General features: G+C 40.8%; 46 protein-coding genes (1 of these 46 only partly in view). 17 read left to right on the top strand and 29 right to left on the bottom strand.

Annotated elements, in window-relative coordinates:
* The 4 genes from H561_RS0108065 to H561_RS0108040 form a co-directional block, all read left to right on the top strand.
* Nucleotides 1–575: the 3' end of an iron-containing alcohol dehydrogenase gene (locus tag H561_RS0108065; protein ID WP_027386534.1), read on the top strand. It extends 589 nt beyond the left edge of the window; only the last 575 of its 1,164 coding nucleotides appear in the window; the start codon falls outside the window, past its left edge; the stop codon is at nt 573–575.
* A 374-nt stretch (nt 576–949) separates the two neighbouring features.
* A complete protein-coding gene (locus tag H561_RS0108050; protein WP_027386533.1) occupies nt 950–1,411 on the top strand; it encodes a lipocalin-like domain-containing protein in 462 nt (153 codons plus the stop codon).
* Nucleotides 1,412–1,482: 71 nt separating this feature from the next.
* Entirely contained in the window at nt 1,483–2,139 is a 657-nt protein-coding gene (locus H561_RS0108045) for a GDSL-type esterase/lipase family protein (RefSeq protein WP_027386532.1), read from the top strand.
* Nucleotides 2,140–2,147: 8 nt separating this feature from the next.
* Entirely contained in the window at nt 2,148–3,119 is a 972-nt protein-coding gene (locus tag H561_RS0108040) for a tetratricopeptide repeat protein (RefSeq protein WP_027386531.1), read from the top strand.
* Nucleotides 3,120–3,166: 47 nt separating this feature from the next.
* Here the strand turns inward: H561_RS0108040 and H561_RS0108035 are convergent, their stop codons facing one another.
* Both H561_RS0108035 and H561_RS0108030 read right to left on the bottom strand, forming a co-directional pair.
* Nucleotides 3,167–4,519, bottom strand: a complete 1,353-nt coding sequence (locus tag H561_RS0108035; protein WP_027386530.1) for a DEAD/DEAH box helicase — start codon at nt 4,517–4,519, stop codon at nt 3,167–3,169.
* A 107-nt stretch (nt 4,520–4,626) separates the two neighbouring features.
* Entirely contained in the window at nt 4,627–6,276 is a 1,650-nt protein-coding gene (locus H561_RS0108030; protein ID WP_027386529.1) for an ABC1 kinase family protein, read from the bottom strand.
* A 243-nt stretch (nt 6,277–6,519) separates the two neighbouring features.
* On the opposite strand from H561_RS0108030, the gene H561_RS24165 reads away from it, so the two are divergent.
* Nucleotides 6,520–6,675 (top strand): bacteriocin-like protein, encoded by a 156-nt coding sequence (locus tag H561_RS24165; protein WP_170207311.1) that lies wholly within the window; start codon nt 6,520–6,522, stop codon nt 6,673–6,675.
* A 50-nt stretch (nt 6,676–6,725) separates the two neighbouring features.
* Here the strand turns inward: H561_RS24165 and H561_RS0108020 are convergent, their stop codons facing one another.
* The 19 genes from H561_RS0108020 to H561_RS0107930 all read right to left on the bottom strand — a co-directional run bounded on the left by H561_RS0108020 (nt 6,726) and on the right by H561_RS0107930 (nt 32,787).
* Complete coding sequence (locus H561_RS0108020) at nt 6,726–8,225, bottom strand: carbon-nitrogen hydrolase family protein (protein WP_027386528.1); 1,500 nt, start codon at nt 8,223–8,225, stop codon at nt 6,726–6,728.
* Between the two features lie 264 nt (nt 8,226–8,489).
* Nucleotides 8,490–10,019 (bottom strand): glutamine-hydrolyzing GMP synthase, encoded by a 1,530-nt coding sequence (gene guaA / locus H561_RS0108015; protein WP_027386527.1) that lies wholly within the window; start codon nt 10,017–10,019, stop codon nt 8,490–8,492.
* 153 nt (nt 10,020–10,172) lie between these two features.
* Nucleotides 10,173–11,411, bottom strand: a complete 1,239-nt coding sequence (gene purD, locus H561_RS0108010; protein WP_027386526.1) for a phosphoribosylamine--glycine ligase — start codon at nt 11,409–11,411, stop codon at nt 10,173–10,175.
* A gap of 88 nt (nt 11,412–11,499) precedes the next feature.
* Nucleotides 11,500–13,017, bottom strand: coding sequence for a bifunctional phosphoribosylaminoimidazolecarboxamide formyltransferase/IMP cyclohydrolase (gene purH, locus H561_RS0108005; RefSeq protein WP_027386525.1), 1,518 nt, complete (start codon nt 13,015–13,017; stop codon nt 11,500–11,502).
* 132 nt (nt 13,018–13,149) lie between these two features.
* On the bottom strand, nt 13,150–13,740 hold the full coding sequence (locus H561_RS0108000; RefSeq protein ID WP_034761659.1) for a GNAT family N-acetyltransferase: 591 nt from the start codon (nt 13,738–13,740) through the stop codon (nt 13,150–13,152).
* Nucleotides 13,733–14,299, bottom strand: coding sequence for a phosphoribosylglycinamide formyltransferase (gene purN / locus H561_RS0107995; RefSeq protein WP_027386523.1), 567 nt, complete (start codon nt 14,297–14,299; stop codon nt 13,733–13,735). Before purN ends, H561_RS0108000 begins: the two co-directional genes overlap by 8 nt.
* Nucleotides 14,300–14,376: 77 nt before the next feature.
* On the bottom strand, nt 14,377–15,369 hold the full coding sequence (gene purM / locus H561_RS0107990) for a phosphoribosylformylglycinamidine cyclo-ligase (RefSeq protein WP_027386522.1): 993 nt from the start codon (nt 15,367–15,369) through the stop codon (nt 14,377–14,379).
* A 269-nt stretch (nt 15,370–15,638) separates the two neighbouring features.
* Nucleotides 15,639–16,190 (bottom strand): NADPH-dependent FMN reductase, encoded by a 552-nt coding sequence (locus H561_RS0107985; RefSeq protein WP_027386521.1) that lies wholly within the window; start codon nt 16,188–16,190, stop codon nt 15,639–15,641.
* Between the two features lie 154 nt (nt 16,191–16,344).
* On the bottom strand, nt 16,345–17,073 hold the full coding sequence (locus tag H561_RS0107980) for a pirin family protein (protein WP_027386520.1): 729 nt from the start codon (nt 17,071–17,073) through the stop codon (nt 16,345–16,347).
* 107 nt (nt 17,074–17,180) lie between these two features.
* Nucleotides 17,181–18,347, bottom strand: a complete 1,167-nt coding sequence (locus H561_RS0107975) for an MFS transporter (RefSeq protein ID WP_027386519.1) — start codon at nt 18,345–18,347, stop codon at nt 17,181–17,183.
* The gene (locus H561_RS0107970; RefSeq protein WP_034761655.1) at nt 18,344–19,879 is read right to left on the bottom strand and encodes a GMC oxidoreductase; all 1,536 of its coding nucleotides are present in this window, start codon (nt 19,877–19,879) and stop codon (nt 18,344–18,346) included. Before H561_RS0107970 ends, H561_RS0107975 begins: the two co-directional genes overlap by 4 nt.
* A 134-nt stretch (nt 19,880–20,013) precedes the next feature.
* Nucleotides 20,014–21,423, bottom strand: a complete 1,410-nt coding sequence (locus H561_RS0107965) for an MFS transporter (protein WP_034761652.1) — start codon at nt 21,421–21,423, stop codon at nt 20,014–20,016.
* A complete protein-coding gene (locus H561_RS0107960; RefSeq protein WP_027386516.1) occupies nt 21,423–21,938 on the bottom strand; it encodes a nuclear transport factor 2 family protein in 516 nt (171 codons plus the stop codon). Before H561_RS0107960 ends, H561_RS0107965 begins: the two co-directional genes overlap by 1 nt.
* Before the next feature lie 146 nt (nt 21,939–22,084).
* Nucleotides 22,085–24,004: a glycoside hydrolase family 13 protein gene (locus tag H561_RS22265; protein ID WP_051349336.1), complete on the bottom strand. Its 1,920-nt coding sequence runs from the start codon at nt 24,002–24,004 to the stop codon at nt 22,085–22,087.
* A 26-nt stretch (nt 24,005–24,030) separates the two neighbouring features.
* A complete protein-coding gene (locus H561_RS0107950) occupies nt 24,031–25,023 on the bottom strand; it encodes a bile acid:sodium symporter (RefSeq protein WP_394330846.1) in 993 nt (330 codons plus the stop codon).
* 79 nt (nt 25,024–25,102) lie between these two features.
* Nucleotides 25,103–27,262, bottom strand: coding sequence for a glycoside hydrolase family 97 protein (locus H561_RS0107945; protein WP_027386514.1), 2,160 nt, complete (start codon nt 27,260–27,262; stop codon nt 25,103–25,105).
* A 94-nt stretch (nt 27,263–27,356) separates the two neighbouring features.
* Nucleotides 27,357–28,430, bottom strand: a complete 1,074-nt coding sequence (locus tag H561_RS0107940) for a SusE domain-containing protein (RefSeq protein WP_027386513.1) — start codon at nt 28,428–28,430, stop codon at nt 27,357–27,359.
* Nucleotides 28,431–28,447: 17 nt separating this feature from the next.
* Nucleotides 28,448–30,046: a RagB/SusD family nutrient uptake outer membrane protein gene (locus H561_RS0107935; RefSeq protein ID WP_027386512.1), complete on the bottom strand. Its 1,599-nt coding sequence runs from the start codon at nt 30,044–30,046 to the stop codon at nt 28,448–28,450.
* 5 nt (nt 30,047–30,051) lie between these two features.
* Nucleotides 30,052–32,787 carry a SusC/RagA family TonB-linked outer membrane protein gene (locus H561_RS0107930; RefSeq protein WP_027386511.1) on the bottom strand — a complete coding sequence of 912 codons (2,736 nt, stop codon included), beginning with the start codon at nt 32,785–32,787 and terminating at the stop codon, nt 30,052–30,054.
* Between the two features lie 327 nt (nt 32,788–33,114).
* Here H561_RS0107930 and metG point away from each other — a divergent pair, with 327 nt between their 5' ends.
* On the top strand, nt 33,115–35,151 hold the full coding sequence (metG, locus tag H561_RS0107925; protein ID WP_027386510.1) for a methionine--tRNA ligase: 2,037 nt from the start codon (nt 33,115–33,117) through the stop codon (nt 35,149–35,151).
* Between the two features lie 301 nt (nt 35,152–35,452).
* Here the strand turns inward: metG and H561_RS0107920 are convergent, their stop codons facing one another.
* Entirely contained in the window at nt 35,453–36,160 is a 708-nt protein-coding gene (locus H561_RS0107920) for a class I SAM-dependent methyltransferase (protein WP_027386509.1), read from the bottom strand.
* Nucleotides 36,161–36,503: 343 nt separating this feature from the next.
* Here H561_RS0107920 and H561_RS24120 point away from each other — a divergent pair, with 343 nt between their 5' ends.
* The 4 genes from H561_RS24120 to H561_RS24115 all read left to right on the top strand — a co-directional run bounded on the left by H561_RS24120 (nt 36,504) and on the right by H561_RS24115 (nt 40,773).
* Nucleotides 36,504–36,935, top strand: coding sequence for a hypothetical protein (locus tag H561_RS24120; protein ID WP_027386508.1), 432 nt, complete (start codon nt 36,504–36,506; stop codon nt 36,933–36,935).
* A 110-nt stretch (nt 36,936–37,045) separates the two neighbouring features.
* Nucleotides 37,046–38,188, top strand: coding sequence for a vWA domain-containing protein (locus H561_RS0107910; protein ID WP_027386507.1), 1,143 nt, complete (start codon nt 37,046–37,048; stop codon nt 38,186–38,188).
* A 120-nt stretch (nt 38,189–38,308) separates the two neighbouring features.
* Nucleotides 38,309–39,763, top strand: coding sequence for a sigma 54-interacting transcriptional regulator (locus H561_RS0107905; protein ID WP_027386506.1), 1,455 nt, complete (start codon nt 38,309–38,311; stop codon nt 39,761–39,763).
* Between the two features lie 479 nt (nt 39,764–40,242).
* Nucleotides 40,243–40,773, top strand: a complete 531-nt coding sequence (locus tag H561_RS24115; protein WP_162143024.1) for an HNH endonuclease — start codon at nt 40,243–40,245, stop codon at nt 40,771–40,773.
* Nucleotides 40,774–40,868: 95 nt separating this feature from the next.
* On the opposite strand, the gene map is transcribed toward H561_RS24115, so the two are convergent.
* The 5 genes from map to H561_RS0107870 all read right to left on the bottom strand — a co-directional run bounded on the left by map (nt 40,869) and on the right by H561_RS0107870 (nt 47,343).
* The gene (gene map / locus H561_RS0107895) at nt 40,869–41,633 is read right to left on the bottom strand and encodes a type I methionyl aminopeptidase (protein ID WP_027386504.1); all 765 of its coding nucleotides are present in this window, start codon (nt 41,631–41,633) and stop codon (nt 40,869–40,871) included.
* Nucleotides 41,634–42,002: 369 nt separating this feature from the next.
* Complete coding sequence (locus tag H561_RS0107885) at nt 42,003–43,595, bottom strand: hypothetical protein (protein ID WP_027386502.1); 1,593 nt, start codon at nt 43,593–43,595, stop codon at nt 42,003–42,005.
* Nucleotides 43,596–43,952: 357 nt separating this feature from the next.
* Nucleotides 43,953–45,077, bottom strand: a complete 1,125-nt coding sequence (locus H561_RS0107880; RefSeq protein ID WP_027386501.1) for an HlyD family secretion protein — start codon at nt 45,075–45,077, stop codon at nt 43,953–43,955.
* Nucleotides 45,078–45,098: 21 nt separating this feature from the next.
* Nucleotides 45,099–46,409 carry a TolC family protein gene (locus H561_RS0107875; protein WP_027386500.1) on the bottom strand — a complete coding sequence of 437 codons (1,311 nt, stop codon included), beginning with the start codon at nt 46,407–46,409 and terminating at the stop codon, nt 45,099–45,101.
* Nucleotides 46,410–46,497: 88 nt separating this feature from the next.
* A complete protein-coding gene (locus tag H561_RS0107870; protein ID WP_027386499.1) occupies nt 46,498–47,343 on the bottom strand; it encodes a helix-turn-helix domain-containing protein in 846 nt (281 codons plus the stop codon).
* Nucleotides 47,344–47,413: 70 nt separating this feature from the next.
* Here H561_RS0107870 and H561_RS0107865 point away from each other — a divergent pair, with 70 nt between their 5' ends.
* Nucleotides 47,414–47,884 carry an Mpo1 family 2-hydroxy fatty acid dioxygenase gene (locus H561_RS0107865; protein WP_027386498.1) on the top strand — a complete coding sequence of 157 codons (471 nt, stop codon included), beginning with the start codon at nt 47,414–47,416 and terminating at the stop codon, nt 47,882–47,884.
* Here the strand turns inward: H561_RS0107865 and H561_RS0107860 are convergent.
* A complete protein-coding gene (locus H561_RS0107860; protein WP_027386497.1) occupies nt 47,881–48,948 on the bottom strand; it encodes a DUF2891 domain-containing protein in 1,068 nt (355 codons plus the stop codon). The genes H561_RS0107865 and H561_RS0107860 overlap by 4 nt on opposite strands.
* A gap of 544 nt (nt 48,949–49,492) precedes the next feature.
* Between H561_RS0107860 and H561_RS0107855 the strand changes: the two genes are divergently transcribed.
* From H561_RS0107855 to H561_RS0107825, 5 genes are all read left to right on the top strand, one after another.
* Nucleotides 49,493–50,038 carry a hypothetical protein gene (locus tag H561_RS0107855; RefSeq protein ID WP_027386496.1) on the top strand — a complete coding sequence of 182 codons (546 nt, stop codon included), beginning with the start codon at nt 49,493–49,495 and terminating at the stop codon, nt 50,036–50,038.
* 357 nt (nt 50,039–50,395) lie between these two features.
* The gene (locus H561_RS0107845; protein WP_027386495.1) at nt 50,396–51,211 is read left to right on the top strand and encodes a GLPGLI family protein; all 816 of its coding nucleotides are present in this window, start codon (nt 50,396–50,398) and stop codon (nt 51,209–51,211) included.
* 520 nt (nt 51,212–51,731) lie between these two features.
* Nucleotides 51,732–51,974, top strand: coding sequence for a hypothetical protein (locus H561_RS22255; RefSeq protein ID WP_027386493.1), 243 nt, complete (start codon nt 51,732–51,734; stop codon nt 51,972–51,974).
* 200 nt (nt 51,975–52,174) lie between these two features.
* On the top strand, nt 52,175–52,753 hold the full coding sequence (locus tag H561_RS0107830; RefSeq protein ID WP_155845763.1) for a hypothetical protein: 579 nt from the start codon (nt 52,175–52,177) through the stop codon (nt 52,751–52,753).
* Nucleotides 52,754–53,050: 297 nt separating this feature from the next.
* A complete protein-coding gene (locus tag H561_RS0107825) occupies nt 53,051–54,739 on the top strand; it encodes an NUMOD4 domain-containing protein (RefSeq protein WP_027386491.1) in 1,689 nt (562 codons plus the stop codon).
* Between the two features lie 135 nt (nt 54,740–54,874).
* On the opposite strand, the gene H561_RS23280 is transcribed toward H561_RS0107825, so the two are convergent.
* Nucleotides 54,875–55,891, bottom strand: coding sequence for a T9SS type A sorting domain-containing protein (locus H561_RS23280; protein ID WP_027386490.1), 1,017 nt, complete (start codon nt 55,889–55,891; stop codon nt 54,875–54,877).
* A 547-nt stretch (nt 55,892–56,438) separates the two neighbouring features.
* On the opposite strand from H561_RS23280, the gene H561_RS0107815 reads away from it, so the two are divergent.
* Nucleotides 56,439–56,984, top strand: a complete 546-nt coding sequence (locus H561_RS0107815) for a hypothetical protein (protein WP_027386489.1) — start codon at nt 56,439–56,441, stop codon at nt 56,982–56,984.
* The last annotated feature ends 687 nt before the right edge of the window (nt 56,985–57,671 follow it).

The following is a 57,671-nucleotide window of genomic DNA, read 5'->3' as shown; positions in this document are numbered from 1 at the left end:
ACGTACTGGAACAATATATGACCACCACGTCTTCAGCTGATCTTCAGGAGAGGATTGCAGAAAGCATCCTGATCAGCATTCAGGAAACGGCACCGAAGGTCATGGGCGGTGATTTTGATTATGATGCAGCCGGGAACTTTATGTGGTGCTGCACCATGGCTTTGAACGGATTGATCCAGAAAGGCGTGGTTACGGACTGGGCAGTCCATGCTATGGGACATGAACTGACCGCCTATTTCGGAATTGACCATGCCAGAACCCTGGCGGTTATTGCTCCGTCCCATTATCGCTATAACTTTGAATCCAAAAAAGAGAAGCTTGCCCAGTATGCCGAGAGAGTATGGGACATTAAGGACGGTTCTGTAGAAGAAAAAGCAGAACTCGGAATTAAAAAATTAGAAGAATTTTTCCACAGTCTTCATATCCAGACGAAACTTTCAGAGTACACGGAAGATTATAAAGGAACCGCCGAACGGATTGAAAAAGCGTTTACGGAAAGAAACTGGCTGGGCCTCGGTGAACATAAAACACTGACTCCGAAAGACGCCCGTAAGATTGTAGAGATGAGCTACTAATAAAACAGGAAGCTGTGAAGGAGTATGCCTGCCGGAAGTCCTTATCTGAAAATATTTTTCATGCAGACAAGGGCATGTTTAAACTTATTTCAAAGAATGGATTCCCGCAGATGATGGGCGGGCGTGAAATGGATTTTGGTGTAAATTTGAATCAATGAGACTTAAAACTTAGTGGGAATGGAACTAAAGATAAACTGTAGAAATTTTCATAAAGTTCAGGACTAATGTTGAAACCTGTTTTGAAATTTTCAGCTTCCTTCTTCCTTTCATCCGTTTAAATTTATCTTTTCTGCAATCGTGGGTTTAAAAAAGCAGGATTTCATTATTGATATTTCAAATTTATTTATATTTTAGCATATTATTAAATTTTGAAAATGAAAAAACAGTTACTCTTATTTGCCTTTTCAGCATTAGCACTTACTTCTTGTGAAGATGATGATATCCAGGGTTATGAATTGGATATGATGAAAGGTGAGTGGAAAACCACCAAAACAGAAGTTGTTTCCGGAAAAGACGATAAAACGGTAATTGGGACTTCTGTTCCTACAGGCTGCTCTGCAAAAAATATTACTGAATACAGAACAGATTATTATGCAGCGTATTCAGCTTATTCCGGAACCGGTACAGATTGCCAGCTCAGTGCTAAAACAGAAGGAACGTATGATTACAATGCCGAGACCAAGGAACTGACCATTAAATACAACAATGACAGCTCCAGGAAATACAAAGTGGTCATTCTCACAAGTTCTGAGATGAGACTGAAGCAGATGTTCGGAAACATTGATGAAGACGGAGATGAAATTGTAGATGCAACGTATATCTCATACAAAAGATAACATCAGACTCCCGAAATTTTCCGGGAGTTTTTTATGGAAAAGAATTTTAATATAAAACCAGATTGTTAAAAATGAAGAAGACGTTAACCGCATTTCTATTGCTGACCTTTGCCCTTTTCTTTTCACAGGAAAAAAAACCGATGTTCTGGCAGGACATCCAGAATTTCAAAAAAACCGACCGCGAAACGCCGCCGCCGAAAAATGCCATTCTCTTGATCGGAAGCTCATCCTTTACCAAATGGACTGATGTTAACGATTACTTTCCGGATAAAACCATCATCAACAGAGGTTTCGGAGGCTCAAGATTAACCGATCTTAATGATTATGCCGATGATCTCTTAAATCCTTACCAGCCCAAGCAGATTATCGTGTATTGCGGGGAAAACGATTTCGCAGATGATGACAAGCTTAAGGCCGGTGTCGTGGTTGAACGGTTTAAAACATTGTATAAAAAAATCAGATCCCGATTTCCGAAAATTGAAGTAGACTACATTTCCATCAAGTATTCTCCGAGCCGCGAAAAACTCTGGCCACAGATGAAAGAGGCCAATAAAAAGATAGCCGCTTTTATGAAAAAGCAGCCTAATTCAGCCTTCATCGATATTACAGAAATCATGCGGGGTGCTGACGGGAAAATAAGAAAAGATCTTTTTGTGGAAGACATGCTCCACATGACACCGGAAGGATATCAGCTCTGGACTTCGGTCATGGTTCCTTATATGAAATAATTTTAACCATGATAAAAAAACGAATAATCATTTTAATTCCTATTTTCATTTGCTCTGTATTTTTTACACAGAATAAGAAAGACGGACTGGCATCGGCCCAACAAATTCTGAAAGAGCTTTCTGAAGAATCCTGTAAATGTATTGATTCTATTAACGGATACAATAAAATCAAAGATTCGGTAAATCGTGAGATTAGTTCATGTATTGATAAGAATGTATTTACCTACTCCATGGCAAATGCTATAGAAAAAACAAGCGCTGATATTGAAAATGGAAATATCAAAGGTAAAAAAGCTGACATCACTATTAATTCAAATCCACAATCAGACGATTACAAGAAAGCTTATAATAAAATTGAAAATTATTTAATGCAAAATTGTTCAAGGCTTAAACGCTTAGTAAATTCAGCAGAAAGCAAGAGTGATTTAATGTCTAAAAATTCAGAAGCCATTGATTTTTATAATAAAGCCATTGAAGCTTCCAAAAAAGAAGATTGGAGAGAAGCAATTAAAAACTATAAATCTGCAGTGGAAAAAGATCAGAATTTCATCTATGCCTGGGACAATATGGGACTCTGCTACAGACGCATCGGGGAATATGATAATGCAATAGCTGCTTATAACAAATCTCTTGAAATTGATCCTAAAGGTAAAATGCCTCTTCAAAATATCGCTTATGCCTATATTTATAAGAAGGAATATCAAAAAGCAATCAATTCCTATCTAAACCTTGATAAAGTACATCCGGGTGATGCAGAGGTATATTACGGAATCGGACAGATTTATTACGACTATCTAAAAGACAATGAGAAAGCTCTAGATTATATAGCAAAGGCATATAATATTTATACTGATCAAAAATCACCCTATCGAACTGATGCTCAAACCATAATCGGTTACATTTACAAAAAAATGAAAGATGACGGCAAAGCAGATAAGTTCAAAGAAATTTTACAAAAAAATAAAATTGTTTTTAAATAACAAAAACTCCCGGTATTAAACCGGGAGTTTTTTGTTCTGTATGATAATTATTTCTTCTTTTTAGATTTCGAGATTGCTTTTTGCTGCGCTCTGTTGGCTCCGAATTTTTTAGGTTCTTTTCTTTTTGAAGGGCCGCCCCAGTTTTCTTTTTTGTTTTTGTCCTTTTTCTCATGGAAAGCACCTCCGCCATCATATAGTTTCACCTGTACCGGATTTTTCATGATCACCAGTTCTTCTTCAGAAGCGATCTTCTTAGGGTTTACCTTCACTTCCGCAGGGAAATCAATGAAGGTTAATTCTTTATCCATCAGGAGTTCGATATCAAGAATCAAAGGTTCTTCTTTCTTGGTCACAAACGTGATGGCTATTCCGTTTTTATCTGCCCTACCCGTTCTACCGATCCTGTGGATATACTGTTCCGGAATATCGGGGGTTTCAAAGTTGATGACATGGGTAATATCTGAAATATCCAGACCTCTCGCCATAACATCTGTTGTAATCAGGCCTCTGATCTGTTCTTTCTCAAAACTTTTCATGGCTTTGAGCCTGTAGTTCTGGGATTTATTGGAGTGGATCACATCAAACTGATCAGGGAAAAGCTCACTGATTTTCGTAAATAAAAGATCTGAATTCTTTTTATTGTTTGTGAAAATCAAAACTTTGGACATCTCTGCATTGGTTTTCAGCAAATATTCAAGAAGATTAATCTTGGTATTAAAGTTTTCTACCTTATAGGCCGTCTGTTCAATTTTTTCAAGCGGCGTACCGGATTTTGCCAGGGAAATTTCAATCGGGCCTGCAAAATACTGATCCAGCATTTCATCCACAGCATCTGTCATGGTGGCTGAAAAAAGTATATTCTGCCTCTTATCTCTCATCATTTCAAAAATATGGGTCAGCTGCGGCCTGAAACCTAAGTTGAGCATCTCATCAAATTCGTCGATAATCAGCTTCTGAACCTCTTTCAGTGAAATGGCGTTATCAATGGCAAGATCCATAATCCTTCCCGGTGTGCCTACTAAAATATCACATCCGTTATTAAATAAAAGTTTTTGGGTATTAATGTTTTTTCCTCCATAAATCCCGATAACTCTTGCAGTAATATTCTCTGTTAACTTCTCGACAATTTCCGTTACCTGAACCACCAATTCCCTGGTCGGAACCAAAACAACAATCGTTGGATTCCCGTTTTTGTTGTACTTCCAGGTTTTTAGGACAGGTAAAAGATAAGCTAATGTTTTTCCGGTACCGGTCTGTGCAATTCCCATCACATCCCTTCCGGAAAGTATAGGGCCTATACTTTTTTCCTGAATCGGTGTCGGCTCAAACAATTCTAAATCTGCTAAAACATCAAGAATTTTAACAGGCAGGTCAAAATCTGCAAAAGTGAGTTTATCCATTTTGCAAAGATAAGCAATTAATTTTTTGCAATTATGCGCATGTGAGGTATAAACATAATACAGGAAAATTGAAGAATGGTTACATACAGCAATCTTTAAAAAAGCCTTTATTTCCTTGTAACCCTCAGCAGGATAATGATGATCAACACCACTGAAAAGATGAATCCTGACAATGCCACTAAAGACATTTCCCCGATTTTAGGACCTGATTCTGAAACAAAGACGATAGCCGTGGCAATCATATTGGCGCCTAAAACCATAGCTAGCATCATATTGACAATCCCTGATTTTATAAGCTGGTTTGTTTTTTCAATGTTCTTGATCTCACTTGTAACCGTAAATTTATTTTCATCAAGCTTCTGCAGTACGGAACGCAGCTCCTTCGGGATCTCATCCATCGTATCCGTGAAGCTCATCATCCGGTCCATTCCCGTTTTTACTATATTTTTCGGGCTGATCTTTTTAGCGAATATTTTCTTCGTGTAGGGATGAAGACTTTTTACGACATCAAGATCAGGATTAATGGTCCTTCCGACCCCTTCAATCAGGCCGATCCCTTTAAACAGAAGATAAAAGTAATCCGGCATGTACAGGCGGTTGTCTTTCAGTACATCTTTCATCTTGTTGATGACCGACTGCGGGTTAATTTCTTTTAACGAGGTGCTGTGAACAAAATTAAGGATATCCTCTACGTCATTTTCAAACCGTTTGTCATCCGGAATCTGGTAGCTTACCGCCATTTTTTTAAGATAGCGGACAATTTTATGGGGATTTTTCGCCACGAAGCTTACAATCAGGTTTTCGAGAACCTCTTTATCATTCGGCGGAATTTTTCCTACCGCTCCGAAATCAATAAAGACAACCTTGCCGTTTTTCTGCACTAAAATATTCCCGGCATGCGGATCGGCATGGAAAAAACCGTAATCCAAAATCTGAGAGACAAACAGCCTCAATCCCACCTCGGAAATGGTAACCGGATCAAGATGATGCTCTAAAAGGCCGGCTTTATCCGTCACCTTGATGCCGTCGATAAATTCCATGCACAGCACCGTATTGTTGGAGAACTCTTCGTATACTTCGGGGACGTACGTTTCTTTATGGTTTTTAAAGTTCCTTCTGAACTGCAGGATATTTTCCTTTTCATTGATCAGCGATACTTCTTCGAGGAGCGATTTTTCAAAGGTGTAGATGGCCTGCTTCAGGTTCAGTTTCTCTCCTATTTCCGAGTAGGACGACACCAGTTTTTCAAGATCTTTAATCAGCAGCAAATCATCTTCTATAATGCTCTGGACATCCGGTTTCTTGATTTTTAAAATAACATCCGTCCCGTCAGCCAGAACCGCTTTATAAACCTGTGCAATCGAAGCCGTTGCCAAAGGATGTTTTTCAATGTTGAGAAAATGATCTGCAACGGTGATATTGAATTCGGATTCCATGATTTCTTCCACATCCGTATCCACCGTATCCACTTTGTCCTGAAGCTTCTGGAGCTCCTGGATAAGTTCAGGGGGAAGCAGGTCTTCCCGGTTGCTGAACGTCTGGCCGAGTTTTACAAAAGTCGGCCCAAGTTCTTCCAGGACCAGCCGGATTCTTTCATACACGGTGCCTTTTGAAATAATTTCATCTGGATTCCGGGAAATTTCCACCGATTTATTCCCGTTGTTCATCCTGGCCAAAAGATCTTTAAAACCGTATTTGCTTAATACGGAAATAAGCCGGGCAGATCTTTTCAGTTTTCTTTGCTGTTTATCAAACATAATGTATAAAAATACAAAAAAAATAAGATGTTGCTGTGTGATAGCACCTTCAAATACTATCCCTATACAACAAATAGATTCTCAGTTTCCAGCCCGAATGAGCCAGGACGATTGCTGTATATTACAATCCTGAATGGCATGCCTGTAATATTTAAAATTTTAATTGAAAGAATAATTCTCTTTACATAGAATAATGCAGATAAAATGTTTATATTTAAAAATTAATTATCAAATAATAACGTTATGAAAAATTTAAAGAAAATCTCAAGAAACCAGATGAAAAGTATAGCAGGAAGCGGAATCATTAAAAACTGTTCCAACAAATGCTGTCCGGATGACGGAAGACCGAGATGTCCCGGATTAATCTGTCCGGCTGTCATCTGCCCTCAATACCGTTAAGAATATTGATATAACAAAAAAAAGAATGCAAAATTGCATTCTTTTTTTATTTACCGCAGGTAGGTATCATACAAATCTTTTCTCCGGTCTTTCATCACCTGCACAGAACCATGATGGTGAAGGTCTTTCAGAAGATTTAGGTCTACATCCACAATTAGGGTCATTTCCGTATTCGGTGTAGCTTCCCCTTTAACGGCATTCGACGGGAAAGGGAAATCCGATGGGGTAAAAACAGCCGCCTGGCCAAACTGGATGTCCATATTATTTACGCCCGGCAAATTTCCGACACAGCCGGCAATGGCTACGTAACATTCATTTTCAATGGCTCTTGCCGCTGCACAGTGGCGGACCCGTATGTATGCATTCTGGGTATCGGTAAGGTAAGGGACGAATAGTATTTTCATGCCCTGATCAGCCAGGATTCTCGGAAGTTCCGGGAACTCCACATCATAACAGATGACCAGGCCTATCTTTCCGCAGTCGGTATCAAATACTTTGATTTCATTTCCGCCCTTCATCCCGTAATATTTTCTTTCGTTCGGGGTGATATGGATTTTACGGTATTCATCTATCCTGCCGTCACGATGAAGGAGATAACTGACGTTATACAGTTCATTGTTTTCAAAAACCGGCATGCTTCCGGAAATGATATTGACATTATAGCTGATCGCCAGATCTGAAATTTTCATCCTGATTTCCGAAGTCAGTTTGGCCAGTTCTATCATGCTGTCACGCTCCGAAAGCTTGTTGAAAGGGGCCAGCAAAGGCGTATTGAACAGCTCCGGGAAAAGTACGAAGTCCGATTTATAATCGCCCATCACATTTACAAAAAACTCAACCTGCTCATAAAAAGCATCAATGTCCTTAAAATGCCTCATCTGCCACTGGACCAGGCCTAAACGGATGATACTGTCCTGCATCGTATTCGGCTTCTTGCTGTAGTAAATATTGTTCCACTGGAGCAGTACTGCATTTTCATGGGAGGATTCATCTTCGGGGAGATACCCTTTCAACACCTTGATTGGCAGAAAGTTATTGGAAAGCTGAAAAGAAAGAACGGGATCATAAAGCTCCTTATCACGTACCCGGCGAATATATTCCCTGGGCGAAAGTTCGCTGTGCTTATGGTAATTCGGGATCCTTCCGCCTAAAATAATCGATTTTAAATTCAGTAATTCGCACAGTTCTTTCCTTGCGTCGTACAATCTTCTTCCCAGGCGCAGTTCACGGAATTCAGGATCTACGAAAACCTCAATGCCGTACAGGACATTCCCTGTTGACAAATGGGTATTGAAGGTATAATTTCCTGTGATGTCACTGTAGGTATGGTCATCCCCGAACTCATCATAATTTACGATAATGGAAAGCGCCACAGCAGCCAGTTTTCCGTCTACCGTAATACAGATCTGGCCTTTAGGAAATATTTTGGTTAGTTTTTCTATACTTTTCTTGGACCAGACATACTCCGACATCTGGGGATAAGCACGCCTCATCGTTTCGACCAGCCCATCGTAATCCTGCACGGTAAGCGGCCTTGTTTCAATTTGCATCTGATATAATTTTATCTAAATTTAAGGAAAATTTCCAAGGGGTAAAAGTTATTACGGAACTTAAGCAGGGAAACGAAAATATATTGCCCGGCAAAATACTTATTATTACTCGAAACAATAACCTGATATGCCCCAGATACAAATAAAAAAACCTCCCTTAAAAAAGGGAGGATAAAAACACAAATGATGAAAAAAAATTATTTCGAATTACAAATCTAACAGTAATATTTTATTTCTTTTATGAGTGTAATCATTAATATACCATTATTCCCACTCAATTGTTGCCGGCGGTTTGCTTGAAATATCATAAGCTACGCGGTTAATTCCTCTTACTTCATTGATGATTCTGCTGGAAACGGTATCTAAAAATTCATAAGGAAGCCTGCTCCAGGTTGCCGTCATGAAGTCGATGGTATTGGCAGAACGCACCACTGCAGTGTATTCATAGGTTCTTTCATCGCCCATTACCCCTACAGATTTTACGGGAAGAAGCACAACAAAAGCCTGGGAAACTTTTTCGTACAGGTCATTTTTATATAATTCTTCGATGAAAATATCATCCGCTTCCTGAAGGATTTTCACTTTCTCAGCATCAACGGCTCCTAGAATCCTGATTCCCAGGCCCGGGCCGGGAAAAGGATGCCGATGTACCAGATGATGCGGGATCCCCAATTCCTCCCCTACTTTTCTTACTTCATCTTTAAATAATTCTCTTAAAGGCTCCAGTAATTCGAACTCCATTTCTTCCGGAAGCCCGCCAACATTATGGTGGGATTTAATCACTGCCGAAGGTCCGTTCACCGACTGGCTTTCAATCACATCAGGATAAATGGTTCCCTGCGCCAGGAACTTCGCGCCTTCAATTTTATGGGACTCTTCATCAAAAACGTGAACAAACTCGTTTCCGATGATCTTTCTTTTTGCTTCAGGATCATCAACGCCGGCCAGTTTGGATAAAAACCTTTCTTTGGCATCCACCAGTTTGATGTTCATATGAAAATGCTCGCCGTAATTCTGCATTACCTTTACATCTTCATCTTTCCTTAAAAGACCGGTATCAACGAATATACACGTCAGCTGGTCACCGATTGCCTTATGGATCAACACGGCAGCTACGGAAGAATCAACGCCTCCCGAAAGTCCGAGGATCACTCTGTTTTCCCCAACCCTTTCGCGGATTTCCGAAACTGTTTTCTCAATATAATTGGTCAGTTTCCAGTTTTTGTCTGCATTACAGATGGCAAAGACAAAATTCTCCAGCATTTTCCCGCCTTCTTCCGTATGGGAAACTTCAGGATGGAACTGTACGCAGTAGATCTTTTTATCTTCATTGGAAATAGAAGCGATTACCCCTGATTTTGCATTGAGCTCAAATCCGGCAGGCAATTCCCCGACTTCGTCAAAATGGCTCATCCAGACTACGGAATCCTGGGCAACGCCTTTTAAGAGTGAACTTTCTTTTACAATTTCCAGGTGTGCCTTTCCGTATTCGCCTTTTACGCCTTTATGAACTTTCCCGCCCAAAAGATGTGCGGTAAGCTGCATGCCGTAGCAGATTCCCAGCACGGGGATTCCCTGCTCGTATAATTCTTTTTCTACCAGGTGGGCATTTTCTGCATTCACAGAGCTTGGACCGCCGGAAAGGATGATGCCTCTCGGCTGTCTTTCCAAAATAGTTTCTAATGGCGTGTTGAAAGGTAAAATTTCGGAATATACACCCATCTCACGGATTCTTCTTCCGATAAGCTGGTTGTACTGGGAACCGAAATCCAATATAATGATACCGTTGTTCATTTTTTATAATTGATTTTTAAATGACATCAGATTTCAGATTTCAGATATGAGACTTTCAGTCTGGAATCCGGGATCTTTGATCTGACCTCTAAATTCTAAATGTTTTACAAAAAAAGACCTGGATGACTCCAAATCTTTTTTAATGATTTTTTATTAAAACTTTCCGATGTCTTCTCTATAGAAGCCGTAGTCGAAATGTACGTGGCTTGCATCTTCGTAAACTTTTTTGCGGGCATCATCGTAAGTAGCTCCCGTGGCAACGATGTTCAGTACCCTTCCTCCGTTGGAAACCACTTTATCGCCTTTCCTGATCGCACCGGCATACAGAAGTTTGCTGTATTTCATTTTATCTTCACCTACGATTTCAAAACCGGTCTCGATGTTTCTCGGATAGCCTCCTGAGCACATCACAAGACACACTGCCTTTTCGTCCTTAAAAGTGAGCCTGATATCTTTTCCGTCCATACAGTCCTGGATGACGTCAAGAAGGTTATTTTCCATCAGGGCCATCAATACCTGGGTTTCAGGATCTCCGAATCTCATATTGTATTCCAGCAGGTAAGTCCCGTTTTTGGTCACCATCAATCCGAAGAAAATGATTCCTTTGAAACCGAAACCTTCTGCCTTCAGACCTTTAATGGTCGGTTCCAGAATGTTTTTCTCGAAATCCGCATAATGTTCCTGGGTAAATTCCGGGCTTGGTGCCACGCATCCCATACCTCCGGTATTAGGACCCGTATCTCCGTTTCCGGCTTTTTTATAATCTTTAGCCGCAACGCACGGGAATAATTTATCACCGTTTGAGAATGCAATGATGGATGCTTCAAAACCTTCCAGATATTCTTCGATAACCAAACGGATTCCTGCATCTCCATAAATTCTTCTGATCATGAAATCGTGGATGGTAGCTTCAGCCTCTTCCAGAGTATCACAGATCACAACCCCTTTTCCGCCGGCTAACCCACTGGCTTTAACCACTAAAGGATATTCCTGGGTCTGAACATATTCTTTAGCTTCATTATAGGAATCAAATACTACCGCTTTAGCGGTTTTGATATCATAGGTCTGCATAAATTTCTTAGAGAAAGCCTTGCTGCCTTCCAGGCTGGCTACTTTCTGGTTAGGACCGAACACTTTAAGATCATGCTTCTTGAATTCATCCTTCAGGCCCGCTACAAGCGGAGCTTCAGGACCTACGATGGTAAGATCCACCTTTTCCTTGATGGCAAAATCCCTCAGTTCTTTAATCTCTGATAAATGAACATTTTTTCCTATAACATCCGTAGTAGCGTTTCCGTTAGCAAAAAACATTTTAGAAATTCTCGGGTCATTCTGAAGTTTTGCCGCCAAAGCAGATTCTCTTCCACCTTCACCTATGATTAATATTCTCATATTTTATTTAATTAACAAGTCTATTTTACAAATATATAATTTTGAATGCTAAAAATACAATCTCAAATTATTTTTAATTCTATTTTAATTAATGGAAAAAATGTCTGATCCCGGTAAACATCATTGGAATTCCATGCTCATTGGCCGCTTCAATGCTGTCCTGGTCTTTCACACTTCCTCCCGGCTGGATGATCGCCGTGATTCCTTCCTGATGGCAGAAATCCACTACGTCACGGAAAGGGAAAAATGCATCAGAAGCTAATACCAGTTCTCCGGTAAACTTTTCTTTCGCTCTTTCAATCGCCTGCTGCGTTGCCCAGATCCTGTTCACCTGGCCGCCGCCGATTCCGAAAGCCTGGATTCCGTTGGAAACCACAATGGCATTTGATTTCACGTATTTTACTACCCTCTGGGAGAAAAGCAGTGCTTTTTTCTGTTCTTCCGTCGGCTGTGTTTCAGTGACTACTTTAATATCATCAGAGAAAATACTGTCATTGTCCTGAACGAGAATTCCCCCGTCCACTTTCACCCAGGTCTGCTTATCGGAAACAGGGTTTACAATTTTTATGATTCTCAGGTTTTTCTTCTTTCTTAAAACTTCCAGTGCCGCTTCATCAAATTCAGGAGCCATGACAATTTCAAGGAATGTTTTATTCAATTCTTCCGCTGTTGCGGCATCAATTTTATAGTTCATGGCAACAATTCCGCCAAAGATGGAAACCGGGTCACATTCAAATGTTTTACGGTAGGTTTCCAGTGCAGAAGTTCCGATGGCAACCCCGCAAGGCGTGGAATGCTTCACAGCACAACAGGCCATTTCTTCTTTAAATTCAGTTACCACTTTCCAGCAAAGATCCATATCGCGAAGGTTGTTGAAAGACAGCTCCTTGCCTCCCAGTTGTTCGAAATCTTTCATCGCCCCGTTTTCAAAAGTGGAAACATAATATGCTGCGGTCTGATGTGGGTTTTCACCATATCTTAAGTCGGAAACTTTTTTATAGGAAGCATTAAGATACGTTGGATATTCTTCATCCAGAAGCATTCTTGAAATAGCGGCATCATAAGCGGAAGTAAGGTTGAATACTTTTCCGGCCAGCTTTTTACGGGTTTCGATATAGGTATCGCCGTTCTGTTCCATTTCGATTTTTATCGTTGCATAATCTTCCACATCGGTAATTACGGTAACAGAATCAAAATTTTTAGCCGCTGAACGGAGCATTGAAGGGCCTCCGATGTCGATGAACTCCACTTTTTCGTGAAGGGAGATGTCTTTGTTTACATTTTCAAAGAAAGGATACAGATTCACAACCACCATGTCTATCAGTTCAATGCCGTGTACCTGAACGGTGTTCATGTGCTCTTCGTTTGAACGGACCGCCAGCAATCCGCCGTGAACTTTCGGGTGCAGCGTTTTCACCCTGCCATCCAGCATTTCAGGGAAGTTGGTTACCTCATCAATCTGAATCGGATTCAACCCGGCATCTTTCAGGTGTTTGAACGTTCCTCCTGTAGAAATCAGCTCATATCCCTGGGATTCCAGAAACTGTGCGAATTCAGTCAATCCGCTTTTATCCGAAACACTGATTAAAACTCTCTTTTTACTCATTTTTTCTTTCAATTTTTTACTTTTCACAGCTATTTCAAACTGTAGACCGGTTCTTTCACCTCCGCTCTTACTTTTATTTTACTTAGATTTTTTTAATTTTTCTAAATCTGAAATATTTTCATTTAACAATTGCTAAATCTTTTCTTTCAAATTTTCTTTGATGTTATTAAACCATTCTTCTTTCAAAATGCTTAATACAATCACATCAATCCTGTTTCCTTCCGAATCTTTTGAAAAGTTCCTTAGGATACCTTCTTCTTTACAACCAATGCTCTTCATTGCAGAAATACTTCTTTTATTAAGATTATTAGCCCTAAACCCAACTCTTTCCATCTTCCAGATTTCAAAAGCAAATTCCAGCATCAAGTACTTACAGTTTTTATTTACATAGGTTCCCTGATAACTTTTCCCATACCATGTATACCCTAATTCAAGTGTCTCATTAAATTTATTAATAAGGTAAAACCTTGTACTTCCTATGATTTCTTCATCTTTCTTATCAAAAACCACAAAAGTATATTCTGTTTGATTTTGCCTGTTACTAAGTGCTGTAGTAATATAATTTTTAAGATTTTCAGCACCATTTCCTCCCAATGCATTAAATCTCCAAATATCAGGTTCTTTTTCAGAGAACTTCAGGAGGAAATCGAAATCTGATTCTCTTAAAGGTCTTAAAAGTATCTTATCATTTTCTAAAATATATTCTTCTGCTAAATCAATCATTATTCAATACCTTATTGATCGCTTTTGGAAAAATATCATATTCAATCAAATGGACTTTCTCTGCCAACGTTTCCGGAGTATCATCTTCGGTTACGGCAAATGATTTCTGAAGAATGGTTTCCCCTTCATCGATTCCTGAAGTCACGAAATGTACGGTAGCCCCGCTTTCTTTTTCCCCGGCTTCAATAACGGCATCATGTACATGATGCCCCCACATTCCCTTCCCTCCGAATTTCGGCAGCAGTGCAGGATGGATATTGATGATCTTGCCGCGCCAGTTTTCACAGAATTCAGGCTTCAGGATGGATAAAAAGCCGGCCAATACAATCATATCCGTATTTTCAGGGATGATTTTACCCAATTCGTTGCTGAAATTCTTCCCTCTCGGAATCAGGACGTTTTCTATATGATGGTTTTTAGCCCTTTCCAGTCCGTAACACTCACGGTCTGCCACTACCAGAGCTACTTTTGCATTCCGGATTTCTCCGTTATCAACCGTATCGATAATTCTCTGCAGATTGGTTCCTGAACCTGAAACGAGTACAACAATGTTTTTCATTAATTGAGATGTTAGATTTCAGATACCAGATTTCAGACTGATCGTCTGTCGTCTGATGTCTTCCATCTGATGTCTTATTAGAATTTTAAGTCTATCTTTTCGCTTCCTTCCGTAATCTCTCCGATTTCGTAGGCATCGTCTAAAAGATGCAGTACTTTTTCCGCATGTTCCGCATCCACCACGACAATCATCCCTACTCCCATATTAAAGGTCCCGAACATTTCTTCACGGGCAATGCCGCCTCTTTTTTCCAGTTCAGCCATAACGCTCGGAATCCGGATTTTTGATGCATCAATAGTGGCGCACAGCCCTTCACCGATGATTCTTGGGATGTTTTCATACAATCCGCCTCCTGTGATGTGGGCAATTCCTGCCACTTCCACCTCTTCAAGAACTTTATGGATGTCTTTATAGTACAATCTTGTCGGAACCAGAAGGGTTTCATACAAAGGCTTGCCTTCAAATTCTTCGTTAAAATCAGGGAATATCTTTCTTACCAGGGAGAATCCGTTGGAATGGAAACCTGAACTCGGCAATGCAATGATCTTGTTTCCGGCTTTGATTTTAGAGCCATCGATAATCTGGTCTTTTTCAACAATCCCTACACAGAACCCGGCAACATCATAATCTCCGGGCTGGTACATCCCGGGCATTTCAGCGGTTTCACCACCGATCAATGCACAGTTGTTATCCTTACAGGCAGCCACCATTCCCAAAACGATTTCAGCGGCAATTTCAGAATCCAGCTTTCCGCAAGCCAGGTAGTCTAAAAAGAACAGCGGTTTTGCACCGTGGCAGAGAATATCGTTTGCGCACATCGCAAAACAGTCTACTCCGATAGAGTCATACTTTTTTGAGTCTAAAGCCACTTTCAGCTTTGTTCCCACGCCGTCAGTTCCTGAAACCAAAACGGGATTTTTATATCCTCCGATTTCATAGAAAGCCCCGAAGCTTCCCAAATGGTTCAATACATTGGCATTGTGCGTTTCACCGACTGCCTTTTTGATCTTATCTACGGTTTTATACCCTTCTTCCTTATCGACACCTGCTGATTTGTATGTGTTGCTCATGTTTTATTTAGATATTAGATGTTAGATTTCAGATTTCAGACTTATCGTCTTATATCTGCAATCTGATGTCTCTTGGTCTTTTTTAATATTCTTTATTCAAATTTTGGAAACAAAAAAGCCGACAATCTTGGTAGATTATCGGCCGTTGTCTTATCTCAGAATTTCAGAGTCCACAACATTCCCTTTTTCGGAGAAACATTCTTTAAAAGTGGTCTGAATTTTCATCTTATTTCTTTTTGCAAAGATATTAATTTTAAATTAATTTTCAATTATTTTTCAAGGATAGATTCGATAGCGGAAATTTTCTGAATTTTCCCCTTTAGTTCATTGTCTTTTTCCTCATTGGAAATCTTTTGGGCATCCTTATCAAAGTAATCATTGAAGAAAGGCAGTGAAAATGTATCTACAATATTTCCCCCATGCAGCGGAAAACGTTTGGAAGCTGCTTCCAGAACACCTGCTCCCCCTCTTGCGCCGGGTGCCGTAGCCATTAAAAGCATCGGTACCTCATTCCAGACCGCACGGTTTTTTATTCTTGAAGTCCAGTCGAATACATTTTTGAAAGCTGAAGAATAGGTTCCGTTGTGTTCAGACAGGGAAACCAGAAGCACGTCTGCACTATCTATTTTTCCGGCAAAATCAACCGCCTGCTGAGGAACACCGCTTTCCACTTCCCGCTGATGCTTATAGATCGGCATCTCAAATTCATTCATATCCACTATTTCGACTTCTGCGTTTTCCATCAGTGAAGCAGCATAGGAAACCAGCTGTTTATTGATTGAAGTATCGGAATTACTTCCTGTTATGGCTAAAATTTTCATTATTGTTGTCTTTGTTTAAGTTGTTATTTTTGTGGTGCAAAGATCGTAAAGTTTTTGAATCTTCAGGTACGTTTGTCACTACCCTGTCAAAAATTCTTTTTGAATTTCCGCCACCTTCCGGAGGAGAAAAATTTCTATGCTGCGAAATATTTTATTATTTTAAATAGTCAGGCAATTCCATCGGGACTTCCATTAAAAGAATTTCAGCGTCTTCCACCGCTTCGATATTAAAACTCTGCGTATCCCAGATTCCCAAACCGTCTTTTTCGTTAAGGACTCTGTCGCCCACTTTCGCCGTTCCTTTTAAAACATAAGCATAGACCCCGTTTCCTTTTTTGTTCAACATGTAGTTTTTGCCGTTTCCTTTGGTAAAATTAGCGAGGTTAAACCAGGCATCCTGATAGATCCATACGCCGTCATCATTTTGGTCCGGTGACAGAATCTGCTGAAAACCATTAACCTTTTCGCCTTCTTTAATACTTTTCTGATCATATCTCGGCTCCACACCCTGTACTTTCGGAAAGACCCAGATCTGTAAAAACTTCACCGATTCGTCTTTGTTTTTATTGTATTCGCTGTGCATCACGCCTGTCCCGGCACTCATCACCTGAATTTCACCTTTTTTGATAACCGCAGTGGTTCCCATGGAATCTTTATGCTCCAGGTCCCCTTCCAAAGGAATGGATATGATTTCCATGTCCCTGTGCGGGTGTGTACCGAATCCCATGCCCTGAGAAACGGTATCGTCATTCAGCACCCTTAATACTCCGAAGTTATTTCTGTCCCGGTTCTGGTAATTGGCAAAACTGAAGGTGTGATAACTGTTTAACCATCCGTGATCGGCATGGCCTCTTGAATCGGCTTTATGATATACTGTTTTCATATTTTATTTATTTATAGTACAAATGTACAACATGACTGTTTCCGACGTATTGACGTAAGATAAGAAAGGATTCCGTGTTGCAGATTCAGTATTAAAATATTTGGTTTTCAGAAAGCTTCTTTGATTTTTGAATTTTTCTTCAATACAAAAAGAAAGATACAGATCATGGCGGACAGGGCTATAAGGATCTGCAGGATTAAAGAAGTCCGGTCTGAAAAACGGCCCAGGACATTCGTCACGATTCCGGTTCCGATCTGGTTGGTGGCCATCAGGAAGCCTGAAACCATGACGGAAAGCGTGGGAAATTCTACGGTCCCCCATCCGATAGCACCCGGAAACAAGCTTCCCATAAAAAATCCGGCTAGGAACATCAGCGAGAGCATCATACCGGCTCCGGTGAAAAACAGCAGCAACCCGATGATCAGTCCCACAGCCATCGGTGATAAAAGAAAGATTAAAGAAAGGTCATATTTCCTGGCAAAAATTCCGAAAAGCAGCCGGTTAAGGGCTATCCCGCCCCAAAATAACGAAAGCCCGAGGCTGGCATCGGCATTATCCACTCCCCTGCTTTTGAGAATAACCGTCCCGAAACTGCCGAAAGTCCCTTCTATACATCCATACAATACAATGACTCCGAAAAAAGCCCACAACTTAACCGGAATACGCAACTGATCGGGAAGCTCAAAAAACGTTTCTTTGGGCAGGCTGACAAATAAAAAGGCAGTCAGTATGATGCTTACGGCGGCAATAATGATTCCGGGGACATACATCCAATGGTGTACATCGCCTGCCAGGTTCATCATCAGCGGTGAGGCCGAAGTTCCCAATCCTACCAGAAACTGCAGGATCAGAATGGCCGACGAAGGATTGTTTTTAAACAAACTTGCAGCCAGGGGATTCAGTGTAGTAATCGAAAGGCCGAAACCGGAACCGGTAAAAGCCACCAGGACCATAAGCATAGGAAACAGCATATCCCTGTCATTCATCAGAAACTGCATTCCCCATAAACCCGCGGTAGCCGTCAGCATCAAAGCAACTCCTATGGCCAGTATTATTTTAGGACCTAACTTATTAACGAGAAAGGGAGCAGCAAGGCATGAAACGATGATACAAACTGCCTGAGGCAAAAAAAGGTTTCCGAACTGTGATGATGAAAGCGCAAATACCGAGGAATCGGTAAATGCCGTTCCCAAAGCAGGGAAAACCACAAAATTAACCCCGGTCATAAAAGCCAGTAAAAAGACAATTCCTATTTTCGCCGTTGGTGAATTCATGAGGTTAAAACATGGGTTTTGAGATATTCCCCGACCCTGAGAGCCATCGCAATAATGGTAAGTGCCGGATTCACGGCACCGCTGGATACGAAGAATCCGCCGTCTACGATATACAGATTGTCCAGGTCGTGGGCTTTGCAATAGGGATTTACCACTGAAGTTTCCGGGTCTGTCCCCATTCTGGTCGTCCCGTTCTGGTGGGCCGGTGAGGCAATGTCCATTCCTTTGCTGAAATAAATGCCTTTAAAGAAAAACGAATCGAATTTACCCGAGGCTTTTAATGCTTTGATGAGCTCATCTTTAAGCAATTCATGGCCTTTGGTGTTATTGTGGGTATAGCTGATCCTGATCTGTCCGTTTTCTTCAACCGTTACTCTGTTTTCAGGATCCGGAAGGTCTTCGGAAGTGAGCCAGAAATCCACGGCATGTTTAGCCATCAGCTCAAAAGTAAAACCGGGTGCGGGAACCGGACTGTCGGCACTGATCTGGTGCTCATCGGATTTTCCGAGCATCTGGATGTGCCCCAGTGGAAATTCATAGCCCCTGTTGGCATGGTAAAAATCATTGATCCCGAAGGTTTTTCCGAATTTGGTATAATTGGGCTCATTATACAATGCCACTAAAGCTGAATTCTGGTGGAACATATAATTTCTTCCTACCTGGCCGGAGGAATTGGCCAGCCCGTCGGGAAATTTTTCACTTCTGCTCTGCAGCAGCAAAGCCGCGGAGTTGATGGCTCCTGCCGACAGCACAACATATCCTGCCTTCAGGGTTTTCGTTTCCCCGTCCTGCTCCACCATTACTTCCGAAACCTTTTTTCCCTCATCATCCGCAATCAGTTTCAGGACCTTTGTATTGATCATCAATTCTACGTTGGGATGCTCCAGCGCTCTGGATAATGAACAGAGATGCGCGTCACCTTTCCTTTCCGCGGCATCAGGGAACCCGTCGAAGCGGTCTAAAGTATAAGGTGCATTGATTGCGGGATGCGGAGTAAAATTAACCCCGACCGGAAGCTCAAAAGGCTTCAGCCCGTATTTGGTAAGTTCATCAAAAATTTCCTGGATCCGGGGTTCATGAGGCAGTGCATCGTACGGATACGGTTCCGAATCGAAAGGTTCGGTAGGATCCGAGCCTCTTTTGCCGTGGACATAAAACAGTTTCTCCGCTTCAAGATAATAATCTTTCAGGTCATCATACTGAATAGGCCATGCCGGTGATGTACCTCCGTAGTGCCGTATTTCTTTAAAATCCTCTTCCCTTAACCTGAACAAGGCTGCCCCGTAGAATTTGGTATTTCCGCCTACATTGTAATGCATGCCCGGCCGGAAGGGTTTCCCATGCTTATCCAGCCACTCATCGGTTGTGGTATACCGGTTCTTGCGGAATACTTCTGTGGAATCCCAGTTTTCTTTTTCTACCGGAACATAGCCTCCTCTTTCGATAATCAGGATTCTCTTTCCGCTGTCTGCCAGCTGATAGGCCATCGTAGCGCCCCCCGCTCCGCTTCCTATAATGATAATGTCATACATCTTTTGAAATTTGATCCCTCTAAATTAGAGATTTAAATACCGCAAAAGCTTAAGAAAAAATTAAATTCCGATAGATTGTATAAATAAAAAAACCATCCGGTGATGGATGGCTGCATATAATTGGATTCAGATTTTTAGAAGTGCACCTGCCTGATTTCTCCCTCAATTTCTTCCGGGGTCTCATCATCTGATCTGATAAAAACCATGGTGATAATGGCTCCTGCGATCATGCATAAACCTCCAACTACAATATAATCCATTGCATAATTCCCAAAAAACCCGCTGACCACAGGCCCTCCGAAAATTCCGTTGATAATCTGGGGGATGACAATAAAGAAGTTGAAGATGCCCATATACACGCCCATTTTCTTCTGCGGAATGACTTCAATCAGCATGGCATAGGGCATGGCTAAAATACTTGCCCAGGCAAAGCCCAGGCCGATCATGGAGATCCAGAGTAAGTTGATATCTTTTATAAAGTACATGGAAATCAACCCGATTCCGCCACATAAAAGAGCTAAGGCATGCGTCTGTTTCTTCCCTATCGCTTTAGCGAGCGGAGTCAGCAGAAAGGCAAACGGGATGGCCCAGAGATTGTACATCCCGAACAGCTTTCCGGTAAGGTCTCCGGCATTATTAAAGGCCTTGGAATGCGTGTCTTCCGGTGACAGCCCGAAATGATGGGTAGCCAGCGCACTGGTGGTAAACACCCACATGGTAAACAAGGCGAACCATGAAAAAAACTGGACGGCGCCCAGCCTTTTCATCTGGGTCGGGATTCGTGCAAAATCCTTAAAGATGTCTGAGAACTTAGAAGTATGCACGGTTTCCGGATCCTCATTGGCAAATTCAGCAAACTCGCGGGGAGAGTATTCCTTGGTGGTGAAAATGGTATACAAGATCGTCAGCAGGAGCAGGAGCGCTCCCACATAAAAGGAATAAATCACATTATCAGCTACGAATCCTTCGGGTGCGGTATTGGAAATCCCCAGCTGCGTTAACCAGTCAGGCATATAGGATCCGATCACGGCCCCGATTCCGATTAAAATAGTCTGCACCGAAAACCCCAGCGTTCCCTGGTGTTTTGGAAGCATATCTCCCACCAGTGCACGGAAAGGCTCCATCGCTACGTTAATGGACGCATCCATCATCGCCAGGAAAATCACAGCCAGAAGCAATACGTTAGCGGCCATCATCTGTGTAGCAGAGGCGGCATTCGGCAACATGACCAAACCAATGGCGCATAGAACAGCTCCGATCAGGAAATACGGTTTACGCCTTCCCATCGGACTCCAGGTATTGTCTCCCAAATGACCGATAATCGGCTGAACGATCAGTCCGGTAACCGGAGCGACCAGCCAGAACCACGACAGCTCATGGACATCAGCTCCGAAATTCGCCAAGATACGGCTTGCGTTTCCGTTTTGCAGACCGAAAGCCATCTGGATACCCAGAAACCCCATGCTCATGTTAATGATCTGAGCCATGGAAAGATTCGGTTTCTTTCTTCCGGTAATCTCGCTTGAAATATATCTACCTTCCATTATTTTGTTTTTAATTTTTGAATCATCACATCTTCAATCGGTGTCTTTTCGGCCACGACCTGATCCACCACCTCATTAGGGACAGTCATGGAAAGCACATACTGCCTGATTTTCCATTGCCCGCTGATTTTTTCCAGCACCCCTGAACCGCGGCAGATCTTCATCTGGGTATCCAACAACTCGTCAAACCAGGCCATCTTACCGTCTTTGCTGAAATAGATATTCCTTTTCAGGGACGTAAAGTTCCATGTGGTTTTTTTTTCAAAATAAGGCTTAGCCCAGACTTTGAATGCCTGCTTGTCCCAGACTTCAGAAGCATCCGTTCCGATAAAGGAAGATTCTTCGGCGAAATAACTGAAGTAGGTATTGAAATCCGCTTTTGCGGCTGCCATATTAAAGGCATCGAGCATTGTGGAAATTGCTGCCTTTTCTTTTTCAAATTTTGTTTGCGCTGAGAGGGTTGTAAAACTGAGGACAAACAAGAAAATTGTAAAAATGATTGTTATTTTTTTCATGTTAATTTATTTTTTTCTATAAGCACAAAAAGCACTCATTTGTTTCACCCATGACACTGATGATTTATGAAATATATGAAACTATTTGGGTGATTTTTTAAATAACCATAGAAGTTTAAAAGGAGAATTAAAAATATTATGACCGCTTATCTGCTTATGTTTTGATTTGTTTTTTTATGAGGTAAGATATTCACTTCGCCTAAATACTCATTCAATTCTAAAATTAAAGGTGACTTTGCTGGAATTGCTAAAGTTTTATCCAATATAATTTCTTTCTCAGAGATAACATCAGTTCCTGAATAAAATCCTTTAAGTGATTCGTCAAAATATTTGAGGTCTAAAGTTTCTTCTTTTTCGCTATTATTCAAAACTACCATTACACTTTCATTTTCATTATATCTAAAATATACAAAAACATTATTCTGAGGAACAAAATTTTTAGTTTTTCCCGTGTGGACCACCTCTTTGCCTTTTCTCCAGTTTAATAATTTCTGTGTGAAGTAATGAAACTCCTTCTGCTCGGCAGTTTGTGAAGCTATTTTAAAAGCATTTTGTTTGTCAGACTTCCAGCCGCCCGGAAAATCTCTCCGGATGTCCGCATCACCGCCTTTGTTTTTATCCCCACGCATTCCGATTTCGGTTCCGTAGTAAATTTGAGGAATTCCGCGAACGGTTGCGATGATTGCCATTGCGAGTTTGTAAGCCTTCGGATCATTATTAAACATTTCATTCCATCTTTCGGTATCGTGATTTTCAAAGAATACAAGAAGATTGTTGATGTCCGGATACAGGAAATCATCAGTGAAGCTGTTGTAGAGTCTGTTCATTCCGTTATTCCAGCCTTCTTTTTCCTTAATGGCTTTCGGAAGTTCATCATACAGCTGAAAATCCATTACAGATGGGAGATTTGAATTGTAATTTGCGGCTTCTCCTGTCTTAGAATCCTTTTGCCAAGCAGAAATTTGCCCGGCAGTGCTCAACCATGTCTCCCCGACAATGTTGAATTTCGGATATTCATCAGTGATTGCTTTTGCCCATTTTGCCATGGCTTCCTTGTCATTGTACGGATAAGTATCTACCCGGAAACCTCCGAGTTCCGCATATTCAATCCACCAGATGGCATTTTGGGTTAAATATTTCAATACTAAAGGATTACTTTGATTAATATCGGGCATCGAAGTATCAAACCAGCCATCTAATGCAATTGTTTTGTCAACTTGGGAAGCATTTGGATCAAATTGTGAAGTGATTTTGTAGTTGGAACGTTTAAATCCATTTTCACCACCATTAAACCAATGAATCCAGTCTTTTGTGGGTAAATCTTTGATGATCCAGTGTGAAATCCCCCAGTGGTTGGTGACATAATCCATCACCAGCTTCATATTCCTTTTATTGAGTTCACGGGAAAGTTCACGGTAGTCTTCATTGGTTCCGTAACGGCCGTCGATTTTATAGAGGTCGGTCTGGGCATAGCCATGGTAGGAATACACTTTTTCATTATCTTCGTTTACCGGGGTCAGCCAGACCGCTGTGGCACCCAGATCCTGAATATAATCGAGGTGATTGATAATGCCGCGCAGGTCTCCGCCATGCCGTCCGTTGGGAAGGCTGCGGTTGGCTTTTTCGGTAAGCTCCGGCCTTGAATCATTTTTTTCATCGCCGTTGGCAAAACGGTCGGGCATGATGAGATACATGACATCTTTTGAAGTGAATGATCCGCGGGCTGCAGAACCCGGGCTTCTCTCTTTCAGCTCATAGGTATAAGAACCTGTATTTTTTCTTCCTTTCTTTGTCGTGATCTTAAATTTCGGAAAACTGACTTCATTGGTATTTACCGTAATGAACACATAGTTCGGGTTTTCAACCTTTTGGATATTGCTGATTTTCACTCCGTCTGAAAGCTCAATTTCCTGATCCGCAATATCCTTTCCGTACACCAGAATCTGAAGCTCGGGATTCTTCATCCCTTTCCACCAGAAAGCCGGTTCAACTTTTTCCAGGGTTTTGGTCTGGGAAAAGGTGGCGGACGCAACGGTACACGCAAAAATTACATATATTTTTTTCATACATTTAAAGATAATCAAATAGATTCTTATCCTTCAACATCGGGGGTTTTTTTTGCTATTTTATTGGCCAGCCAGCTTACGTAGAACAGCTGGAAGCTGTGGTAAATCATCACCGGCAGCAGAAACAGCACTTTCTGATCATCCGGAATTCCCAGAACCAAAAGGAACAGGCTGCCGTGGACCAGGGATTTTTTGGAACCGCAGAAGGTGGCCGTGATCCGGTCTTCAGTTTTAAAATTCATTTTCCGGGCTGTGAATGTCAGGATATGGTACACCGCAAAAAACAGGAATACCACACTGAGCGCCAAGATCAGGAATACCAAAGCAGGTACTGAAGCGAAGATATTTTCTATGAAAGCCGTGGAAAAACTTTCATAGACAATCAGCAGGATAATCAGCCGGTCAAATTCCGCAATGGCTGAGGAGTACCGGGTTACCCATTTTTTGAAAACGGGATTCAGCAGGATTCCCAGGATAATCGGCAGCAATACTTTGATCAGCAGCTGCTGTATGATTTCCCCCTGATGGCCGGAGTCTTCGGCCGGAACCAGGAAAAAGCTCATCAGCAATGGGGTCATGACAATTCCTATCAGTCCCGAAATGGAAGCATTGAAAATTGCCGAAGTCACATTGCCTTTAGCAATGGAAACCATCACCACCGAAGATGAAACGGTGGATGGCAGGCATGCCAGAAAAAATACGGAAAGCCAGATGCTCACATACCCTGAATCTTTCACCAAGGGATAGAACAGCAGTGCCAGCAACGGGAACAGAAGAAAAGTACCTGACTGAATGAGCACATGCAGCTTCCAGTTCGTAATATCTTTCACCACTTCTTTTAAATCCAGCTTAAGACCATACAGCAGGAAGATCCCGGCAATGCCCCAGTCTATAAAAGCGGAAAGGTTAAAGTATTGGTTATAGGATTCGTGATACGGGAAAAGCTTTGCCATCAGCACCATCACGGCCAGCAAGAAAAGAAAAAGATTCTGCCTGCTAAACATTTTAGTTATCAACATCATTAAAAGATATTTATTCGAAAAATAAAAATCCTTAAAGGCAAAACCTTTAAGGATGATAAAGTTAAGAAAATATTATTTACTGTACAGGCTTAATTGAGATCGCGAAACCACCGCTGCGTACCATTTTCATATTGATTTTGGATCTGCTTGTAATCTTCTTTTTATAGATGTTATAACTCTGAGGATTATTGACGTAGTCTGCATCCTTTCCGTCTTCATAGATTGTTGCTTCATACTTTTTCCCTTTGTCCAGGAAAGAGAAATCCAATGTGTAGTCACGCTTGTTTTCATCGGTAATTCCACCCACAAACCAGTTTTCCGTTCCTTTGGCTTTTCTGGCCGTCACTACATAATCTCCGGGTTCTGCCGACAGGATTTTGGTGTCGTCCCAGTCTGCAGCGACATCTTTGATAAACTGGAAGGCATCCATGTGCTTCCTGTAGTTTTCCGGTAAATCGGCGGCCATCTGCAGCGGCATGTACATGGTTACATACAGGGCCAGCTGTTTGGCCAGCGTGGTTTTTACGAAACGTGTATCACCCGGAAAGTAGTAATCCAGTTTGGTCTGGAAAATCCCCGGGGTATAATCCATCGAACCGCCCATCCACCTTGTAAACGGAAGAATGGTCTGATGGTCCGGATTGTTTCCGCCAAATGCCTCGTATTCGGTTCCGCGGGCGGCTTCAGCAGAAATGTAATTCGGATAGGTACGGCTTTCCCCGGTCGGACGAACCGACTCGTGGGAATTGACCATGATTTTATATTCATTGGCTTTTTCCGCAATCCTGTAATAATGATTGATCATCCATTGGGAATAATGGTGTTCCCCTCTCGGAATCACATCTCCCACGTATCCTGTTTTCACGGCATCGTAGCCGTATTTATTCATCAGCTGGAATGCCTTATCCGACCATCTTTCATAGTTGGTGGCAGAACCTGAAGTTTCGTGGTGCATGATCAGCTTGATGCCTTTGGAATGCGCATATTCGTTCAGCATTTTGATATCGAAATCCGGATAGGGCGTAATGAAATCAAAAACGTATTCTTTCGAACGCCCGAACCAGTCTTCCCAACCGATATTCCAGCCCTCGATCAGCAATCCCTGGAAACCGTTTTCAGCGGCGAAGTCGATGTATTCCTTTACTTTGGTATTATTGGCACCGTGTTTTCCGTTGGGCGTAAGCTTGGTAAAATCGGTCTGGCCTAAACGCACATTGGATTCCGGCTGCCCGTAGGCCCACTGGGATTTCCCGATGATCATTTCCCACCAGACGCCCATGTATTTGGTCGGGTGAATGTAAGAGGTATCGGTATATTTTGTAGGTTCGTTCAGGTTGAAAATCATCTTTGAATCCATAACTTCTTCCGCTTTCGGAGCCACGATAATGGTTCTCCACGGCGTTACGGAAGGCGTCTGCATATATCCTTTGGCTCCCTGACGGTCTGCCGTGAGGTGGGTTTTAAACTTAAAGTTTTGTGCATCCACCTCTAAGTGAGAAGCCGGATAATCCAGGACTGCGGCTTCCGCCAGGTTGATGTATAACGGTTGTTTGCCTTCTTTTTTAAGCATCAGCGGCGACTGAACCGCATTTTTGATCAGGGTCTGGGAAGCGTTGGCATCTGCCGCTTTCGGCCATCGTGCCGGAATTTCGGAGATTTTGGTTTCCTGATACTGGTATTCCTGGGAATCATAGTCTGCCACCATCCACCAGGCTTTCATATCGCTGGTTAAATCGATTTCAGAATCTTCTTCACGGATCACAAAATAGTTCAGGTTTTTCTGCTGCGGGAATTCATATCTGAATCCAAGTCCGTCATTAAATAGCCTGAATTTTACAATAATATTCCGGTCCGTTGTATCCTGATGTAAAGTAACCGCTAGTTCATTATAGTGATTGATATAGTTTTTCTTTTCACCCAAAACCGGCTGCCACGTTTCGTTTTTGGAATCTCTTTTTTCATCCGTTTTTGTGAAACCGTTGTTAAGATCAAATTTTACATCTTCCGGTTTTGCTATTTCAGAAGCGAACTTAATGGAGGTATCTTTAAATAACCTCAATCCCAGCTTTGAATCTTCCACCACTACGGCCCCGTTGTATTTTAAACTGTAATACGGAACACCCTGCTTCAGCTGAAAGTTCATTTCAAACTTTCCGTCCGGCGACTGTAACGTCTGTGCGTTAACCCCTGCAAACATCATCGAGAACAGCACTGCTCCCATGGTAATTTTCTTCATAATGACTCTTATAAGTTTTAAAAATAAAAAAAGTGCTGCTCAAAAGCAACACTTTGCTATATAATTCAATTTTAATCAATATTGATCTTAATTACTAATAAACGGGAATTGCAGAATAAGCGCCTGTAATATCATTAAAATAAATATCGTAATGGAAAGAAGTTGTAAGCGGAATATTTCCTCCACTGGTAGTTGCTATTCCAAAAAATTCTTCGGCAACTCCCCAACCTGTTGCCCAATCATGATTAGCTCTGAATTTAAATTCTCCCGAATTCAGCATTACATTCTTCTTAACCCAAACATGCGGATCAAAAGTTGACTTTTGCAAATCTACGTCTGTACTCCAGTTACCAGATGCAGTCCCAATCATCGAGATAAAATTATAGGTTAGTGTAGGCGGTGTAATTGCTGTTATTGTATAAGTCAGTGCTGATGTATTGATAGTTAATTTATAATATCCTGATGCTGCTACAGTAATATTCCCAGAACCTCCGCCTGTACTCAAACTACCTGTAGACGAACCTGTGCCATACTGGGTGTCCCAGCTTCCGGGACTCTTGATAATTTTAAATCCCCCGATTGCAAAATAACCTGTGTATGTGTAGATATTTCCGGAAGCAGATTTCAATAATGGATAAATTTTATCATTTGTAGCTTCATTTGTCCATCCACCGGCAGTGGCATCACCAATTAGATATAGATCTGTAAAGTTGTATACCGGGCCTAAGAGATATGGAGTAACAGACAACGTTGTTATATCTGAATAAAAAGCCGCCGAACCAATCATTGTTTTCAGCCTAACTTCAATCTGTGCCACAACATTTGGTGAAGCACCTAAAGCAAACGCAATATCATTTACTTGTTTGTTAGTAAGGGTAATAGGAGAACTTACCGCCTCTATGTTGGAAGCACCTGTGAAATTCTTTCCTTTAAGCCCGAACTGCAGCTGCTGCGTCGAAACGACAGCAACATCAAATTTTGACTTGCTCCAGTTAACAGACAATGCAGAAGCATCAGGATTATCTTTATCTAAAACAAGTGTTGTTTTGCTAAGTGTCGTTGTACTTCTGGTAATTTCAGTAACGATCGCCTGGTCTTCATCTTTTTCACAAGAAATTATAAAAAAACCAATAATGGTAATTGCTAATATTTTAAGTAAATTTTTCATTTGAATACTGTTAAAAATTAATATCCAGGATTTTGAATCAAATTAGGATTGGCTACAATATCATTAGCCGGAATAGGGAATAGATTTCTATATTCTTCTACCGATTTTCCGTCTTTTACACCGCCCTTCCAAGGCCATAGATAAGAAGCCGACGTAAACTTTCCGTATCTTATAAGGTCGGTTCTTCTGGTTGCTTCCCAAGACAATTCTCTTGCTCTTTCATCTAAGAAAAAGTCTGTATTTACTGTTGAAACATTATTAGCTCCTGCTCGTGTTCTTAGAGCATTTACATATCCTAATGCTGTGGCTACATTACCACCATTGCCGCCTCGGGTAACAGCCTCACCATACATTAAATAAATATCAGCCAAACGGTATAAGGGAATGTCTGCATCTACAAAATTACCGGCAGCATCAGAACCTGGTGCATTATTGACATATTTAATATTCTTATACTTGATAAAAGCATAGCCATCTGTAAAAGAGGCTAAATTATTAATTTCCAGGTTTTGTCCGTTTGTATAAAAATTTCCTCTCTGATCATTTGGTGAACCTGAGAAAAGATTAACAAAAGATTTTGTCGTTCTTAAACCTCCCCAGCCACCATTGACTCCGAATTGGGCAGCAGGCATAGAGCCTCCTATAGCAGCATGTACCATAAATGTTGAACCTCCGTAAGTTCTGGTGCTCGTCCCGTCATAGTTTACTGATAAAATAACTTCTGGGTTATTCAGATTATTATCAGCCATAAACAGAGATCCGTAATTTGACTTTAAAGCATACCCTGCATTAATCACTTTGTTACAGTAAGTAATGCAATCTGTATATCTTGCTGTACCAGTATACACTTGTGCATTCAGATATAATCTTGCCAACAATGCCCATGCAGCAGCTTTATCTGCTCTACCATATTCGTTCGTTTTAGCATCTTTCAAATCATTGGCACAAGCCAGAAGTTCAGCTTCAACATACTTGAATAATTCTGCTCTCACAATTCTTGGTGGTGGACTGGCGATAATTTCTGTATTTTCGGTGACATTGGGTACATTTCCAAAAAGATCTAAAGCATGATAATAAGATTGAGCCCGTAAAAATCGAGCTTCTGCATGCATATATTTTGCTTCTGTAAGATTATTACCTGAGATTCCGTTAGATGAAAGTTTTTCATCAGTTGTATTTTTAATAAATTCATTGCTTACTGCAATCACATTAAAAATTCTATAATATATTGCCGCTACAAAAGGGTTTGATGCATTCCAGGTCATGTTGTGCATTTCCGGTAAACCGGCATCTGCCCAGGCAATGACCGCTTCATCAGTGGTAAGCACCTGCAGACTGTACATCTGGCGAAGATAATTAGAAAATCCGCCATCAATACCTCCTATATCTGTATTGCCGTCACCATTATTCTGATCTCCCTGACCTCCTATTGCTAGACCTGCATAAATTTTACCTAATGCAGGTTTATAATTATTAAAATCTTTGTATAGTACAGTTGATGTAAGACCTAAAGTGGGTTCTCTTTCCAGATCAGATGTACAAGATCCGGCTGATATCAAGGTTCCTAAAATAATAGAACCGATAATTAATTTTTTATATAAATATCTATTTTTCATGTTAATTAAAATTGAAAGTTAAAACCTACCGAATATACTTTTGGCCTTTGGTAAAAACCATTGTCGATACCGCCAAAAACTTCAGGGTCAATACCTTTATATTTGGTAATCACAAATACGTTCTGTGCCATCGCATTTACTCTAAGATTGGTGCCTTTGCCCATAAATTCACCTGCATTATATGCAATGGTAAAATTGTCCATTCTTAAGAAAGAGGCGTCTTCTATAAACATGTCTGAAAACAATTGTGTGGCTGTAAACTGAGTATAAAGAACACTTGAGTTCGTATTACTTAAAAAATTATTATTCTGAATATTTGCAATAGAGCTGTTAGAACCGGAATTATTATATACATAGTTTCCTAAAATTGCTCGAAGTGAGGTGGCAATTTCCCACTTTTTAAAATTTACTTTTGTTGAAAATCCTAAGATCACATCTGGTGTAGGTGATTTGTAGAAGTATTTATCTGCTTCATTTTGTACACCATCACCATTTCGGTCTACATATAGATTTTCAATTGGTTTACCATTAGTATCGTAAACCTGCTGATATACGAAGAATGAGTTTAATGGCTGGCCTACAGTAATCGCCTGAATGTAGTTATTGATACCGGAAATGGTTCCTGCATCAATTTTATATGACGCAGCTACATATTCCGATAAGCTGTTTACTTTAGGGTTAAATCTTGTTGCATTAAAATTTAAATTCCAAGTCAAATTGTCATTTTTTATAGGAATAATATTCAAATTGGCTTCGATACCTTTATTTGCTATCACTCCTACATTTTTAATATTAAAATTACTCAAATCTCCGGCCCAGGTAGGAACCTTGGCAATTAAATTCTCAGATTTTTTATCAAAATAATCTACTGAACCGTTAATTCTATTATTTAAAATGCCAAAATCCAGTCCTATATTTTTCGTTGTCGTTGTTTCCCATACAAGATTAGGATTATAAACATCCGGACGAAGCAAAGTATAAAAATTTTGTCCAAACTGATATTGCGCTGTACTGCTGTTACTATAAGAATAAGAACCGAAAGCGGGGAAAAATTTACCCGTTTCCTGCTGTCCAGTTTTACCCCAACCTGCTCTTATTTTCAGAGAATTGATGGTAGTTATATTTTTCAGGAAGCTTTCCTCATTAAGTTTCCATGCAATAGATACTGCTGGGAAATTTCCCCAAAGCTGATCTTTGTCTTTACTGTTCCAGAAAGTAGAAGAGCCGTCTCTTCTGATCGAACCATTAATAATATATCTGTCTGCGATAGTGAATATACCTCTCGCATAAAATGATAATAATGTTTTTCTGTCATCACCTGGCAATGAAAAATCCGTTTTCTGACCATTTCCATAATATGTTGGAGCCTCCGGAGTTATCGAACGTGTATCTTGATACGAATAACCACCTATAATGTCAACTGTCGTATTTATCGGATCAATCTTTTTAGCATAATTTAGATAAGATTCAAATAGTTTACTCTTAATTTCTTGTGAATAGGATCTGTAAGAACCCAATGTACCAATCCCTGAAGCAAAATCTCTGGATACATTTACAGAACCATCACTTTTTGCATAATCATAGGATCCTGTAATATTTAATCTTAAATCGGGTAAAAAATGAAATTTATAATCTAACTGTAAGCTTGGTATAATTCTGAATACAGATGATATATCCCTTTTACCATACAACAATCCTAGTGGATTCCTTGTACCGTTCACATTTAATCCTGTAACAGTGTTTTGAGCATCCAGCCATTCATAATATCCTCCATAATTTGAATTCCCGGAGTAAACAGGTTGCGTTGGATCAAAATAAATAGAAGCACCAATGGCACCCGTATCAGGGAATCTGTTTTCACTAAAGGTCCCTTTAAAATTACCATTTACAGTTAAATGATTATCTAAAAATTTAGGTGAGAAATTCAGGCCTAACGAAGTTCTTCTAAACTCATTGGTTCTTACAATACCATTCTGTTCATTGTATCCTAGAGAAACCCTGTAAGGCAGACCTTTTACTCCACCTGAGAAAGCCACATTATTATCTGTTCCCCAGGCTTGTTGATAAATAAGATCCTGCCAGTTCGTATCTGATGTTCCCAAAAGGGCTTTTTGCTGATCTGTTCCATAGGTATTAACAAAACCTCTGAATTGGCCACCATCCAACACATCAACAATTCCCATTTTTGTTGAAACAGAAAAATTTGTATTAAAATTAACCCTGAATTTTCCGGATGATCCTTTTTTAGTTGTAATTAGAATTACCCCGTTTGAAGCTCTGTTTCCATAGATTGCCGCAGAAGAAGCGTCCTTCAAAATATCAAAAGTTTCAATATCATTAGGATTGATTAATGACAGAGGATTTGTGGCGCCGCTTAAACTGTTATAATCAATAGGCACACCGTCAATTACGATAAGAGGATCATTATTGATAAATGAAGATCCACCACGTACTCTTATGGTAGAGCCCGAACCCGGAGCTCCGCTATTTCCTGTAATTTGCACTCCTGGGGTTTTACCAACAATGAGTTGATCTGCTGTTGACGCACCTCCATTAAAGTCTTTAGAACTGATAGAAGAGATAGATCCCGTCAAATCAGTTTTTTTCTGTTTTCCATACCCAATCAGTACCACCTCCTCAATTTTTTTCTCCTTGGTCGTAGAGTCGGTCTGCGCATGAATCATTGTGCTGGCCAGTAAGAAGGCCGGCGCAATTTTTAATACCGTTGTAAAATTCTTCACAATATTATTTTTATATAGTTTCTTTATCAATCATCCCGGCATCAGCCAGTCCCTGCAATTTAAAAAAAAATTAGAATTATGTTAATTTTATTATAAATTAAGTTAAAATTGTGTAGATTGATATATTTTCCAACTTATTATATTCAATTCCAGGTGTTTGAATTAAAATATGCTTAACATAACACTATAATTATTTAATAAAAAGTTAAACTTATGTTTAACTTAATGACATAGCCCATTGTCTCCGTAGACTAAAAACCATTAATTTTTAAGGCACAGGAATTCCGCAGATATTCATTATCTTTGCGTATAAAACTTTACAATACGATGTCAGACAGAAAGATGATTACGGCGGCGTTGCCTTACGCCAACGGTCCGGTTCACATAGGGCATTTGGCAGGGGTGTATATTCCTGCGGATGTGTATGCAAGATTTCAGAGAAGATCAGGAAAAGACGTAGCCTTTATCTGCGGTTCAGATGAACATGGGATCCCCATTACCATCAGGGCCAAAAAAGAAGGGGTCATGCCTCAGGATATTGTGGATAAGTATCATGAAATCATTAAAAAATCATTTTCCGACTTAGGGATTTCGTTTGACGAATATTCCAGGACGACATCTGAAAAACATTACGAAACCAGCCAGGACTTCTTCAAAGTACTGTATGACAAAGGAAAATTCACCGAAGAAGTTTCCGAACAGTATTTTGATGAGCAGGCGAATGAATTCTTGGCAGACCGCTATATCGTGGGAACATGCCCGAACTGCGGCAATGAAAATGCGTACGGCGACCAGTGCGAAAGGTGCGGCTCTACCCTGTCGCCTTCGGAGCTGATCAACCCGAAATCGATGCTGAGCGGCAATGTCCCGATTCTCAAGGAAACCAAGAACTGGTACCTTCCATTGAATGAGTATGAAGATTTCCTGAATGAATGGATTATTGAAGGCCATAAAGACGACTGGAAACCCAACGTATACGGACAGGTAAAATCATGGCTGAATGACGGCCTGAAGCCTCGTGCCATGACCCGCGACCTTAACTGGGGCGTTCCGGTTCCGCTGCCGGGTGCCGAAGGGAAAGTGCTGTATGTATGGTTTGATGCCCCGATCGGTTATATTTCCTTTACCAAGGAATGGGCAGAGAAAAACGGGAAAGACTGGAAAGATTACTGGCAGAGTGAAGACAGCGATCTGGTCCATTTTATCGGTAAAGATAATATCGTATTCCACTGTATTATTTTTCCTGCGATGATGAAAGCCCACGGGAATTTCATTATGCCCGACAATGTTCCGGCTTTTGAATTCCTGAATCTGGAAAACGATAAAATCTCAACCTCCAGAAACTGGGCAGTCTGGGCGCATGAATATGTGGAGGACTTCCCGGGACAGCAGGATGTGTTACGGTATGCCCTTTTATCATCCGCTCCGGAGACAAAAGATAATAATTTTACCTGGAAAGATTTCCAGACCAAGAATAATTCGGAGCTCGTAGGGATTTTCGGAAACTTCATCAACCGGGTGGCGGTGCTGATCCATAAATATTATGACGGCGTGGTTCCGCAAGGTGATGTTAATGCCCCGGAGTTGCAGGAAATTAATAAGGCAGCCAATGAAATTTCAATCTTCCTGAACAATTATGAATTTAGGAATGCTTTAACGGCGTTAATGAATCTGGCCCGTTTCGGAAACCAATATCTTCAGGCGGAAGAGCCCTGGAAGACCATTAAGGACAACCCTGAAAAAGCAGCCGGTTCCTTATTTGTCGGTGCCCAGATTGCTGTGGCCCTGGCCCAGCTGTGCGAGCCGTTTATGCCGTTCAGCTCGGAAAAATTACTGAAGATGTTCAATGTTCAGGAACTGAGCTGGAGCGATGTTGAAACTCAAAACGTTTTAATAGAAACCGGACATACCATCAATGAATCATCCCTTCTGTTCTCAAAAATCGAAGACGATGTGATCGAAGCCCAGATCCAGAAACTGGAAAACACCAAACAGAACAATAAAAAAACCAATCCTAACGCCAACCCCATGAAAGAAGAAATCACCTTTGATGATTTTACGAAAATCGACTTAAGAACGGCAACGATCATCGAAGCTGAAAAAGTGGAAAAAGCAGATAAATTATTAAAGCTGAAAGTAGATACGGGCGTGGACGTAAGAACCGTGGTTTCAGGAATCGCAGAAAGCTTTACCGCTGAAGAAGTGATCGGGAAGCAGGTGATGATCCTTCTCAACCTGGCACCGAGAAAAATAAGGGGGATTGAATCCCAGGGGATGCTGTTGTTAACGACAAAACCGGATGGAAAATTATCATTCGTGACACCGGATGACAGCAATGTGGAAAACGGTATCGAGATCGGATAATTTAAATATTCTTAATAAATTAAAGACACATCGCTCGATGTGTCTTTTTGCTTTCAGTGTCATTACGAGAAGTGCAGCGACGAAGCAATCTCATCCATCTTAAAAACAAAGTTTAAACTGAAGAACCTGTCTCAATTAGCCGGAAAACATATTCTCTCACAGATTATGGTGATTAAGCAAATGCAAATAAACATCTGCTAAATTTGTTAAATCTGCGAATAGAATACATGTATATTCGAATAAGATTTAAAATCGACTATAAAAAGATTGCTTCGCTCTGCTCGAAATGACAATCAGTAGTTTACTTTTTCGTCAGTCTTGCCAGGTAGGCATCCTCGTCCTGCAGTATCTTTTCAATAACAAAGCCGTTATATTCCGCCGCATTTTTCAGCGTATTAAAATCCAGGTAAAGCCATTTGATCGGGTCTTCCGATTCCCCTTTATAATGCACCACATAATCCAGCTCCCCGTAATACCCGCCAGCCGGAATCAGAACCCCGCCATCTTCCTCATCACGGTCAAACATATACAGGATATCCGTACTGTCGATAAGGATCTGCCCTTTCTCATTAAGCAACGAATACAGCTTTTTCAAATAGGTATCAATGGTGGAAAGGCTCCGGAAAATCCCGGTCCCGTTCATCAGCAGGAGGATGGTATCAAAAGTTTCCCCGGAAAAATGAAGTATGTTTTCGCAGACTGCCGTTTGAACCCCTCTCAGCTTACAGACTTCAATGGATTTGGGTGAAATATCCAGGGCGGTCACGTCCAGGTTTCTTTCATTCTGAAGATACAAAGCATGGGAACCCGCGCCTGCTCCGATGTCCAGTACTTTTCCGTGAGCCCGTTCAAGTGCTTTCTGCTCCATCCCGTTCATCTCTTCAAAATCCCTTAACAGGTAGGCTACCGGAAGTTCATCCAGCTCCGAAATGGACGTTTCCGTCTGCAGGTCTTCAGGATTTTCGTTGTGGTAATAATCGTGGATGGCTTGGCCCATTAGATCTTTCATGATGGAATTTTTGATATGGTAAAGATAATGAATTTTAAAAATGATTGAATTAATAAAAGACTGCAATAATCACCCGGTATTTATAGATATAGCATTTAATCATTCCATAAGAAAACTTTGATGTTTTAGATTAGTTTCATCATCACCCGTAAATATTAAAGCAAACTTAAGAACATTTAAAGTATTTTTGATTTCGTTATAGATTAAAGTTAACCAATGAAATTCATCTTTAAATATGCATGTTTGATTATTCTGTTTTTTCTTATTAATCGATAAGACTAAAATTTATGCAGATTTTACAACATCAAATTCAAATATTATTATTCTCCCTGTCTTAATTATTTTGATTATTTTAAATATTATTATCCTGTATTTTTATGATTTCAAAAAGCAAAATAAATTCATCTATAATAATTTAGTCGTAGCATTTTTACTTATTCTTTTTGGAATACACCTAATATTTGATTACAGGCAGTCAAAAAAAGAAATAAAATTCCAGCTTTATGTTCCTAATAATATTATGCTCAAACAAATAGGCCATGAAATAAAATTATATACTGATAACACTTTTGAAATAAGTGAATACTGGCATGGAGAAAGTAGACATTACTTCGGTAAATATAGCCTCAAAAACAACATCCTTATTTTTAATGATGAGCATATTGAAGATAAAACACAGGATCAGATTACAACAAGCTATTATCTGAATCAAAACACTAAGGATTTTATTGCTTTAAATACCGGATATTATAATCTGAAATCACATATAAGATAATAATCAAAATTATATTCCTCCATCACCATCATAACCAAATTCTATTTCCACCCCTTCCCTCTTGTCATAATATTTCCCTAACTTGTCTCTACCAAAAGAAGATGGATTGAATGACAAACAAAAATTTTAATTTACATAAAGGATTCACGTTCAGTAAGCATGTTCCGGAAGAAATCTCGCATTTCGACCGGGTTTTTGATGTGTTCAAGGATCTGCTGACGCATACCTCCGGCGACATTGAAGAAGCCTTCGAGTGGCTCGATATGCTGGATAAGGAATATGATATTTTCACCGATGAATATACCCTGCAGGATTTTGAAGAAGACCTGAAAAAACGCGGCTATATCAAGGAAGAAATTGACCCGGAAAAAGGAAATACCGGAACCGGGAAAGGCAAAAATGTACTGACGGCCAAACTGGAAGCGGCCCTTCGTGAATTTGCCCTCGACCAGATTTTCGGGAAACTGAAAAAAAGCGGGATCGGGAACCACCGCACGTCCAAAACAGGAATCGGTGACGAACGCGATGGTGAACACCGTACTTTCCAGTATGGCGATGACCTTTCTACCGTGAATATGACCGAAAGCCTTAAGAATGCCCAGATCAACAATGGGATTTCAGACCTGCGGCTGACGGAAGACGACCTCATCGTAGAGGAAACCCGGCATAAAGCACAGATGAGCACGGTGCTGATGATCGACATCAGCCACTCCATGATCCTCTACGGCGAAGACCGGATCACGCCTGCGAAAAAAGTAGCGATGGCACTGGTTGAACTGATCAAACGGAAATACCCCAAGGATTCCATTGACATTATTGTCTTCGGAAATGAAGCCTGGCCGATCAAGGTGAAAGATCTTCCCTACCTGCAGGTCGGGCCTTACCATACCAATACTGTAGCAGGCCTGGAACTGGCGATGGATATCCTCCGCAGGAAAAGGAATACCAACAAGCAGATTTTCATGATCACCGACGGGAAACCGAGCTGCATACAGCTTCCTACCGGGGAATTTTACATGAACAGCAACGGACTGGATGAAATGATCGTTTCCCAGTGTCTCAACAGGGCGGCGCAGGCCCGGAAGCTGAAAATTCCGATTACCACGTTCATGATTGCCCAGGATCCTTACCTGCGTAAGTTTGTGGAAGCTTTTACCGCCCAGAACCAGGGGAAAGCATTCCTGACAGGGCTCTCAGGACTCGGACAGATGATTTTTGAAGATTACGAGAGAAACAGGAAAAAGAGGATATGAGGTTAGATTTCAGATGCAAGATATCAGATATTAGACATCAGATATTAGGCTTCAGACTGGTTTCCAACAAATTTAATTTACAGAATATTAATAGTATAAATGATTACTGCTCAACATACAATGAAAAACGATACGACATTTAAAGAATTAAAAAATTCCGGATACACCGATAAAACCATCAGCCAGGAAATCCAGGCAAACCTGATTGCAAAGATCAAAGCCAAAGAACCGGTATTTGAAGGGCTCTGGGGTTATGAAGACACGGTAATCCCGCAACTGAAAAAGGCCATCCTGGCCGGGCATCATATTAACCTTTTGGGGCTTCGCGGACAGGCCAAGACCCGGATCGCAAGAAGCATGATCAGCCTTCTGGACGAATACATGCCCATCGTAAAAGGTTCTGAAATCAACGACAGTCCGTTTCAGCCGATTTCAAAATATGCCCGGGACCTTATTGCCGAGCATGGTGATGAAACCCCGGTTTCCTGGGTGCACCGCTCCGACCGTTTCTTTGAAAAATTAGCTACGCCGGATGTGAACGTTGCCGACCTGATCGGCGACATTGACCCGATCAAAGCGGCTACCTTAAAACTGCCGTATTCCGATGAGCGCGTGCTGCATTACGGGATGATCCCGCGGGCCAACCGCTGCATCTTTGTGCTGAACGAACTGCCGGACCTGCAGGCAAGGATCCAGGTTTCTTTATTCAATATTTTACAGGAAGGCGATATCCAGATCCGCGGGTTCCAGCTGAGAATGCCGCTGGACATCCAGTTTGTGTTCACCGCGAACCCTGAAGATTATACCAACAGGGGAAGTATTGTTACCCCTTTAAAAGACAGGATCGGTTCCCAGATCTTTACCCATTACCCGCAGACCGTGGCACTGGCCCGCCAGATTACGGAACAGGAAGCTTTGATTTCAGCGGAAGATAAAAACAGCATCCAGATTCCGGGTCTTGCCAAAAACCTTCTGGAAGAAGTGGCTTTTGCGGCGCGCGACAGTGAATATGTGGATGCCAAAAGCGGGGTAAGTGCCCGTCTCACCATCAGTGCGATGGAAAATTTAGTGGCTGCTGCCAAATTAAGGCTGATTGAATCCGGTGCTGAAAAAACAACGGTAAGGCTGCTTGATTTTATGTCGATCATCCCGTCCATCACCGGAAAGATTGAACTCGTGTACGAAGGCGAGCAGGAAGGTGCCGATTTCGTAGCAAAAATACTGATCGACCAGGCCGTTATGATCCAGTTTGAAAGCCTGTTCCCGCGCATTTCCAAGCTGGAAAAAGAAAGCATCAAAACACCGTATACCGACCTGATCCAATGGTTCAATAAAAACCATCTTGAACTCAATTACAATGATACAGATGAAGTATTTTATGAGAAACTGAACAGCATTAAACCTCTGACTGCCGTCATCGAAGAAAATACGCTGGAATTAAGCACGGAAGATCAGAATTTCTGTAAAGAACTGGTTTTATGGGCACTGACGATCAGTAAAAAACTGGACAAATCTGAAACCCAGGCTTCTTTTACATTTGATTCCGCAGATATGAATTCATATTTCCGGAATTAGATCTGAGCTTTGATATGATAATAAAATCCCCTGAATAAGTTTTCAGGGGATTTTTTGTTAATCAGAAACCCTATTGATTCTATGTAAGCAGAAATTTAAATTTATTCTAAAATCATTTTTTAATAATGATTGTTTATCTTTGATTTACAACGAACTATATAACGATGACCACTCACAATTATTTTATCCAGTACCACAATGCAGACAAACTTGAAAATTTTCCAACTTCAGGTATTGACTTTAATCTCCCGGTATCAGAAATTACGCTTGACAATAAAATACAATATGGTGAATGGATATATACAAGCAAAAGAATTTTATCAAAAGCCATTGGGAGTTTCTGTTTTCTGATTGTCGGGAAAACAGAGCAGAGAATTAAAAATTATTATCTGTGGAATTATTTTAGAATAGAAGACAGTAAAGAAAAAAATGGCTTTACAACAGTGTATGGAACCGGGCAGGATCTAAAAAAGCCCGTATTGCTTAACAACTTACCGGAATTTGAAAGCTTTAAAAAGTTCTGCGGTAATTTCGGAATAGGTTTTCAGAAAATTGATAATCATATATTTTCTGAAACGCTTGTTCCATATATCTTAGAAAATTGCTTTGGTATGAGAACCAATAAGGAAATGGAACTCATTTCTCATCTGCAACAATTAAATAGTAAAATGAAATTAAGTAGACCGGAAAGGAGATTAATTAAGTTGAATGCAATATTAAGAAAAGATACCTCAATTATTAATCTGTTAAAAGAGATTGCTCAATATAAATGTCAGTTTCCGGATTGCAATTCAATTATTTTAACCGAGTCGGGAACGAATTATGTTGAAGTAGCCCATGTAAAACCTGTATTCAAAGGCGCACAAAGTATAATTGGAAACTTAATTGTATTATGCCCGAATCACCATAAAGAATTTGATTTAGGAAAATTAAGTATTTCAGAACAGCGTATAGAAATGCTTTCCGGCAACCTGAACGGTAAAAATTTTACTATTAAATTGATAAATTAAAAAGCAATTGCAATCCCTGAATGAATTTTCAGGGGATTTTTTGATTACTAGATCATAGATTGTTTAAATGGTAAAGTATCACAATCCTTTTACCATTAGTTCAAAATTTCATTCATAGCGGTCAGGATCACCGGTTTTCCGTCGGTTATCATAAGAGTATGTTCATGCTGGGCCATAAAACCGCCTTTGTTCCCTACCATCGTCCAGCCGTCATTTTGTTCCACTGCGATACTGGAGTCCGTAGCAATAAATGTTTCGATGGCTACTACGGAATTCTTCTTAAACCTTCTCGTATCGAAACGGTTTTTATAATTCAGCAGTTCATCCGGCTGCTCGTGCAGGCTTCTCCCAATACCGTGGCCGCCCAGGTTCCGGATGACTTTAAAGCCTTTCTTTTTGGCTTCAGTTTCCATCAGCAGGCCGATATCGGCTATTTTCCCGCCGCCTCTGATGGTATTGATGGTTTTCTGTAAAATTTCCTTTGAAGCATCCACCAGTTTCTGATGCTGATGGATGTCTTTTCCGATGATAAACGAACCGCCGTTATCCGCCCAGAATCCGTTGAGTTCTGCGGAGACATCAATATTGATGAGGTCGCCTTCCTGCAGAACCCGTTTGTCGTTGGGAATGCCGTGGCAGAATTCATTGTTGACGCTGATGCACGTCCATCCCGGAAACCCATACGTAAGATACGGAGCAGACCGGGCACCGAAATCAGCAAGGATCTTCCCTCCGAATTCATCAATCTCTTTGGTCGTCATGCCCGGCTGGGCATACTTAATCATTTCCTTCAGGGTGAAGGCAACGGCTTCACCGGCTTTCTGCATTCCTGCTAATTCATGTTCGTTGGTTATGGACATCCTGTTATTTTTTGGTGGTTAAACTGTCAAGCTGAGAGGTATATCCCATTTTGGATAGCATAAAGTTAGCATTTCTGATTGAAATAAATAGAATATGTTCCGATTCCTTCGGTCTGAAGGGCCAGAAATTCTGGATATTTGTCTAAAAAATTTAAGAAATACCCGTTCCCCTTAGCCCTGATTGAGCGCGTATCTGAGCTCTTTTCCCTAAGGTTGAGGCGGCGGCTTTGCCGCCGCCTCAACCTTAGGGAAAAAGCGAGTAGCGAAAGCAGGAAACAGCTCCTGATAATCGCGATGACCTGCCAAACAGCGCAAAGCCCCACTTTACTTAAAAAATGAGGCTTTGCTGGTGAAAACAAGGTATCTTCTTTATACCGCAGGGCCTGCGGCATCTTTAATTTCTTCCAGTAATTTTTTCCGTTCCCTGAGCCTTCTCCTGGCAATCACGGATTTCCCGCTGAGAAGCCTGATGAACCTCAGGTATTCAAACCGTTCCCTTCCGAAATGGTGGGTGATCACATACAGCAGTACGCCGGTCCCGGCGATGAGGATGTATCCAAAGATCTTTTTGCCGGCAATAAGAATGGTGTTCAGCTGGATGAGCTTCATCCCGGATGCTACATTCTGCGGAGGGAAATTCATTCCGTCCATATAGACTGCCAGATCACCGACGGCCACCACCTGGAAACGGTACTGGAACCAGGAGTACAGTGCAGAAAAGATCCCGACCGCAATGAAGGTACGCCAGACCAGCACCAGCCCGATCGCGGCAAGCATTTCATCCATTTCCAGCTTATCCAGGGTATAGAACCATACGGAAATAAACAGGGAACAGGTGCCGTACCCCTTCAGGAACATCGGCAGGTACCAGCTGTCATAGCTGAATTCCGGGACCATGGAGAAATACATGATCAAAGAATAGCCCATCATGGCCGAGAAGCCTGAAAAAATATACATCTTCAGCGGAATCTCTTTTTTGAACCAGAATATCGCAATGACTCCTGCCAATATAAGCCCCGGGATCATCAGTACATTCAGCCTCGCATTGGTCAGCTGGTCATATCCCAGCACGCCGACGGCAAAGGTATTCTGAATGGATGTAGTCCCTAAGAACATTCCCAGGCACAGCAGCATAAACAGCCCGTGCTGAACATTGTTTTTTGAGAATATGCTGAAAGACAGGTACGGTCTTTTTAAAGTCGCCTGACGGATCACCAGCAAAGCAAAACTGACAAAAGCAGCAATTCCGGCGTTGATCATATTTTTTGAATTGAGCCAGTCCTGCTGTTTCCCGAACGAAAACACATAGGCAGAAAACATAAAGGCCGCCATGAAAAGCAGGATGCTCAGCCAGTCGATATAATGCAGCGGAACTTTGAGGGCGAAATACTTGTTGTGCATAAACACCCAGTGCAGAAGTGCCAGGGCAAAACATCCCAGTGCCGCCATGATATAGAAATGCTGCCAGTTGTAGATCACGGACACTTCCACGGCATAATACGCCGAAACCTGGTTCAGCACCAGCACGAAAGTGTAAAATGCCCCGTAAAACATTCCCCGGTTGCCGATCATGGCCATTAACGGCAGGAACAGCTCAATGGTCACCATCATTTTCAGGAACCCGATGATGAGCGAAGTAAAAACAAAAATCATCGGTTCCGCAGTGGATGAATTAATGTAGCTCAATACGCCTAGAAGCACCAGCAGCACCGTCATCTTGTCCCGTACCTTGAATCTCATCTTCATCCTGAGCACCACCGGCATAAAGGCACCCATTCCGATCGTGGTCGCATAATTCGCCCACATGAAATACTCGGTCATGGCGCCGGTCCCGCTTACCACATAGCTGATGTTTCCGGTATAGACGCCGCCGAGCGGCATCACTACGGTCAGCAGCAAAAGCATCAGCAGCATCTGTAGGGGCTTGGGCACCCAATCGTTATAAAGTCCTTTATTATACATAGTTTAGGAATTAGGGGTTGGTTAGATATCAGATACCAGACGTGAGAGGTCAGACATCAGACATCAGACAATAGGGCCTGTAATTATAATTTTTGTCTTTCAATATTAGATTTAAAAATTTATTCTTATCTGGATCATCAGAATATGATTTCTAATATTTTCCTATTACAAAAGTCTCAAGTCTCATGTCTAGAATCTCATATCTCATATCTCATATCTGAAGTCTCTTATATATCTTTATACAGAATGAAAATCTCACGATCTTATATTTTTCCCACTGCAAAAGTCTCATGTCTCACGTCTGAAATCTCACGTCTGAAATCTGGTGTCTCAAATCTCACGTCTGATCTCTCACCTCTATTCCCCTGCATTAATCGTCACGTTCATATTCATTCCCGCGCTCAGTTTGGCAACATTTTCTTTTTTATTGGCGGCGGTAAACTCGATCCGTACCGGGATTCTCTGCTGGACTTTTATGAAGTTCCCGGTAGAGTTATCGGTCGGAACATTGGAGTACCTTGAGCCCGTCGCCGCAGACACCGCGGTCACCACGCCTTCGAATTTTTGTCCGCCCAAGGCATCGGCGGTCATCATCATTTTTTCGCCGATCCTGACGTTCGGCATCTGGCTTTCGAGGAAATTGGCGGTCACCCATTTCTGTCCGTTTAAGACGATGGTCGCGACCTGCTGCCCCGGCTGGATCAGCTGCCCTTCGGAAATAACCCTCCTTCCCATCACCCCGTCATACGGAGCCGTGATTACCGTGTAGGAAAGATTGATTTTAGCCATGTCCAGCGCTGATTTAGCCCTTTTGATTTCAGCATCAATGATCCCGAATTTGCTTTTCACTTCGGTGGTGGAAAGGCTGGCCGACTGTTTCTGGTTCACGAGTGTTTTATACGCGGCTTTCTGCGCGTCATATTCGGTTTTTGCCTGGTCGTACTGCTGTCTTGTCACCGCTTCAGACGCCAGAAGGTTTTTATAGCGGTTTAAATTCTGTTCCGCATTCCACAGCCTTGCTTTTGCACCTGCGATATTCGAGGCCATCACGTTCACGTTATTGGATACGGTATTGACGGATGAACCCGTAGCCACACGCTGGGCCAGTGCATTCTGGTAAGCGGCCTCCGCCTGCCCGAGCTGGGTCAGGATTTCGCGGTCATCCAGGATGACCAGCGTATCCCCTTTTTTCACGTTCTGGTGCTCGATAAATTTGATTTCCTTGATATAAGCTGAAACCCTCGTATTGATGGGATTGATGAACTCTTCTACCTGGGCAGCCTCGGTATAGGTCTTGTCCCCGATATGGAAATATTCCCGTACGAGCCAGAACAGGCCGAAACCGATCACCAGGAATACGATGATGTTGGAAATAACGGCCCTCGTTTTATTTTTTTTGGTTTCTTTCTTTTTGGCCGCAGCGCCTGATGCCGGAGCAGGCTGTGGCTGGGTATTCTGAGTATTCTGTTCCTTGTTTTCCATTGTTTTGTTGTTCACGTAAGATTATAGGGTTCCCGTAGATTTTAAAAGATTGTAATACTGATACAGCCTATTGATTTCCGCATTGCTGTAGTCCAGTTCAGACTGGAGCTTCTGGTTCTGCGCATCGATCATTTCTGCCTGTACGGCCAGTTGGTTCAGGTATTTGGCTTCCGTAATCCTGTAATTTTCTTCTGCCAGTGTTTTGGCATCATTCAGGATCTCCGCCTGCTGGATGGATTCCTGATACTTTACATAGGCGGCATTCACGGCCATATCAACATTCTGTCCCGTAAGCGTCAGGACATCGCCGGCCTGCGCTTTCTGGATCTCGCCCAGCTTCACCCGTTCTTTTGTTTTATACAGGTTGTCAATATTATAGGTAAGGGAAACCCCGGTCTGCCATCCGCCTGAATACATATCCAGGACCGGGCTTCTCGTAGTGACGGGCTTCTGTAAGGTATATCCACCGAATCCTGCTACTGTAGGCATTTTATCCGTTTTAATGATCTCAATGTTTTTGTCGGCCACCTCAATATTGGTCCGGGCAGATTTCATGACCGGGTTGCTGTCATGGGCCAGGCTGATATAGTAGTCCATCCCGATCCCGGCTTCTTTGTTTTCCAGTTTTTCCACCGGGACAATCTCCGTATCAGAAGGAAGTCCCAAAGCTGTATTCAGATTATAGTTGAGGATCTTCCTGTTGTTGGATAAGGTTAAAATTCCCTGGTCCAGGTTTTTGATGGCCAGTTCGCCACGGATGACTTCATTCCGGGTCACCATCCCCTGCTGGTAGAATTTCCGGATATTCTTCAGCCTTTCCTGCGCCAGCTTTTTATTGTTCTGAAAAACTTCCTGCTGGTTGACCGTTTTATACATATCGAGGTAGTTGGAAATCACCAGGAACTTCACATCCTGCTTATTGTTTTCCAGGTCCAGTTCAGACAGCTGTTCACGGAGCCCTGCCATTTCGATGGATTTGTTCACCAGTCCTCCTTTAAAGATCAGCTGGGTCGCCTGAACGGCATAGGAGCTTCCGTAATGGGGCATCGGGACATTCACCGAAGATGAAAAGTCTTTGTCGAGGGCGATGGCATTCCCTAAATAAAACTGGCTCGTGGAAGCCGTGATGTTCGGGAGTTTCTGAAGCCTGACAATATCCGTATTCTGTTTTGCCATATCGATGTTCCTTGCCGAAACTTTCAGCTGCTGATGGTTCTCCACGGCGAGCGCGGCCACTTCTTCCGCCGTCATCTGCTTTCTGTCCTGTGAAAAAAACAGCGCAGGGAGCATCGCTGCCATCAGAGACAGGGCTGTTTTTATATTCTTTACCATTGTACCTTGTTTTACGGGGCAAAGTTAGGCCATGAATAAACTCAAACAAATGTTTGAATTTTGGAAAAAGATGTTCAAATGTAGGATTTCAGCTTTCGAACTGGGTACGGTACTGCGACGGGCTTTCGCCTGAATGCTTTTTAAAAAAGTGGGAAAATGAATACAGGTCACTGAACCCGAGTGTGGAAGAAATTTCGGAAACCGGCTTGCTGGAGGAATTCAGCAGTACTTTTGCTTCGTTCATGACAATCAGGGCAATCACCTGGCCGGCGGATTTCCCGGTGACTTCCTTCACCACGGCAGAGAAATGTCTGATTGTAACAGACTGCCGTTCTGCATAAAACGCTACGCTGCGTTCGGTATGGTGGTGCAGCGCAAGGTCACTTAGGAAAATAAAAACGATTTCCTCCTGCCTGGACATCTGGTTCATCGCATTGCTGTCTTCCTTAGAGATAATCCCGGCCATCTGGTAACAGAACACCGAGAAAAGATGCTCCACCATCTCTTTCTTATAGGTCATTTCCGTTTCGGAGTCCAGAATATATTTTAAGAAATTCACGCTTTTCCAGACCACTTCCATTTCGTCTGCCTGAAAAGGAACCCCGATATTCATCTGCTGCCTGAAATACCGGTAGGTGATGAGCCTGTTGAACTTCAGCGACAGGGTCGAAATAAATTCCCTTTTATACGACACCATCCTCGACTGGAAATCGTCGCTCACGGAGATCATTTCATAGACTGTCTGCGGGTCGGTCACCATAAACATATTGGCAGAAAGTTCAAGGTCCCGGAAATGCTGCCTCAGCCTGATGGTTCCGGTCTTGATAAAGATAAAAGCCGGGTTATCGGGCCGGAAAGGCTTATCGGTAGCAATCCGCTCGAAAATATTATGTTGCGTAAAGATCTCGACTCCGAATTTTTCCAGGACAGACATAACACAAATGTAAGCAATCTGCAGAGTGATTGCAAAAATTTATTATTTTAGTGTCTTCCAAATATCCGGTATGAGAAAAATTGATTTACTGTTTGCAGAATATGCAGAAAGCCACAGAAATGCCACCAACAAACTGATCCACTGGATCTGCGTCCCGCTGATCTTCTGGACGATCCTGGGATTCATCTCGCTGATCCCCTCCAAATCCATCTGCTTCATCTATATCGGATGCATCAGCTACGTAAGCCTTGCCGCCATGGCCCTGGTCACCGTATTTTATATGAGGCTTTCATTTTTAATCGGCTTTATCATGCTGGTCCTGATGATCATTATGGAAAGCTTTGCTTTCGGCGTGAATACCCGTACGGAAAAGCCGTGGCTCGTCTACCTTTCGGTTTTCGTGATTACCTGGGTGCTGCAGTTTGTAGGGCATAAGATCGAAGGGAAAAAACCTTCTTTCCTCAAAGACCTTCAGTTCCTGCTGGTCGGGCCGATCTGGCTGCTGAGCTTTATCCTGAAAAAGGCAGGCATCCGCTATTAATCTTCCAGCGCATAGACGGCAAAACTCGCCAGCCAGTGGTCTCCGCCGTAATTGCCCCGGAACAGCAAGGGAAGCCCGTTGGATAAAAATACCTGCGCGGTTTTCCGGAACTCCTTTTTTAGGGGATGACGGTCCGGCAGTGCGCCGGCAATCCCTTTCATGCACCATGCTTTGGAAAAAGACAGCCCTACCAGGTGGATGGTCTGGTAATCTGACAGGTCGCTTACCACAGGGATTTTCTCAATGTTTTCCAGGCTTCGCTTATCGTAGAATGCATCCAGCCACCGGACAAATTCTTTCTGCGGCAGCACCCTCCGCATCAGGTCGGCAATTTCAAGGCTCGGCGAAAAGAAATCCGAGCCGTCGGGTTCAAGATAGGCCGGTGTCTTTTCATCTTTCAGATAGAAATATTTTGCTTTTTCCAGCAATTGGTTCTCGAAATCCTGATCATGGTTCGCCCGGGCCCAGTCGATGGCAAAAGCCATGGCGAAGGCGGTATTGGGATGAACGCCTGTCCGGTTCGGATAGGTCTGCTTCGGCAGGTAGGCTTTCCAGGAACCCAGGATTTTATCGGTTAGCGGCTTGAGGTTCCGGTGCCAGGTTTTCGCTTTCGGATGGTCCCATGTCGTCAGCTCTTCATCCAGCTTCAGGAGCCAGGCCCAGCCGTACGTCCTTTCAAAAGTGGTAGCCAGCTGGTATTGGCTGAAATAATCCGCTTCCGCCTGAAGATTTTCTTTACGGAAAGACTGATCCAGTATAGATTCAATGTCTTTAGCCACAGACAGATCCGGCCTGGTCTTTAACAGGTGCAGCAGCATCCAGTGACCGTGGACGGAACTGTGCCAGTCGAAACAGCCGTAAAAGCTCGGATGCAGCTGTTTCGGACTTAAGGAAGCTTCTCCTGCATTATTGATGATATGGGCAGTTTTGTTCGGGTATTCCTGGTTAATGCAGTGCAGCGGTTTTTCCGCTAATTTCATGGCCATGGCATCGGTAAGCTTAGGAACTTCCTGGGCATAGACGGAAAACGGAATGATCAATATGGCTAAAAGACTGTTTTTCATCTGATAAAAATAGAAAAATATATGGTTTATCGTACCGATCATCATTTGAAATATTCAACCGGATGTTTTATGTTTTAACGAAGATTATTTTTCTGTGCTCACTTTAATCTTAAAGTATTATTAATAAAACTTTGTGTTTATTTATTTTTTAACGCAAAGATTATTTTTCTGTGTATTTTATTTAAAAGAAGCAAAGAATGAATCAGTAAACTGATTTGATGAAGCGAACGGATTAGCCGTACGCTTAATCAGCGGCTTTGCTCCCTTAAATCTACAGGCTTTATAAATAAAACTTTGCGTTTAATCAATAGGGTAATTTATATTACGACAGCTTTATAATAGAAATAACAGCAATTTATATACGCCCTCGACATGCCAAGTGTTGAGGGCTTTTCTATTTAGATCAAATGAATAATCCTGTAGTTATTTTACTACATGAACTTCCATTTTCTACTACAAAGAAACTTTTATCGCTGCTGTAGATTTGTAGTGTTCAAAGAGAACAATTAAACAATAACAGGAATAAAAAATAAATAATACGATCATGACAAAACAAATCGCCATTGCAGCCTTAACTATCGGAGCCATCATATCAGGAACTAATAATGTTCAGGCTCAGAATACTACGGCAACCACAACCGTAAACATTACCCTGAACGATGTCATCTCTATCGATGCGGGAAGTTCTGCAATCAGTGGTGCCGTTGCCTTTAACTATGCTACTGCAGCGGATTATAATTCGGAAAAAACAGTGGCCCAGGCCAACGCTTTGAAAGTTACTTCTACAAAGAGTTTTAATGTAAAGGTAAAAGCAGGCGGTGCGAGTTTCATGAACGGAACCAACGAAATCCCGGTAAATGTTTTGACCATCAAAACTTCAGCAGCTGCCGGAACCATGGGGGGAACAAAAAGCGCTGTTGTTTTATCGGCAACGGATCAGACTTTAGTAGCCAATGCTCCGCTTGGAAGCGCCTTAACACTGAATCTGGACTACACCATCCCGGCGGCGAAATCATCATCTTCTGATATCTTAGGTAAACCGGCCGGAACGTATACGCAAACAGTAACTTATACGGCGACAGCTTTATAAGTAAACTTTTTTCATATTAATATTTTGTGATTTGGTGTTTCGAAGGCTTCCTGCAGGAGGCCTTTGATTTTGTATGTATTGATACCGATATAGAGAAAATTCAAAATCCGGGAATAAGTATCTATCAGCGGTAAGGTAGAATCTATGTTTTTGGACATTTAAATCTAATTAATACATCACACCAAACATTCAGTAAATTTATTAAGCTGTTTGATATCTTTCTTAAAGTTATCAAATCTCAAAAAACGATAATTTGGATGACTTGCTCTTAGATGGAAATATTGTGGAAGCTATTAAATTTTTCGAGGAAAAACCTTAGAAATTAAATGCTATATTTACGTTACAAACCTAATAACAATGAAGCTTACACAGACTTTACTTTTATTCCTGATTTCATTTCTGACTTTTGGGCAAAATAAACAATTTCTTTACGAATACAAATTCATTCCTGACTCCACGAAAAAAGGTGACGTCAAATCAGAAATAATGATTCTTAATGTCCTGAAAGACCGCTCCGAATATTACAGTGCCGTACGGTACGCTTCGGATTCTGCTCAGTCGGCAGATTTTAAAAAAGGTATCAATTCAATGCCCGCAAATGTTGAATCGGTCAATGAATGGGTAACTAAATATCCGTACTCCAATCAACTGACGCACACAACTTTTCTCGTTTGGGACAAATATAAAGTGAAGCAAAATGTAGAATTGAATTGGAAACTCACCCACGAGTTTTCCAAAATCCTGAATTACAGTGTTCAGAAAGCGACGACCGAATTTGGCGGCAGAAAATGGACGGCATGGTTCACCAAAGATATTCCCATTCAGGACGGTCCTTATAAATTCAAAGGTCTGCCTGGTCTGATTTTGAAAATTGAAGATGCAACGAAAAGTCATCGTTGGGAACTGAAAGGCATCCGGTCCAATCAGGAAGAATTTGTCTATCCCGACCTTGGCCAATACAGAATTATTGAATTAAATTACAATCAGTTCGTCAAGAAATTTAGAAATTACCGCGCCAATCCAACTGCCGATTTGGTAGGACAGATTCCTGATCAGACAAATGCTGACGGAACCATGCGTACATCAGCAGAAGTCATCAGGGAAATCAATCAGCAAATAATGGCAAAACTGGCTAAAAACAATAATTTGATTGAGCTGAATTTGTTGAAATAAATGTTAACTTCATCAAATTACAAATAAAACCCTTCAGACATTTCTGAACGGTTTTGCTTTTAATGATATAATAAAGTTATGTGATCGCCTTCCATTTTGATTGTGATGTCAAAATTGAAGGTTACCTAATATTAATAGCAAATCTCCTAGAGAATGGAAGGTTACGAAATATTGTAGTACATGCCGATTGGGAAAATACAGATGATGATGGTTATACCTATGTAAACTTAAAGATTTCAAGCAATGGGATGGAACAAGAATATATATAGTTTTCTGAAGATTCTTTAAAAGAATTATTGACTTAATTATTACGACCCGCCGTGAATTGCATGAATATTGGGAGAAACGTAATGAAGAATTATATAGATAAACTTTTGAAAATGTAGAATATATACAATGGATCCGAAAATTGAACTATTCAGAATAGTCTCAAAAACGATTATAATAAAAATGTTATGGTAGAATGGACACCAATTTCATCAGTCGAGCTTAATATCGAAATCCAGAAACCGAAAAGGATTTGAAAGGAGAAATAGCGGAGTTTTGGGAATCAGTGAAAATTAAGCCGGTAAAGTGGAATGAAAAAGAATATGGTACTGAAGGAGGCGGATTTTGGATTGTTGCGATTTTTAGTGGAAAAGTAATTTGGTACAATGATATTGAAGAAGGATTTAACATATCAGAGTTTGAAAAACTTGGCGAAATTAGTGAATATGGCTGTAAGATTTGGGCGATTAATAAGCTGTACAATTTGGTTAAATAGCTGCATGTAATAACGAATGTTAATAATAGATAAAACGATCTTTATATCGCAGCCGAAAAAGATAATAATCAGCCCACATCTGGAATGGATTATACGAAAACTGAATATATACAGAGAAGAAAAATACTTTTGCCTTTCAATGCTTGAACATTTATTTTATGAAAATTCAAAAACTATATAAAAAACTGGTATTTATACTTATGGTATCCTTAGTATATACTGCCTGTCAAAGCGATAAGGAAAAAAAGCCCGCCTTATCCCCACCCAACCATAAAAAACCGGATATACTTACTCTTCAGACCTATGGGCTGCCACCGGATATATATTATGCAGAGGCAGAGGCCCATATTTATGCTAAGTATGGCGTTACAGTAGATGCGGTGGCAGGCTGCGAAATAACGGAAGAACTGCAAAAATCTGTAGTCAGGCATAACGACAGCCTGTTTGCCGTGCTGGCTAAAAAGTACCATAACGTTACTCCTGATAGCATCATTCTTGAAATACAGACTTTTGCTGCCCGGTCAAAAAGTATTGCGGAAAGTCTGGAAAAATTCAGTAAAGATCAGGCACATCTGCTGGATAAAGACAGTTACCCCAGAATAAAATGGGTACCCGATACGGAAAAAGATTATTTTCTGATAGATTATTTTGCCAACCGCACGGCAAACCATAAACCGGATACCCTGCTCTGGAAACTGAAAGTAAATCCCAAAACTGGCAGAATTTTAATAAAGGACATAAGGGGAATGTGGTCTGAATACACCAAAGCGGTACAATAAAAATTCACATGTACAGGATACGTTTCTGATAAATATGACAATGAAATATTATTAGATTTTGACAGAAAATACCCAATTTTGTTTATCCGCAGACTTCTAAAATAGATCAAAAATCTTAAAAAACGATTAACACTTCCCTTCAATTATATGAAATCAGTTTGCTGAATGTTTGGGGTGTTATTATTACAATAATAAATTGATTATATTAGTTATTTAAATTATATAACTAATATAATCTCAAAAACGATTAAAAATATATAAGTTCGCAGATGTTTAAAAACAGGCAAAATTTTTTTTATGAATCAACCTCTTGAATTAGAAGATCAATATGTAAAGCAAGTCCTTTATAACAGATCATTGGAAGATCTTCCGGATGAAGAATGGAAGCCGATTGAAGGGTTTGAGGATTATCTGATTTCTAATTACGGACGGGTAAAGAGTCTTGAACGTAACAGTGTCTCTTTATTCGGTAAAGAACGTCTATTACCGGAGCTGATTTTGAAGTTGAGTATTGTAAAACAATTTAACAATTATCTTCGGGACAGTATTTATACTATTCAATGTGGATTATCACGGGAGGGAAAGAGATACGGCAAATCCGTAGCCCGTTTGGTGTACTATCATTTTATTGAAAAAATTGATTGGGAAGACCGTACTGTTGTCATTGGCTTTAAAGATAATAACAGGTTTCATTTACATAGCAGCAATTTAGAGAAAATTTCTGCCCGTGAAAAGAATCTTAGAATATATCGGTTCGAAAGAGGCAAAAGTGTACATACTGACTATTCACAGCCGATCAGTCAGTATACTGTTGAAGGTGATTTTGTAGCTGATTTCGGAAATTTTTATGCTGTAGAAAAAGCACTTGGAATTGGTTTGGAAAGTATTCTGAATGTCATCAACAAGGAAAGTTTAACTGCCGGAACATTCCGCTGGTTTTTACAAAGCGATCCTCCGAAAGAAGAAGATTTTCTCATACATGAAAAATCAGATACTTCAGGAAGGCTGCTTAATTATACTCTTTGGAAAAAGTTGGGAAAGCCTGCCATTGACAAAAAAAATCCACCTCCCTGTATGAACTTGTCGATTAATAACCTTCTTAAAGAGCAATGGAAAACAATAAATATCCCGGAATTTAAAAATAAGTTTGCTATTTCTAATAAAGGGAGAATCAAACGATTGGGAGGTTGGAATTCTGCCAGCCGAAGACTCTTTTTAAAAGAAATGATTGTTTCCCAATTTGCGGAATTTAACAGCCATACCAACTATTTTCTTTGTTGCCAACTTCACGATAATGAAAAGAAAGTGTCTGTATCAGTTTTCCGACTGCTTTATTATTACTTTGTAAGAGAATTTGATCTAAACGATGAGACACTTATTGTAATTAATGAAAATGAACCGAAATGGGATGTAAATCTTTCAAAGCTGTCGTTGAAAAATACCTATAGTAAATTTAAAAAAGAAAGGAATGGTGGTAATTTATATAATTTAAATAAAATGCGTGTACTCCTTAATTCAGGGGAAATATTGAATGAAGCGCTTTGGAAAAAACTTGGCAGCCCCAAAATAGATGAAAAGAATCCGTTAGCTATCATGAATCTTTCAATTAAAAATCTTCCGAATGAAATTTGGGTGCCGTTACCTGGTTTTGAAGGTCAATACGCAATTTCCAATATTGGAAGAATAAAACGATTAGGTGGATGGAGTATTGGTAGTCAGTTTTTTGGAGAAGAACAGATTATGCCTCTCAGTTTAAATAAACAAAACGCAGCTCACCATCTCTATTTTAGGGTGCATCAGAAGATAAGCAGGAATCAAATGATACTTATCCGTTTCCTTTACTATTGTTTTGTGGAAAATTTTGATTTGAAAGACAGAGCTTTGCTGGTAGTTAATCAAAATGAGTCGCTGTGGGATATAAATTTATCAAAACTATCCTTATGCAATCTTAAAGATGTACGTTCTAAAAAGACCGATGAAAATTAATTAATCTCAAAAAACGACAGTAAATTAAGAGAGCCATTTCAATTGAAATAGCTCTCTGTAAATTTAATTTTCTACCTGTACACTGTACGTTTGGAATCTAGTGCAATGATAAAAATATAACTGGATGTATAATAATTATTTCTTGATAAACTTTTTTGTAGTTTTCCCCTTTTCTGTTTCAATGATAATCATGTAGTTACCGGAAGCAAGATGACTGGTAGTAACCATATTGTTCTTAATAATTGTATTTAATTTCCTTCCGGAAAGGTCAACTATTTCAACATTTTTTATCGTAGATCCGGTAGAAATTTTTAAGTGGTCATCTGCGGGATTGGGATATATGACGACTTCTTTATCTGAAGATGCTGCCTCTAAAGAAGATAAAGTAACTGAAGATGCTGCTTCAACGGTTATATTATCAAAAGCTGCAGTTTGTGAAACGGTATTAGCCGGTGCAGGCATGACACTCAAGTTATGCTTTACAGGCTGTAAATTTTTAGTAATTTGAAAATTGGCAGGAATGTAAAAGTTACTTAAGGTAGCTCCGTTCACCGTATAGGTTATGACGCCATTTACTCCATCGTAAGTATATGAAGCACTGATCCAGGTATTGGCCTGGAAATTCGTTGCAAATGGAATATCAATAGTAAATACCTGCGTTGCTCCCGTGGTTGTATTGGTCAGATTAGCATATCCGTTGAGTATTCTGCTGGAAGGATTAAAATATATTCCTACAATAACCCCTGAATCACCGGATATAGTTGATTGCGGATAGTTATAAGCACTGAAAGATCCGACAGTCGGACCGGTATAAAAATCAAAACTTGCCTTAATAATATTATTGCCCGTTAATCTATTATTCCATGCGGTACCTAAACCCTGTTTCTCACTCATTCTATTGGATGCTGCTGTATTTCCATTGTCAGACATGATCTGGAAAGAGTTTCCATGTGCAGCATCAATGCTCACAATCTGGTAATCCTGATTCGTTCCCCCGAAGGTATAAATACCTCCTTGTCCGGGTGTTGTTCCGTCAGTAGTACTGCCGACATTTCCCTGTACATATAAATTGAAATTATCAGATTCTAGGACCTGAGCGGCAAGGTTATTAATTGTCAACGCAATGATGCTTAATTGTAAAAGTTTTTTCATAAATATTAATTGTAAAAGTTTTTGGTGAAGGATAGAAATGTTTTTTTACGTTAACTTACTATCAACCTATATGCCATGTTATAACATTTTATATTAACATTTACTATTTCTGATGACCGATGGTTAAAAGAAGATCGAATTTTAAAAAGGATTGAATCTGTGAAATGAAATTGAAAAATATAATCACATTTTCTACATAATTAATTCTATTGAACTTTTGTGCTAAAAATCCCAGTCTTCGGGTGGCTGTAAAACTTTAAGTCTCAAAAAACGATGATAACAAATTTACCAACCTATAAATATTTTTTTTGTGAAAACCTAAAGAAAAATGATACGCAAACGGTAATTTATAATAGAAATAACAGCAATTTATATAAGCCCTCCAACACTTAGAAAGTGTTGAGGGCTTTTCTATTAACTAATACGTGTAGTTATTTTACTACATGAACTTCCATTTTCCACTACAGAGAAACTTTTATCGCTGCCGTAGATTTGTATTGTTCAAAAGAGGACAACTAAATAAGAATAAAAAATAAATAATACGGTCATGACAAAACAAATCGCCATCGCAGCCTTAACTATCGGAGCCATCATATCAGGAACCAACAATGTTCAGGCTCAGAATACTACGGCAACCACAACCGTCAACATTACCCTGAACGATGTCATCTCCATCGATGCGGGAAGTTCTGCAATCAGTGGTGCCGTTGCCTTTAACTATGCTACTGCAGCGGATTATAATTCGGAAAAAACAGTGGCCCAGGCCAACGCTTTGAAAGTTACTTCAACAAAGAGTTTTAATGTGAAGGTAAAAGCAGGCGGTGCGAGCTTCATGAACGGAACCAACGAAATCCCTGTCAATGTTTTGACCATCAAAACTTCAGCAGCTGCCGGAACCATGGGGGGAACAAAAAGCGCTGTTGTTTTATCGGCAGCGGATCAGACTTTAGTGGCCAATGCTCCGCTTGGAAGTGCCTTAACCCTGAATCTGGACTACACCATTCCAGCGGCGAAATCATCATCTTCTGATATCTTAGGTAAACCGGCCGGAACGTATACGCAAACAGTAACTTATACTGCAACAGCTTTATAAGTAAATTTTTATCATATTAATATTTTGTGATTTGGTGTTTCGAAGGCTTCCTGCAGGAGGCCTTTGATTTTGTATATTGATACCGATATAGAGAAAATTCAAAATCCGGGAATAAGGATCTATCAGTGGTAAGGTAGAATCTATGTTTTTGGACATTTAAATCTAATTAATACATCACACCAAACATTCAGTAAATTTATTAAGCCGTTTGATATCTTTTTTAAAGTTATCAAATCTCAATAAACGATTATAAGCATAAATCACAGGAGTAAAATCACAGGTGAAGTCTCAATTATGAGATTTTGCTTGTGATTTTACATACTCCATTTTAAAAACAAATTGAGGTATTGACATCTAAAAATCATATTTTAAGAAATTTATCAAAACTAAACCTCTTTAAATCTGATCCTTTTTAATATTAATTATTTACTGAAGACTTTCGAGAAAATTAATAAAATCATCATAATTTCATTCCTGAATCTTGCCAAATCCAGTTGCGGAGTTTTGCCTCGATATATCACTATCCCGTTACTCACTGCAATTTTGCAGATCAGTTGAGTATATCTTTACATAATAGCTTCTAGCCCAAAGATAATCACGCCCTGCTGTTGTGACTCTCTTCGTGTGAGTGAAGCGGCGCAACACAGTTCAAATACCCCCCTACCCGATCCCAGACGTTATTTTAAA

This window comes from Chryseobacterium gregarium DSM 19109 (assembly GCF_000430845.1).
Taxonomy (GTDB): domain Bacteria; phylum Bacteroidota; class Bacteroidia; order Flavobacteriales; family Weeksellaceae; genus Chryseobacterium; species Chryseobacterium gregarium.
The sequence above is the reverse complement of the archived record's forward strand: the minus strand, read 5'-3'. Positions and strand labels throughout refer to the sequence as shown.

Bases quoted from the DNA above. Each gene is read 5' to 3' on its own strand.
- H561_RS0107950 (WP_394330846.1), bottom strand. From the start codon at position 25,023: ATGTTGATAACTAAAATGTTTAGCAGGCAGAATCTTTTTCTTTTCTTG.
- H561_RS0108045 (WP_027386532.1), top strand. From the start codon at position 1,483: ATGAAGAAGACGTTAACCGCATTTCTATTGCTGACCTTTGCCCTTTTC.
- H561_RS0107875 (WP_027386500.1), bottom strand. From the start codon at position 46,409: ATGGTAAAGAATATAAAAACAGCCCTGTCTCTGATGGCAGCGATGCTC.
- H561_RS0107960 (WP_027386516.1), bottom strand. From the start codon at position 21,938: ATGAAAAAAATAACAATCATTTTTACAATTTTCTTGTTTGTCCTCAGT.
- purH (WP_027386525.1), bottom strand. From the start codon at position 13,017: ATGAGTAAAAAGAGAGTTTTAATCAGTGTTTCGGATAAAAGCGGATTG.
- H561_RS0108000 (WP_034761659.1), bottom strand. From the start codon at position 13,740: ATGATTGATTTAGCAGAAGAATATATTTTAGAAAATGATAAGATACTT.
- H561_RS0107880 (WP_027386501.1), bottom strand. From the start codon at position 45,077: ATGGAAAACAAGGAACAGAATACTCAGAATACCCAGCCACAGCCTGCT.
- H561_RS0107970 (WP_034761655.1), bottom strand. From the start codon at position 19,879: ATGTATGACATTATCATTATAGGAAGCGGAGCGGGGGGCGCTACGATG.
- H561_RS0107910 (WP_027386507.1), top strand. From the start codon at position 37,046: ATGACAAACAAAAATTTTAATTTACATAAAGGATTCACGTTCAGTAAG.
- H561_RS0107935 (WP_027386512.1), bottom strand. From the start codon at position 30,046: ATGAAAAATAGATATTTATATAAAAAATTAATTATCGGTTCTATTATT.
- H561_RS0107885 (WP_027386502.1), bottom strand. From the start codon at position 43,595: ATGTATAATAAAGGACTTTATAACGATTGGGTGCCCAAGCCCCTACAG.
- H561_RS0107940 (WP_027386513.1), bottom strand. From the start codon at position 28,430: ATGAAAAATTTACTTAAAATATTAGCAATTACCATTATTGGTTTTTTT.
- H561_RS0107980 (WP_027386520.1), bottom strand. From the start codon at position 17,073: ATGAAAACAGTATATCATAAAGCCGATTCAAGAGGCCATGCCGATCAC.
- H561_RS0107825 (WP_027386491.1), top strand. From the start codon at position 53,051: ATGAATCAACCTCTTGAATTAGAAGATCAATATGTAAAGCAAGTCCTT.
- H561_RS0107860 (WP_027386497.1), bottom strand. From the start codon at position 48,948: ATGAAAAACAGTCTTTTAGCCATATTGATCATTCCGTTTTCCGTCTAT.
- H561_RS23280 (WP_027386490.1), bottom strand. From the start codon at position 55,891: ATGAAAAAACTTTTACAATTAAGCATCATTGCGTTGACAATTAATAAC.
- H561_RS0108035 (WP_027386530.1), bottom strand. From the start codon at position 4,519: ATGGATAAACTCACTTTTGCAGATTTTGACCTGCCTGTTAAAATTCTT.
- H561_RS0107985 (WP_027386521.1), bottom strand. From the start codon at position 16,190: ATGAAAATTTTAGCCATAACAGGAAGTAATTCCGATACTTCAATCAAT.
- H561_RS0107965 (WP_034761652.1), bottom strand. From the start codon at position 21,423: ATGGAAGGTAGATATATTTCAAGCGAGATTACCGGAAGAAAGAAACCG.
- guaA (WP_027386527.1), bottom strand. From the start codon at position 10,019: ATGAACAACGGTATCATTATATTGGATTTCGGTTCCCAGTACAACCAG.
- metG (WP_027386510.1), top strand. From the start codon at position 33,115: ATGTCAGACAGAAAGATGATTACGGCGGCGTTGCCTTACGCCAACGGT.
- H561_RS0107905 (WP_027386506.1), top strand. From the start codon at position 38,309: ATGAAAAACGATACGACATTTAAAGAATTAAAAAATTCCGGATACACC.
- H561_RS24165 (WP_170207311.1), top strand. From the start codon at position 6,520: ATGAAAAATTTAAAGAAAATCTCAAGAAACCAGATGAAAAGTATAGCA.
- H561_RS0107945 (WP_027386514.1), bottom strand. From the start codon at position 27,262: ATGAAGAAAATTACCATGGGAGCAGTGCTGTTCTCGATGATGTTTGCA.
- H561_RS0107855 (WP_027386496.1), top strand. From the start codon at position 49,493: ATGACAAAACAAATCGCCATTGCAGCCTTAACTATCGGAGCCATCATA.
- H561_RS0108040 (WP_027386531.1), top strand. From the start codon at position 2,148: ATGATAAAAAAACGAATAATCATTTTAATTCCTATTTTCATTTGCTCT.
- purD (WP_027386526.1), bottom strand. From the start codon at position 11,411: ATGAGAATATTAATCATAGGTGAAGGTGGAAGAGAATCTGCTTTGGCG.
- purM (WP_027386522.1), bottom strand. From the start codon at position 15,369: ATGAGCAACACATACAAATCAGCAGGTGTCGATAAGGAAGAAGGGTAT.
- H561_RS0107975 (WP_027386519.1), bottom strand. From the start codon at position 18,347: ATGAATTCACCAACGGCGAAAATAGGAATTGTCTTTTTACTGGCTTTT.
- H561_RS0107830 (WP_155845763.1), top strand. From the start codon at position 52,175: ATGGTATCCTTAGTATATACTGCCTGTCAAAGCGATAAGGAAAAAAAG.
- H561_RS22265 (WP_051349336.1), bottom strand. From the start codon at position 24,004: ATGAAAAAAATATATGTAATTTTTGCGTGTACCGTTGCGTCCGCCACC.
- H561_RS0108030 (WP_027386529.1), bottom strand. From the start codon at position 6,276: ATGTTTGATAAACAGCAAAGAAAACTGAAAAGATCTGCCCGGCTTATT.
- H561_RS0108020 (WP_027386528.1), bottom strand. From the start codon at position 8,225: ATGCAAATTGAAACAAGGCCGCTTACCGTGCAGGATTACGATGGGCTG.
- H561_RS0107870 (WP_027386499.1), bottom strand. From the start codon at position 47,343: ATGTCTGTCCTGGAAAAATTCGGAGTCGAGATCTTTACGCAACATAAT.
- H561_RS0107865 (WP_027386498.1), top strand. From the start codon at position 47,414: ATGAGAAAAATTGATTTACTGTTTGCAGAATATGCAGAAAGCCACAGA.
- H561_RS0107845 (WP_027386495.1), top strand. From the start codon at position 50,396: ATGAAGCTTACACAGACTTTACTTTTATTCCTGATTTCATTTCTGACT.
- H561_RS0108050 (WP_027386533.1), top strand. From the start codon at position 950: ATGAAAAAACAGTTACTCTTATTTGCCTTTTCAGCATTAGCACTTACT.
- map (WP_027386504.1), bottom strand. From the start codon at position 41,633: ATGTCCATAACCAACGAACATGAATTAGCAGGAATGCAGAAAGCCGGT.
- purN (WP_027386523.1), bottom strand. From the start codon at position 14,299: ATGAAAAACATTGTTGTACTCGTTTCAGGTTCAGGAACCAATCTGCAG.
- H561_RS0107920 (WP_027386509.1), bottom strand. From the start codon at position 36,160: ATGAAAGATCTAATGGGCCAAGCCATCCACGATTATTACCACAACGAA.
- H561_RS0107815 (WP_027386489.1), top strand. From the start codon at position 56,439: ATGACAAAACAAATCGCCATCGCAGCCTTAACTATCGGAGCCATCATA.